The 57,428-nt window shown below is 62.0% G+C and carries 51 protein-coding genes (1 of these 51 only partly in view); 29 read left to right on the top strand and 22 right to left on the bottom strand.

Annotation, left to right across the window (positions count from 1 at the left end; genetic code table 11):
- From AC26AR_RS08835 to AC26AR_RS08815, 5 genes are all read right to left on the bottom strand, one after another.
- Positions 1-1,044, bottom strand: the 5' portion of a protein-coding gene (locus AC26AR_RS08835; protein ID WP_488106761.1) for an ABC transporter ATP-binding protein. The gene continues 156 nt to the left of window position 1, outside the view; only the first 1,044 of its 1,200 coding nucleotides appear in the window; it begins with the start codon at positions 1,042-1,044; its stop codon lies off the left edge, out of view.
- Positions 1,044-2,009, bottom strand: coding sequence for an ABC transporter permease (locus AC26AR_RS08830; RefSeq protein ID WP_218015083.1), 966 nt, complete (start codon positions 2,007-2,009; stop codon positions 1,044-1,046). The genes AC26AR_RS08835 and AC26AR_RS08830 overlap by 1 nt, the downstream gene beginning before the upstream one ends.
- Positions 1,993-2,844 (bottom strand): ABC transporter permease, encoded by an 852-nt coding sequence (locus AC26AR_RS08825; protein WP_488106760.1) that lies wholly within the window; start codon positions 2,842-2,844, stop codon positions 1,993-1,995. The genes AC26AR_RS08830 and AC26AR_RS08825 overlap by 17 nt, the downstream gene beginning before the upstream one ends.
- Positions 2,841-3,665: an alkaline phosphatase family protein gene (locus tag AC26AR_RS08820; protein ID WP_488106759.1), complete on the bottom strand. Its 825-nt coding sequence runs from the start codon at positions 3,663-3,665 to the stop codon at positions 2,841-2,843. Before AC26AR_RS08820 ends, AC26AR_RS08825 begins: the two co-directional genes overlap by 4 nt.
- A 92-nt stretch (positions 3,666-3,757) precedes the next feature.
- On the bottom strand, positions 3,758-4,846 hold the full coding sequence (locus tag AC26AR_RS08815) for an ABC transporter substrate-binding protein (RefSeq protein ID WP_488106758.1): 1,089 nt from the start codon (positions 4,844-4,846) through the stop codon (positions 3,758-3,760).
- Positions 4,847-5,420: 574 nt separating this feature from the next.
- Between AC26AR_RS08815 and AC26AR_RS08810 the strand changes: the two genes are divergently transcribed.
- A complete protein-coding gene (locus AC26AR_RS08810; RefSeq protein ID WP_404627422.1) occupies positions 5,421-6,191 on the top strand; it encodes a UTRA domain-containing protein in 771 nt (256 codons plus the stop codon).
- Positions 6,192-6,386: 195 nt separating this feature from the next.
- Here AC26AR_RS08810 and AC26AR_RS08805 read toward each other — a convergent pair whose 3' ends face one another.
- The 3 genes from AC26AR_RS08805 to AC26AR_RS08795 all read right to left on the bottom strand — a co-directional run bounded on the left by AC26AR_RS08805 (position 6,387) and on the right by AC26AR_RS08795 (position 9,001).
- The gene (locus AC26AR_RS08805; RefSeq protein ID WP_488106757.1) at positions 6,387-7,739 is read right to left on the bottom strand and encodes an MFS transporter; all 1,353 of its coding nucleotides are present in this window, start codon (positions 7,737-7,739) and stop codon (positions 6,387-6,389) included.
- 175 nt (positions 7,740-7,914) lie between these two features.
- Entirely contained in the window at positions 7,915-8,445 is a 531-nt protein-coding gene (locus AC26AR_RS08800) for an NYN domain-containing protein (RefSeq protein ID WP_488106756.1), read from the bottom strand.
- A gap of 367 nt (positions 8,446-8,812) precedes the next feature.
- On the bottom strand, positions 8,813-9,001 hold the full coding sequence (locus AC26AR_RS08795) for a hypothetical protein (RefSeq protein ID WP_077375800.1): 189 nt from the start codon (positions 8,999-9,001) through the stop codon (positions 8,813-8,815).
- Positions 9,002-9,265: 264 nt separating this feature from the next.
- On the opposite strand from AC26AR_RS08795, the gene AC26AR_RS08790 reads away from it, so the two are divergent.
- Both AC26AR_RS08790 and AC26AR_RS08785 read left to right on the top strand, forming a co-directional pair.
- Positions 9,266-10,336 (top strand): NAD(P)-dependent alcohol dehydrogenase, encoded by a 1,071-nt coding sequence (locus tag AC26AR_RS08790; RefSeq protein ID WP_488106755.1) that lies wholly within the window; start codon positions 9,266-9,268, stop codon positions 10,334-10,336.
- 150 nt (positions 10,337-10,486) lie between these two features.
- A complete protein-coding gene (locus AC26AR_RS08785) occupies positions 10,487-11,350 on the top strand; it encodes a PA4780 family RIO1-like protein kinase (RefSeq protein ID WP_488106754.1) in 864 nt (287 codons plus the stop codon).
- A 108-nt stretch (positions 11,351-11,458) separates the two neighbouring features.
- Here AC26AR_RS08785 and AC26AR_RS08780 read toward each other — a convergent pair whose 3' ends face one another.
- From AC26AR_RS08780 to AC26AR_RS08770, 3 genes are all read right to left on the bottom strand, one after another.
- Positions 11,459-12,034: a YehS family protein gene (locus AC26AR_RS08780; protein WP_308483186.1), complete on the bottom strand. Its 576-nt coding sequence runs from the start codon at positions 12,032-12,034 to the stop codon at positions 11,459-11,461.
- Between the two features lie 107 nt (positions 12,035-12,141).
- A complete protein-coding gene (locus AC26AR_RS08775; RefSeq protein WP_341541564.1) occupies positions 12,142-13,248 on the bottom strand; it encodes an endonuclease/exonuclease/phosphatase family protein in 1,107 nt (368 codons plus the stop codon).
- 94 nt (positions 13,249-13,342) lie between these two features.
- Positions 13,343-14,272, bottom strand: a complete 930-nt coding sequence (locus AC26AR_RS08770) for a DMT family transporter (protein WP_084208522.1) — start codon at positions 14,270-14,272, stop codon at positions 13,343-13,345.
- 386 nt (positions 14,273-14,658) lie between these two features.
- Between AC26AR_RS08770 and AC26AR_RS08765 the strand changes: the two genes are divergently transcribed.
- On the top strand, positions 14,659-15,498 hold the full coding sequence (locus AC26AR_RS08765) for a cation diffusion facilitator family transporter (protein ID WP_240704330.1): 840 nt from the start codon (positions 14,659-14,661) through the stop codon (positions 15,496-15,498).
- 187 nt (positions 15,499-15,685) lie between these two features.
- Here the strand turns inward: AC26AR_RS08765 and AC26AR_RS08760 are convergent, their stop codons facing one another.
- Positions 15,686-17,068 carry an NAD-dependent succinate-semialdehyde dehydrogenase gene (locus tag AC26AR_RS08760; protein WP_488106753.1) on the bottom strand — a complete coding sequence of 461 codons (1,383 nt, stop codon included), beginning with the start codon at positions 17,066-17,068 and terminating at the stop codon, positions 15,686-15,688.
- A 344-nt stretch (positions 17,069-17,412) separates the two neighbouring features.
- Here AC26AR_RS08760 and AC26AR_RS08755 point away from each other — a divergent pair, with 344 nt between their 5' ends.
- On the top strand, positions 17,413-17,853 hold the full coding sequence (locus AC26AR_RS08755; RefSeq protein ID WP_077375822.1) for an arsenate reductase/protein-tyrosine-phosphatase family protein: 441 nt from the start codon (positions 17,413-17,415) through the stop codon (positions 17,851-17,853).
- A 184-nt stretch (positions 17,854-18,037) separates the two neighbouring features.
- On the opposite strand, the gene AC26AR_RS08750 is transcribed toward AC26AR_RS08755, so the two are convergent.
- Positions 18,038-21,214 (bottom strand): EAL domain-containing protein, encoded by a 3,177-nt coding sequence (locus AC26AR_RS08750; RefSeq protein WP_488106752.1) that lies wholly within the window; start codon positions 21,212-21,214, stop codon positions 18,038-18,040.
- 255 nt (positions 21,215-21,469) lie between these two features.
- Between AC26AR_RS08750 and AC26AR_RS08745 the strand changes: the two genes are divergently transcribed.
- The 7 genes from AC26AR_RS08745 (at position 21,470) to AC26AR_RS08715 (ending at position 28,052) form a co-directional block, all read left to right on the top strand.
- Entirely contained in the window at positions 21,470-21,964 is a 495-nt protein-coding gene (locus tag AC26AR_RS08745; RefSeq protein WP_404627125.1) for a CidA/LrgA family protein, read from the top strand.
- Positions 21,961-22,689 carry an LrgB family protein gene (locus AC26AR_RS08740; RefSeq protein WP_488106751.1) on the top strand — a complete coding sequence of 243 codons (729 nt, stop codon included), beginning with the start codon at positions 21,961-21,963 and terminating at the stop codon, positions 22,687-22,689. Before AC26AR_RS08745 ends, AC26AR_RS08740 begins: the two co-directional genes overlap by 4 nt.
- A gap of 163 nt (positions 22,690-22,852) precedes the next feature.
- Positions 22,853-23,737, top strand: a complete 885-nt coding sequence (locus AC26AR_RS08735) for a hypothetical protein (protein ID WP_404627121.1) — start codon at positions 22,853-22,855, stop codon at positions 23,735-23,737.
- 97 nt (positions 23,738-23,834) lie between these two features.
- Positions 23,835-24,497 (top strand): response regulator, encoded by a 663-nt coding sequence (locus AC26AR_RS08730; RefSeq protein ID WP_404627119.1) that lies wholly within the window; start codon positions 23,835-23,837, stop codon positions 24,495-24,497.
- Positions 24,494-25,921: an ATP-binding protein gene (locus tag AC26AR_RS08725; RefSeq protein ID WP_488106750.1), complete on the top strand. Its 1,428-nt coding sequence runs from the start codon at positions 24,494-24,496 to the stop codon at positions 25,919-25,921. The genes AC26AR_RS08730 and AC26AR_RS08725 overlap by 4 nt, the downstream gene beginning before the upstream one ends.
- A 251-nt stretch (positions 25,922-26,172) precedes the next feature.
- A complete protein-coding gene (locus AC26AR_RS08720) occupies positions 26,173-26,946 on the top strand; it encodes a 3-hydroxybutyrate dehydrogenase (protein WP_404627116.1) in 774 nt (257 codons plus the stop codon).
- Between the two features lie 317 nt (positions 26,947-27,263).
- On the top strand, positions 27,264-28,052 hold the full coding sequence (locus AC26AR_RS08715) for an enoyl-CoA hydratase-related protein (RefSeq protein ID WP_488106749.1): 789 nt from the start codon (positions 27,264-27,266) through the stop codon (positions 28,050-28,052).
- Here the strand turns inward: AC26AR_RS08715 and AC26AR_RS08710 are convergent.
- From AC26AR_RS08710 to AC26AR_RS08690, 5 genes are all read right to left on the bottom strand, one after another.
- Positions 28,049-28,585, bottom strand: coding sequence for a response regulator transcription factor (locus tag AC26AR_RS08710; protein WP_404627112.1), 537 nt, complete (start codon positions 28,583-28,585; stop codon positions 28,049-28,051). The genes AC26AR_RS08715 and AC26AR_RS08710 overlap by 4 nt on opposite strands.
- A gap of 31 nt (positions 28,586-28,616) precedes the next feature.
- Positions 28,617-29,888 carry an ATP-binding protein gene (locus AC26AR_RS08705; RefSeq protein WP_084208537.1) on the bottom strand — a complete coding sequence of 424 codons (1,272 nt, stop codon included), beginning with the start codon at positions 29,886-29,888 and terminating at the stop codon, positions 28,617-28,619.
- A 113-nt stretch (positions 29,889-30,001) separates the two neighbouring features.
- Complete coding sequence (locus tag AC26AR_RS08700) at positions 30,002-31,570, bottom strand: DASH family cryptochrome (RefSeq protein WP_488106748.1); 1,569 nt, start codon at positions 31,568-31,570, stop codon at positions 30,002-30,004.
- Positions 31,557-31,724: a DUF2256 domain-containing protein gene (locus AC26AR_RS08695; RefSeq protein WP_077375858.1), complete on the bottom strand. Its 168-nt coding sequence runs from the start codon at positions 31,722-31,724 to the stop codon at positions 31,557-31,559. The genes AC26AR_RS08700 and AC26AR_RS08695 overlap by 14 nt, the downstream gene beginning before the upstream one ends.
- A gap of 117 nt (positions 31,725-31,841) precedes the next feature.
- On the bottom strand, positions 31,842-32,360 hold the full coding sequence (locus AC26AR_RS08690; RefSeq protein WP_488106747.1) for a MarR family winged helix-turn-helix transcriptional regulator: 519 nt from the start codon (positions 32,358-32,360) through the stop codon (positions 31,842-31,844).
- 247 nt (positions 32,361-32,607) lie between these two features.
- Here AC26AR_RS08690 and hmgA point away from each other — a divergent pair, with 247 nt between their 5' ends.
- The 3 genes from hmgA (at position 32,608) to maiA (ending at position 35,812) form a co-directional block, all read left to right on the top strand.
- Complete coding sequence (gene hmgA, locus AC26AR_RS08685; RefSeq protein WP_488106746.1) at positions 32,608-33,921, top strand: homogentisate 1,2-dioxygenase; 1,314 nt, start codon at positions 32,608-32,610, stop codon at positions 33,919-33,921.
- 75 nt (positions 33,922-33,996) lie between these two features.
- Complete coding sequence (locus tag AC26AR_RS08680; RefSeq protein ID WP_488106745.1) at positions 33,997-35,016, top strand: fumarylacetoacetate hydrolase family protein; 1,020 nt, start codon at positions 33,997-33,999, stop codon at positions 35,014-35,016.
- A gap of 145 nt (positions 35,017-35,161) precedes the next feature.
- Positions 35,162-35,812, top strand: coding sequence for a maleylacetoacetate isomerase (gene maiA, locus AC26AR_RS08675; RefSeq protein ID WP_488107894.1), 651 nt, complete (start codon positions 35,162-35,164; stop codon positions 35,810-35,812).
- A gap of 139 nt (positions 35,813-35,951) precedes the next feature.
- Here maiA and AC26AR_RS08670 read toward each other — a convergent pair whose 3' ends face one another.
- Positions 35,952-36,734 (bottom strand): cation efflux transmembrane domain-containing protein, encoded by a 783-nt coding sequence (locus AC26AR_RS08670; protein ID WP_488106744.1) that lies wholly within the window; start codon positions 36,732-36,734, stop codon positions 35,952-35,954.
- A 184-nt stretch (positions 36,735-36,918) separates the two neighbouring features.
- On the opposite strand from AC26AR_RS08670, the gene AC26AR_RS08665 reads away from it, so the two are divergent.
- Positions 36,919-37,314 carry a MerR family transcriptional regulator gene (locus tag AC26AR_RS08665; RefSeq protein ID WP_191237110.1) on the top strand — a complete coding sequence of 132 codons (396 nt, stop codon included), beginning with the start codon at positions 36,919-36,921 and terminating at the stop codon, positions 37,312-37,314.
- A gap of 101 nt (positions 37,315-37,415) precedes the next feature.
- Here the strand turns inward: AC26AR_RS08665 and AC26AR_RS08660 are convergent, their stop codons facing one another.
- Both AC26AR_RS08660 and AC26AR_RS08655 read right to left on the bottom strand, forming a co-directional pair.
- Positions 37,416-38,156 (bottom strand): aspartate/glutamate racemase family protein, encoded by a 741-nt coding sequence (locus AC26AR_RS08660; RefSeq protein ID WP_279854638.1) that lies wholly within the window; start codon positions 38,154-38,156, stop codon positions 37,416-37,418.
- Between the two features lie 86 nt (positions 38,157-38,242).
- Entirely contained in the window at positions 38,243-39,727 is a 1,485-nt protein-coding gene (locus AC26AR_RS08655) for a Na+/H+ antiporter NhaC family protein (RefSeq protein ID WP_488106743.1), read from the bottom strand.
- A gap of 204 nt (positions 39,728-39,931) precedes the next feature.
- Between AC26AR_RS08655 and AC26AR_RS08650 the strand changes: the two genes are divergently transcribed.
- The 5 genes from AC26AR_RS08650 to AC26AR_RS08630 all read left to right on the top strand — a co-directional run bounded on the left by AC26AR_RS08650 (position 39,932) and on the right by AC26AR_RS08630 (position 47,089).
- Positions 39,932-40,762 (top strand): helix-turn-helix domain-containing protein, encoded by an 831-nt coding sequence (locus tag AC26AR_RS08650; RefSeq protein ID WP_191237107.1) that lies wholly within the window; start codon positions 39,932-39,934, stop codon positions 40,760-40,762.
- Positions 40,763-40,894: 132 nt separating this feature from the next.
- Positions 40,895-42,484 carry a peptide chain release factor 3 gene (locus AC26AR_RS08645; RefSeq protein ID WP_077375880.1) on the top strand — a complete coding sequence of 530 codons (1,590 nt, stop codon included), beginning with the start codon at positions 40,895-40,897 and terminating at the stop codon, positions 42,482-42,484.
- 329 nt (positions 42,485-42,813) lie between these two features.
- A complete protein-coding gene (mscL, locus tag AC26AR_RS08640; RefSeq protein ID WP_404627090.1) occupies positions 42,814-43,296 on the top strand; it encodes a large conductance mechanosensitive channel protein MscL in 483 nt (160 codons plus the stop codon).
- Between the two features lie 135 nt (positions 43,297-43,431).
- Positions 43,432-44,199: a TatD family hydrolase gene (locus AC26AR_RS08635; RefSeq protein WP_404627088.1), complete on the top strand. Its 768-nt coding sequence runs from the start codon at positions 43,432-43,434 to the stop codon at positions 44,197-44,199.
- A 121-nt stretch (positions 44,200-44,320) separates the two neighbouring features.
- Positions 44,321-47,089, top strand: a complete 2,769-nt coding sequence (locus AC26AR_RS08630; RefSeq protein WP_488106742.1) for an EAL domain-containing protein — start codon at positions 44,321-44,323, stop codon at positions 47,087-47,089.
- Between the two features lie 270 nt (positions 47,090-47,359).
- Here the strand turns inward: AC26AR_RS08630 and ygfZ are convergent, their stop codons facing one another.
- A complete protein-coding gene (ygfZ, locus tag AC26AR_RS08625; protein WP_488106741.1) occupies positions 47,360-48,433 on the bottom strand; it encodes a CAF17-like 4Fe-4S cluster assembly/insertion protein YgfZ in 1,074 nt (357 codons plus the stop codon).
- A gap of 272 nt (positions 48,434-48,705) precedes the next feature.
- Between ygfZ and AC26AR_RS08620 the strand changes: the two genes are divergently transcribed.
- From AC26AR_RS08620 to AC26AR_RS08585, 8 genes are all read left to right on the top strand, one after another.
- Positions 48,706-48,897: a hypothetical protein gene (locus AC26AR_RS08620; RefSeq protein ID WP_077375895.1), complete on the top strand. Its 192-nt coding sequence runs from the start codon at positions 48,706-48,708 to the stop codon at positions 48,895-48,897.
- A gap of 62 nt (positions 48,898-48,959) precedes the next feature.
- A complete protein-coding gene (locus AC26AR_RS08615; RefSeq protein WP_417331486.1) occupies positions 48,960-49,394 on the top strand; it encodes an OsmC family protein in 435 nt (144 codons plus the stop codon).
- A gap of 74 nt (positions 49,395-49,468) precedes the next feature.
- Positions 49,469-51,496 carry an excinuclease ABC subunit UvrB gene (gene uvrB, locus AC26AR_RS08610; RefSeq protein ID WP_488106740.1) on the top strand — a complete coding sequence of 676 codons (2,028 nt, stop codon included), beginning with the start codon at positions 49,469-49,471 and terminating at the stop codon, positions 51,494-51,496.
- 653 nt (positions 51,497-52,149) lie between these two features.
- Entirely contained in the window at positions 52,150-53,250 is a 1,101-nt protein-coding gene (locus AC26AR_RS08605; RefSeq protein WP_371861074.1) for a branched-chain amino acid ABC transporter substrate-binding protein, read from the top strand.
- Positions 53,251-53,510: 260 nt separating this feature from the next.
- Positions 53,511-54,431, top strand: coding sequence for a high-affinity branched-chain amino acid ABC transporter permease LivH (livH, locus tag AC26AR_RS08600; protein WP_043336883.1), 921 nt, complete (start codon positions 53,511-53,513; stop codon positions 54,429-54,431).
- The gene (locus tag AC26AR_RS08595; RefSeq protein WP_077375907.1) at positions 54,431-55,756 is read left to right on the top strand and encodes a high-affinity branched-chain amino acid ABC transporter permease LivM; all 1,326 of its coding nucleotides are present in this window, start codon (positions 54,431-54,433) and stop codon (positions 55,754-55,756) included. The genes livH and AC26AR_RS08595 overlap by 1 nt, the downstream gene beginning before the upstream one ends.
- Before the next feature lie 82 nt (positions 55,757-55,838).
- Entirely contained in the window at positions 55,839-56,594 is a 756-nt protein-coding gene (livG, locus tag AC26AR_RS08590; RefSeq protein WP_084209691.1) for a high-affinity branched-chain amino acid ABC transporter ATP-binding protein LivG, read from the top strand.
- A gap of 74 nt (positions 56,595-56,668) precedes the next feature.
- Positions 56,669-57,370, top strand: a complete 702-nt coding sequence (locus AC26AR_RS08585; RefSeq protein ID WP_084209692.1) for an ABC transporter ATP-binding protein — start codon at positions 56,669-56,671, stop codon at positions 57,368-57,370.
- The last annotated feature ends 58 nt before the right edge of the window (positions 57,371-57,428 follow it).

The raw sequence follows: 57,428 nt of genomic DNA, 5'->3' as shown, positions 1-57,428 counted from the left end.
ATCCACCTCGTAGCGCACGATGTTGCCCAGCAATTGATGGCGCAGGATGACGCCGGGCAGCGCTGGCCCCACATTGGCCGGCAATGGCTGGAGCGGGAAGTCGAGACCAGCCTCCAGGTGCCCGGGGAGGAGGGGGCGTGTCATCTCATCCGGCTGCAGATAGAGCGCCTCCGGCCGCAATGCGACCTGCGGGCTATCGCACAGGTAGCCGAGCAGGGGGCGGGCAAGCTCGCTGCCGATCAGATTGTAATGGCCCATGAAGCCTGCGGCCGTGGCGTCTACCGGTCGGGTGTAGAGCGATGCTGCGTTGCCCTGCTGGAGAATGCTGCCCTGATGCATCAGGAAGATGCGATCCGAGAGCAGCAAGGCCTCTTCCTGATCGTGGGTGACGAACAGGGTGGTGAGGCCGAGACTCTTCTGGATGTCGCGAATCTGATCGCGCAGATGACGGCGGATGCGCGCATCCAGCGCCGAGAGCGGCTCATCGAGCAGCAGGATCTGGGGCTCGACCACCAGCGCGCGCGCCAGTGCCACGCGTTGTCGCTGGCCACCGGACAGCTGATGTGGATAGCGCTGTGCCTGGTCGGTCAGCTCCACCAGTCGCAGCACTTCCGTGACGCGGCGCTCGCGCTCCTCGGGGCGCACCTTCTTCATGCGCAGGCCGAAGGCGACGTTGTCCGCCACGCGCATGTTGGGGAACAGCGCATAGTGCTGGAAGACCATGCCGATGCCGCGCCGCTGGGGCGGCAGACGGGTGATGTCGTGACCATCGACGATGATCTCGCCGCTGTCCACGTCGTTGAGCCCGGCAATGGCGCGCAGCAGGGTGGATTTTCCGCAGCCAGAGGGCCCGAGCAGGGTGATGAACTCGCCACGGGCGATCTCGGCATCGATGTCGGAGAACACGCGCGTCTTGCCGAAACGCTTGGCCAGGCCCTTGAGCGTCAGGTACTGCTGGTCGGCGGCCTGTTCACGCAACGCGCTGGTCAGCAGGCCATCGCTGTCGTGGCGAGAGTGGGTCTGCGGGATATCGGTGGCAAGCATCAGCGGTGCCCTCGTGAATCGGTACGGGAATGGGGGGCGGCAGGGCCAGCTTTCGCGGGCGTGGCGGGGAGACCTTCCGTCATGGCGGTGGCCAGCGCCTCCTCGGGGTCATCTTCCGGCATCGCCTGTTCGGCGGGCTGGCGGTTGCCCAGCCAGGTGAGAATCAGGGTGAACACGAACAGCGTGATGACCAGCGCACTGGTGAAGTGGCCGCTGGCCCCGCGAATGTTGTTCAGGTAGACCTGCAGCGTCTCGAAACGGGTGCCGACCAGCATGTTGGCGAACACGAATTCACCGGCCAGAAACGAGAAGGCCAGGAAGACGGCGATCTGGATGCCGACCCGGATATTGGGCAGGACCACCTGGAAGAAGGCCTGCAGCGGGCTGGCGCCCAGCAACTGGGCGGCTTCCATCAGCGATGCCACATCCAGCGCTCGCAGGCTGTTGGCCAGCGCTCGGTACATGAAGGGCAGCACGATGGTGAAATAGGTGGGAATCAGGATCCAGGGCGTGCCGATGATCGGCAGTGGGCCGCCGGCATACAGCTGCAGCAGACCGACCGAGGACACGATGGGTGGCACGGCGAAGGGCAGCAGGATCAGGCCATTCATCCAGCCATCCAGGCGCGGATAGCGGGTATGGGCCAGGAAGACCACCGGCACGATCAACAGCAGTGACAGGATCAGGGCGCCGACGGCGACCAGCAGGGAGCGCCCGAATGCGGCTAGAAAGCGGGGGGTGGTCCACAGCTCCAGAAACCACTTCACCGTCAGGCCATCGGGCGTGAGGCTGGCGCCCCACCGGGTGGCAAGGGCGTAGAACAGCGTGGCCACCAGCGGCAGTGCCAGCAGCGTGAAGACGCTGCCCACCACCACGCTGTAGGGATTGAGCCCGCGCAGACGCGCCATCAGGCTGGGCAGCAGCGGCTTGCCATGGCGATACGGCAGTTCAGCGGGAAGTGACATGGTAGCTCCTGCGCATGAGCCACTGCTGGATCAGCGTGACGATGACGAGAATGACCACCAGTACCATCGCCAGTGCGCTGGCCAGTTCCGGCTGCAGGAAGAGGTCGCCGGAGACCAGATTGGCGATGCGGATGGTCATCAGGTTGTAGCTGGTGTTCACCAGCGCATAGACGGTGGCATAGGCGCCCATGGCATTGGCGAACAGTACGGTGAGCGTGCCAGCCAGCGACGGCCAGAGCACGGGCAGGCCGATGTGATGCCAGTAGGCCAGACGGTTGGCGCCGAGCAGGCTGGCGGCTTCGCGCCACTCGCCCTTGAGCGTGCTGAAGGCCGGGTAGAGCAGCAGGATGCCCAGCGGGATCTGGAACCAGGTGTAGATGACGATCAGGCCGGTGCGTGAATAGAGATTGAAGTCATCGATGATGCCCAGGCGCTCCAGCATCAAGGTCAGCATGCCGTTGGCCCCCATCAGGATGATGAAGGCGAAGGCCAGCGGCACGCCGGCGAAGTTGCTGGTCATGTTGGTGAAGGCGATCATCGCGCGCGTCAGGCCCGGCCCGCAGCGGTGCATGCTGTGACAGGTCACGGCGGCGATCGCCAGTCCCAGCACGCTGGACATCAGCGAGATCTCGAGACTGCGGCCGATGGCCTGGCGGAAGAAGGGGGAGGTGGCGATTTCCTGAAAATTGGCCAGCCCCCAGCCTGCGGGGGTCTTGAAGGCGCTGATCATCACCCAGATCAGCGGGGCGATCTGGAAGGCGAAGAAGAGGATGGCGAAGGGCAGCAGCCACATCGCGGGGCTGGTCAGCACTCGCCTGAGGAATGTCGGCATCATGCGTCCCCTCCAGGGCCTGCCAGCAGGGATGTGTTGCTGGCCTTGTCGTGCTCCAGTCCCAGCACGCTAGCCAGAGTGCCGCAGAGCTCGCGCTGGCGAAGGTTGCGGGCGGGGCTGCGGGCGAAGGCGCTGCCGAAGGTCCAGAGCGGTACACGGCGCTCTTCTTCGAGAAGCCCGGAATGTGAGCGGTCGGCGTTCATGCCGTGATCGGCGGTGACCATCACCTGATAGCCAGCCTCCAGCCAGCAGGGCAGGTAGTCGGCCAAGGCGACATCGGCATGACGCGCCGCATTGCGATATTGCGCGGACTCACCGCCGTGGCGGTGGCCGGCGTCATCGATGTTCATGCTGTGCACCAGCAGGAAGTCCGGGTCGTGACGCAGTCTCAGCATCTCGGCATCGCTGAAGACGTGGTCGTCCGGGTAGTGATCCTGCCAGTAGAAGATGCCCGCCTGGATGGCGGATTCGGGATTGTCTAGCAGCCGGTGTCTGGCCGGCACGAAGGGGGCGGCGACGTAGAGTTCGCTGACCCAGTGATAGGCGGCTGCCGCGGTGCGTCGCCCCTGCTGACTGGCGAGGTCGAACAGGCTCACGCCACGCGAGCGTCGCACGATGCCATTGTTGACGATGCCGGAGTCGACGGGCAGATCACCGGTCAACAGGCACTCATAGAGCGGTCGCGACATCGCTGGCAGTTCGCACTCCAGCGACTGGTACTGCCCGCGACCGGTCTCGACCAAGGCGCTCAGATAGCCCATGGCATGCCGACCCACGGCATGGTTGAGGCCATCGAGTACGACAAGAATGACACGCTGGGACATGAAGACTCCGTGAAGCTCAAGACGGCACCGTGTGGACGGTGCCGTCTGTCAGGATTGTGCGCGCTCTATCCGCTCTGGAAAGAGGCCGGGGGTCACTGCTGGTGGATCAGTACCTGGGACTGCCACTGACGCGGCAGCTGTCGGGCACTGGCTTCCCAGCCGGCGAAGTCCTGTACCGGGCGGGCATTGGCGTACTGCTCGTTGGGCAGCAGCTTGGCGGCGATGTCTTCCGGTAGGGTCAGGTGCTCGGCGCGGATCGGGCGGGCGTAACCTGCCGCCAGGTTCAGCTGGCCGGCATCTGACAGGATGTACTCACGCGCCAGCTTGGCGGCGTTCGGGTGAGCGGCATGCTTGTTGATGATGGTGGCGTAGCCCGAGGTGATGGAGGCATCCGAGGGGATGACCACCTCGAAGGTGTCGCGGTTGATCTGATCGCGATAGTTGAGCGCGTTGAAGTCCCACAGCAGTGCGACCTCCACCTCGCCCTTCTCCAGGTTGGCGATGCTCGGCTCGGCCAGTGACAGGCGTCCCTGGCGGGCCAGTTCGGCGAACACTTCCAGACCCGGCGTCAGGTCTGACTCGCTGCCGCCATTGGCGAAGGCTGCGGCCAGGATGGCGTTGTTGGCCTGGGAGGCCTTGCCGACCGCGCCGACGGAGACCTTGTAATCGCCATTGGAGAGATCCGCGAAGGAAGCGGGGCGCTGATCTTCACTGACGAGTGTCTTGTTGATCATCAGGGAGATGGTGCCGGTGTAGCCCAGCATCCACTCGCCATCTTCATCCTTGGCCCAGTCGGGGATCTCGTCCCAGGTGGTCGGCTTGTAGGCTTGAGTCACCCCCTGCTTGACCGCGATGGGGCCGAAGGCGAAGCCCACGTCACCGATATCTGCCGTGGCGTTCTTGCCTTCGGCCTTGAACTTGGCGACTTCCTCGGCGGAGCTCATGTCGGTATCGCTGTGCGCGATGGAATACTTCGACTCGAGGTCTGCCCAGGTGTCCTTCCAGTTGGCCCAGCTGTCCGGCATGCCGACGCTGTCGACGCGGCCTTCTGCCTGGGCGGCCTTGAGCAGTGCGTCCGGCACTTCAGCGGCACTGACGGAGGCGCTGCTCAGCAGGGTGGCCATGAGGGCCGAGACCATCAGACCGGCGGTACGGGGCGAGGTAGCGGTGAACGACTTCAATGACAATCCTCCCAGACGGGGTAATCAACGGATGCGAGAGTGCATTCCTGGCCAGCGAGTCGCCGAGGCGAGCAGGCAGGCGAGATGGGGGCAAAGCTGGTTCTTGTCCTGCGCAGTCTTCCCTGAGGCTTGCCACCTCAATTTCTGTGGTCTAGTTCAGTCTCGGGGCTGACATGACTTTACGCAGCGGTTGTGACAGTCGCGTGTCGTCACTATGTCAGTGTCGTGATGTCAGTGTCGTGGCAATGAGCCATCAGCCATCAGCGCTACATGTTTTGACGCAACGCTGCGTGGTGCCGGCTGATTTTCTGACAATTACCTGCATGACAGCGTGTCCCGATGATAGGCATCCGCCTCGGATTCTCACGCGCATCACACAGGATGGCCTTGCGCTGTCACCGGATCGTCATGCCTGTGTCATGGTGCTCGGCGAGCGTGGGCTGATTCGCCTGGCGACGTCTACACTAGACCACAGCGATCGCGATTCTCTGGCCTTGTCATGATGGACACCTTGGATGACATGCAAGTGACTCGCCAGAAATCGCTCTCTTTCGTTATCTTTCAGGAACTTCGCATGCCTTCATCATCGATCGAGCCCACAGGTGACGACGCAACTTCCCTGACGCGCACGGCGGATTTGCCCGTCACCGGGCTCAAGGGCAGGCTGCTGAACCATCTTGAAGCAGCGCCGCTGCATGCCTCGCAGCGTCTGCCGTCCGAGCGTGAGATGATCGAGCGGTTCGGCACCACGCGAGTCACCTTGCGAGATGCCTTGCTGCAGCTGGAAGCGGAAGGGCGAATCTATCGCGAGAACCGCCGCGGCTGGTTCGTCTCGCCGCCGCGCCTCAGGTATGACCTGCTGGCATGTCTGCCTTTTCACGAGATGGTGCAGTCGCAGCAGCGGGTCGCTTCCACCGAGGTGCTGTCCGCTCAGGAAGTTCCCGCTGATGAGGTGATCGCCCAGCGTCTGGAAATTGCACGGGGTGCCGGGGTCTATCGCATCACGCGAGTGCGGCGCATCGATGGCCGGCGGGTGCTGCATGTCTGTCATCACCTGCGACGCGACTGCTTCCCGGGCATTCTCGATTTCGACCTCTCGGTGCATTCGCTGACGACGCTCTACCTTCACCAGTACGCCATTCGCATCCGGCGCGTGAGCTTCGAGCTGGCCTCCAGCGTGTTCGACGCCGAGACGGCCGTCGCCCTGAATGCGGCACCGGGTAGTCCGGCGCAGCGCATCACGCGGATCAACTTCGATCAGAATGGCCGCGCAGTGGACTGCGATGATGAACACTGGCGTCATGATGCCATCGAGTTGACGTTATCCGCCGCACCACAACGCTAGAGGGCAATCTGGGGACACACGCCACCAGTCTCCGGGAATTTCCTCCAACTCGACGAAAACGCCCGCAAGTCCTCCTCTGACGGGAAGGCTTGCGGGCGTTGTGGTAATGGCCTCATCCAGTAGCGATCTGGGCGTGACATCAGTGGGTGCGTGGCAATCCTGCGAGGCTTGTGGGTTCAGTTGACAGCTTCCGGCTCATGCCGTCGGCAGAGGTGCAGATTTACTGGAAGCAGGGGGCTTCGACATGTCGGCAAGGGAAATGCCACTCGTCTCAGGCAGTCTGAGACCACCGGTCAAGGCGACTCCAGCTATCGCGATCAAGTACCAGGCGGGTGCCAGATGGTTGCCGCTCAAGTCGATAAGCCAAGTGGCAACCAGCGGTGCGGTGCCGCCGAAGATCGTATAGGCCACGTTATAGCTGAGTGCCGAAGCGGTATAGCGCACACGAGTGGGAAACTGTTCCGAGAGCAGCGAGGCGGTGACCACGCCGCACAAGACTGCGCCGACTGCCATCAATGACGCACCGAGCATCGAGGCCCACAAGGTGCCGCTGGCAGCGAGTGAATACGCGGGAAAGACGGCAATGGCGAGGCTGGCGCAAGCGGTGATGATCGTATTGCGCCTACCGACCAGATCCGAGTAGTAGCCAGCCACAGGGCATAACAGAGCTGCCATCATGAGAGCACCGAGGCTGGCCAGCAGGGCGGTCTGGCGCGAGGCTCCTCCTGCCACCTGCATGTAGGTCGCGAAATAGGTGCTGAACATGTAGAACGACAGCGCGGTGGCAGAGATGAATGCCATCAAGCTGATGATGGTACTGCCGTGGATTGTCAGCGTTTCCATGAGCGGAGCGCTGGTGGCGTTGTGCTCTTGCTGGACCAAACGGAAGGCAGGTGAGTCATCCAGCTTGAGACGCATGTACAAGCCGATCAGGCCCAATGGCGCGGCGATCAGGAAGGGGACACGCCAGCCCCATTCCTGCATGGTCGCTTCCGATACCAGGCTGTTCAGGCCAAGTCCGAGCGCTGCGGCTGTCGCGAAGGCGCTGAAGGTAGAGACGGGGATGAAGCTTCCATACCATCCGCGCTTGTCATCGGGCGCGTGCTCCATCACGAAGGCGCACGCACCGGCATATTCACCGCCTGCCGAGAAACCTTGGGCACAGCGAGCCAGGGTCAACAATAGCGGTGCCAGCAAGCCGATACTCTGATAGGTCGGCAGCAGACCGATCAAGGCGGTGGCGCTTGCCATCATGATGATGGTGATGGCCAGTACATTCTTGCGACCGATGCGATCCCCCAGAGTGCCGAAGAAGATGCCGCCTAGTGGGCGCAGTGCAAAGGAGACGGCAAAGACGGCAAAGGTCTGGATCAGAGCGAGGGTTGGATCGCCTTGCGGGAAGAAATGTTGCGAGATGATCACTGCCATGAAGCCGTAGATGGCAAAGTCGAACCATTCGATGAAATTGCCGATGGTAGAAGCAGCAAGGACACGCCGGAGCGTGGCAGGTGATACCGCACTGCTGTCAGACATGTTGTTGTTATTCATCAGAGGACTCCGCGAAGGTTAGGCCCACCGTAAGGCCTTCTCGAAGAGGGCATCATCTGGCGTGGGGCCTGGATCCTTCATCCTGCGCAACTCTATCTCTCTCGAGCGTGTTGAATGCGACATCATTAATGTTTGATACGACAGAAGGTCATCTTCTGGCAGTTGACGCGAGGTTTCAGCGCATCAGCAGCGTGTCATCTATCTCGCGGAAGTGATCAGCGCTGCGCATCAGGGCAAGGGCAGTGAGTGCCTCGACGCCGTAGACGCGCGTCGTGACGGCATGGCGCGCTGCCACATGCTCCAGCAGCAGGGCGAAGTCACCATCGCCGGAGGCGAGGATGATCTCGTCGACGCTGGGGGCGGCTTCCATCACATCGATCGTGATGCCGACATCCCAGTCACCCTTGGCCGAGCCATCTCCTCGCTGGATGAAGGGTTTGAGCTTGACCTCGAACCCTATCTCACGCAGGCGTTGCTGGAATTGCTGCTGCTTGGGGTCACCACGGTCAATCGCATAGGCGTAGGCATGCGTGATGCTGCCCAGGGATTCCAGCTCGGCCCACAGTCGGCGGTAATCGAATTGCCGGCCAAAGGTGTCGCGGGTGGTGTAATAGATATTCTGGACATCGATGAAGACGGCGAGGCGCTTGGGCGAGTCGGATGTCGGCAAGGACGGTTGGGTTGCGGGCGTGGGAGAGTTCGACATTGGCTGTCACAGGGACCGGAAGGCTGAATGATGTGCCTGAAGCAGAGCAGGCAGGTACTGGAGGCGCGTGCGGCGTGGGAGTCGTTCAGGTGTCGCGGGATGACTCAGGCATTGCGCCTGGCTCCGACGATGAGTGCTTGTGCTGCTGACACCATGCAAGGAGAGCGGATCTGTCTTTCTCTGACCTGTCTACCCTGACCTGTCTGGTGCTATCGGTTGAAAGCAGAGCTGTTAAAACAGAGCTGTTCCAAGTAGCGCCATCTCGAGAGGAGGGCAGAGACCGGCCGCTGCCAATCATGGCGAGCAGCGGCTGGCGATCTTCTGACAGCTTGCCGCGATCAGGCCGAGTCTGGGCCTGATGGAAGCATCAGTTGCCGGCAGCGGGATTGGAGGGCTTAGTCGGCTTGTGGCCGATGATCTGGCCGCTGACGCCGGATTCAATCACTTCAACCTTGCCGCCACGATCGAGGAAGGCTTGCATCTGGGCTTCCAGCGAGGCGGATGTTTCAACAGCAGCGGGTGCTTTCTTCTTGGCAGCAGTACGAGTGTTGGCCATGCGGGACTCCGTTCCGAGACGTGAGGGGTGGAAGAGAATGATAACGCGACTGCGTTTTTCCTGCTCGATCGCGTCAGAAGTAAATAAGAAGTGGTGATTTCGCTGCGTGATATGTTCGTGATGTCGTGAGACGCCAGCGGCGCTGTTGCGATCACATCAACACAGAGATGCCAGCAGACAGTGAGTCAGGGCGTTGAAAAGTGATCCAGGCGGCGACATCTCCTTCCTCACGTTGATACTTTTCATGATGCAAGGAGAGCTGGCATGGCGAACACCTTTGACGGCAACACCCGAAGCTACGCACTCAAATCCGATTCCGCCGATCTGGCGCCATGGAATTTCGAGCGCCGTCAGCCGCGCCCGGATGATGTGGCCATCGAGATCCTGTATTGCGGTGTCTGTCATTCGGACCTGCACGTCGGTCGCAATGACTGGGGCTTCACCCAGTATCCCATCGTGCCGGGTCACGAGATCGTCGGGCGAGTCACCCAGGTCGGCGATGATGTCAGCCAGTACAAGGTGGGTGACATGGTCGGTGTCGGCTGCATGGTAGATTCCTGCCGTGAGTGCAGCGCCTGTCACGAGGGGCTCGAGCAATACTGCCTCGAGGGCATGACCATGACCTACGGCAGCCCGGATCGTCACGATGGCAGCCTCACGCAAGGCGGCTATTCCGACAGGATCGTCGTCAGCGAGCGCTTCGTGGTGTCCATCCCTGACAAGCTGGACCCGGCGGTGGCCGCGCCGCTGCTGTGTGCCGGTATCACGACCTATTCTCCGCTGCGCCACTATGGCGTGAAGTCCGGCGACAAGGTCGGCGTGATCGGCATGGGTGGCCTGGGCCACATGGGGATCAAGTTCGCCAAGGCGATGGGCTGTGAAGTCACCCTGTTCACGCGCAGTGAAGCCAAGGTGGCGGAAGCACGCGAGAATGGCGTCGATCACGTCATCGTGTCCAGTGACGATGAGCAGATGGCCGCCGCGACCGAAACCTTCGATTTCCTGCTCGATACGGTACCGGTGCCGCACGATCTCAACCCCTACCTCAATACTCTGAAGTACGACGGTACCCATATTCTCGTCGGGCTGGTGCAGGAGGTGGACCCCGCACTGCAGGGCGGCAATCTGGTCATGAAGCGTCGCGTGCTGGCGGGCTCGCTGATCGGCGGCATGCCGGAGACCCAGGAAGTGCTCGATTACTGTGCCGAGCATGACATCACCTGCGATATCGAGATGATCGACATCCAGAACATCAACGAGGCGTGGGAGCGTATGCAGCAGGGTAAGGTGAAATACCGCTTTGTCATCGACATGCAGAGCTTGAAGAACGCCTGACACCTGTCGTCATACCATGCCAGGTCTGGTGTGGTGGCATGAAAAAAGCCCCCGGTATCCTTCTGGATGCCGGGGGCTTTCGGGTCTGTCATGTCACAAAATTGTGATGGGGTGATTCCCGATCGAGGCGAAAACGCGTATAAGAACGCGATGAAAACGCCAAAGAGAATCCAGCCGCTCATAGATGACGGACTGGTCGATGAAGTGCTTCGCCCCTTGATGAGTGGCAAGGAAGCCTCGGTCTACGTGGTGCGCTGCGGAGAAGAGATTCGCTGCGCCAAGGTCTACAAGGATGCTGCGCAGCGCAGCTTCAAGCAGGCCGTGCTCTACCAGGAAGGCCGCAAGGTACGCAACAGCCGTCGTCAGCGGGCGATGGAGAAGGGCTCCGGTTTCGGACGCGATCAGCAGGAAGCTGCCTGGCAGAACGCCGAGGTGGATGCCCTCTATCGTCTGGCCGATGCCGGTGTGCGCGTGCCTCAGCCATACGGCTGCTTTGACGGTGTGCTGCTGATGGAGCTGGTCACCGACGACGATGGCAATGTGGCACCGCGCCTCAATGATGTCTCGATGTTGGCGGAACAGGCGCGTGAAGACCACGCCTTGATGATGCATTACATCGTTCGCATGTTGCATGCCGGCCTGGTGCACGGGGATCTGTCCGAGTTCAATGTGCTGGTCGATGACTACGGCCCAGTGATCATCGATCTTCCGCAGGCGGTGGACGCAGCGGCCAACAACAATGCCAAGAGCATGTTGGCGCGCGATGTCGCCAACATCACCGCCTACTATGCGATGTTCGCACCGGAACTTGCCCAGACTCGCTACGCTGATGAGATATGGGCATTGTTCGAGGCCGGTGACATGGACCCGGATGTCGAGCTGACGGGTCTCTTCGAGGATGACCCCGAGGCGCCGGACGTGGATGCGCTGCTCGAGAACATCATGGCCGCCATGGAAGAGGAGCAGGAACGCAAGGCGCGTCTGAAGAGTGCCGAAGACGGCGATGATGATTAGATGCTGAGCGGGTGGAGCGCCGGGCATCAGGCCCGGTGATGATGCCTTGAGACACGACAACGCCGCTTCACGAAGAAGCGGCGTTGTCGTGTCTGGCTGGCGAAGGCTTCAGGCGGGATCGACGGCGTGCTGCTCGGTCTCCGGGTCGTGGCGACGGTGACGCAGCTCGATGCCCTTGAGCAGATTGCGCAGGATCTGGTCCTTGCATTCGCGGTAGTGGCGATGGTCCGGCTTGCGGAAGAAGGCGGACAGTTCCGACTTGGTGATCATCTCGAAACCGGCCAGCGCCAGAAGATCCAGCATGTCATCGTCCTTGAGCTCGAAGGCGATCTTGAGCTTGCGCAGGATCAGATTGTTGTCGAGACGCTTTTCCGGTGCGGGCTGAGCACCCTCGCGCTTGCCCCGGCGCACGTTGATCAGGCCATTGAGGAAGCTGGCAAGATCGATGTCCTTGATGCGCTGCTGGGCATCGTCGTCATCGCGCTTGAGCCAGTCACTGACCTGGGCGCGGGTGACTTCGTGGTCGGCGGCGGCGAAGGTGTTGATCATGTCGCTGTCGGAGAGATTGAGTGCGTAGCGCAGGCGACGGATGATGTCGTTGTTGGTCACAGGCGTGGGTCCGGTCTTTGAGGATGTCTTGAAGTTGCGTGGCGCGCCATGCATGGCGTCAATGGCGCGCAGCATACCAGATCAGGGTGGGGTGCCGCTCCATCCCGGCGCGCTTCCCGGCCGGGGTGACAGACAGGGCGTGAGTCAGGGCGGCAGGCAGAGCCGCTAGCCGCCTTCGGTGATCAACGCCCGGGCGTCGGGACATCCTGATGACTGACGTCTTCGTCTTCTGCGGTCTCGCGTGCTTCGGCGTGATCCTCCGCGTCAGGCTCGGGCCTTTCATCGACGTGATTCGTCTTCTGGTTCGGGGTCAGTGCCAGCTCCGTCAGCAGCGGGAAATGATCGGAGCCGAAGGCTTCCATGCGAGCCACGCGCACCACGCTGAAATGCCGGCTATGGAAGAGGTGATCCAGCGGCCAGCGCAGCAAGGGAATGCTGGCATGGAAGGTATTGAACATGCCACGGCCGACGCGTGGGTCCAGCAGGCCGGACAGTTTGCGGAACAGTCGTGTGGTGCGAGACCAGGCCACGTCGTTGAGATCTCCCGTCACGATGATGGGCTGCTCGCTCTCGGCCACGCTCTTGGCCACGATGACAAGCTCCGCGTCTCGTTCACTGGACTCCTCGTTTTCGGTCGGGCTGGGCGGTGCGGGATGCAGGAAATGAGCGCGTATGCGATCGCCGCTCTTGAGCTCCAGATGGGCATGCATCGAGGGCACGTCATCTTCGACCAGGTAGTCGATGCTGGCGTCGTGCAGGGGCAGACGAGAATAGACATGCATACCGTAGAGGTTGTCCAGCGGGCACTTGAGCGTATGCCGGTAGCCATGCTCCGGCTCATCTCCCTCCAGGACATCCAGGCGGCTTTCCCACCAGCCATCGGACTCCAGGGTGACGAGAACGTCGGGTTGCTCGCGCCTGACGATCGCCAGCAGGGCGTCGCTGTCGTGGTTGCTGGTCAGCACGTTGGCGGTCAACAGACGCACATGACGTGCGGGATCACTGTGCTGCGCGACGCCCGATTCACAGCGGGCGAGCCGGGTGTAGGGAATGATCCACTGCGCCTGGTAGATGAGCCCTGCCAGTGCGATGAAAGCCAGCGTCAGCTGCAGTCCTGTCGAGAGCTCGCCGACGAGAAGGTCGGCCACCAGCAGGGCCGCCCAGAGTACCGCCAGCTGCAGGCGGGGAAAGTCCATGATGCGGACGGACCAATGCCGCAGGCGCGTGAGTGGCAGCAGGGTGAAGGCTGCCATCAGCAGCGTGAGTACGCCGAGTAGCGTGGGGATCATGGGGGCTCCGGTGACAGGAATGGGGCGGGAAATCAAACGCTCAAGCGTCAGACATGGTGGCGACATGCCTGACACTCAAGTCAGGACGCTTTACTCACGAGGCAACCCGTCGCTGACGCCAGAGACGCGCGATCCATTGCCAGCGATTGATCAGCAGGGCCATGAAGATCAGGCCGCAGCCTGTCATCTGGATCAGGGTCATGCGCTCCCCGAACCAGGCAGCCGACATCAGGGCCGCCCAGACCGCTTCGAGCATCAGGATGACCGAGGCATGGCTGGGCGTGGTCAGGCTCTGTGCGTAAATCTGCAGGAAGAAACGCAGGGTGCTGGCGATCAGAGTGCTGGCCAGAAACCAGCTCAGGATGTCGAGACTGATGCCGGCCGGCCAGCTTTCGCTGATGGCCGACAGCACCAGGCAGGTGACGCCGGTGGTCATCAGCTGGATGGCCGTCAGCGGCAGGGCCGGGATATTGCGCACCAAACGCGAATTGAAGTTGAACACCAGGGCAAACAGGCAGGCAGCCCCGAAGATCAGCCATTGTGCCGGTTCGATATGAAAGCTTTCCGTAGCGCCGGGTTGTCCCATGCCCAACAGAGCGAAACCGAGCAGGGCGGTGGGCAGGGCGATCCAGGTGCTCATCGGTGGCCTGTCCTTGAACAGCAGGCGGGCGAGTACCGGTACCATCAGAATCCCGAAACTGTTGATGAACGCGATCACGCCGAGCTGCTCGGACAGTGCCACCCCCAATGACCAGCAGGCCATGGCGCCGCCAAACAGGACGCCGACTCCGCTGGCGCGCAGCTTGCGAGTAGTGGAGAGCTGTCTCAGCGAGCGAGCGTCGAAGATCGCCAGGATGAGGCCTGCCAGCAGGAAGCGACTGCCGATGAACAGTAGCGGAGGCATACCGGCCATGGCTTCCTTGGAGAAGATCCAGCCTGCGGCGGCGATGATGGTGACCAGCAGAAGCAACAGATCGGCCTTGAAAGGCGAGCGGGAAGGCGTCGTCTCGGTAGTGGTGCTCATGGGGTGGCGTCGGTTCCTTTAGGCATGGGAATGTCTGATCTCTATCCTAACAAGCTGATACAGGCGGTGCTGTCATATATCGGAACTTGCAAATTCAACAATGGAGCTTGAATTCCGTGGCAGGATAAGTCTAATGCAGAGGGAATCGATAGCGTTGCAGCGATTGATCTCGCGGCTTTTCACGAATGCAGGAATGGTGGTCAGGAGGCTGGATGGCGACACCGTCGCAGGACACGACATCGAAAGATCATGGGCATGAATCCGGGCACGTGCATGCGCATGGTCATTCACACGGTCATCACCATGGTCATTCACACGGCCATTCACATGGTCATGGACATCATGACCATGCACCTGAGGTGACCGCTGACAGCGAAAGGCGGGTCATGCTGGCGATGTGGCTGACCGGCGGGTTCATGCTGGCGGAAGTCGTCGGCGGACTGGTGGCGGGCTCTCTGGCCTTGCTGGCGGACGCCGGCCATATGCTCAGTGATACCGTGTCGCTGGCATTGGCGTGGGGAGCGTTTCGCCTCGGACATCGCGCAGCGACCCGCAAGCTGACCTTCGGCTATGCGCGTTTCCAGGTGCTCGCCGCGTTCGTCAATGGCCTGACATTGCTGGTCATCGGGGTCGCGATCGTGATGGCTGCCCTCAAGCGCCTGTGGCTGCCGTCTGAGGTGCTGGCAGGACCGATGCTGGCGATTGCCGTGCTCGGACTTGTCGTCAACATCGCGGCATTCTGGATATTGCACAAGGGAGATCAGGACAATCTCAATCTCCGCGGCGCCCTGTTGCATGTCATGGGCGACCTGCTGGGTTCCGTGGCGGCCATCATTGCCTCGCTGGTCATCATGACCACCGGCTGGAATCAGGCCGACCCGTTGTTGTCGATGCTCGCAGCGGTACTGATACTGCGCGGTGCCTGGTCGCTGGTGAAACGCTCGGCGCATACCTTGCTGGAAGGGACGCCGGAGCAACTTGACCACGAGGAAATCCAGGCGGGTCTGCTGACACTGGAGGGAGTGGATGGCGTGCATGATCTTCATCTGTGGGGCCTGACGCCTCAATCCCCGGTTGCCAGCCTGCATGTGGTGGTGGCCGATACCGGCATTCCCGGCGAGGTGCTTGAGCGGGTCCAGGCCTATCTGCTCGATACCCATGCGATCTCGCACGTCACGGTGCAGCTGGAAGGCGAAGCCTGTCTGCAGGGCTGCGTGTCTCGTTGATGGAGACGGCTGACGGCACGCAGACAGGACAATTGATGCCGGCGCTCGTGCAGAGCCTGGGAGCCTTCTGACGCAAGACGCCCCGCTGAAAAGCGGGGCGTTGTTGATTGCAGCCCATGGGCTGCCTGACGTCGCGACATCGATGCCTCGAGAGCTCAGTGCTCAAGGACGTCGATGACGTGTCACCTCAGTGCTTGGCGACATAGACGGTGCGGATGTTCATGAAGGCACCGAAGCCATATTCGCTTTGCTCACGACCATAGCCGCTGCCTTTGACACCGCCGAAGGGCAGTTGGGCGAAGGGCGTGGTCGGGCGATTGACGAAGCTCATGCCGGCTTCCAGCTGACGCGAGACACGCTCGCCGCGCTCGTCGTCCTTGGCCACCACCGTGCTGCCCAGACCGTAGGGGCAGTCGTTGGCGAGCTCGATGGCATGTGCCTCGTTGTCCGCGACCACCACGGAAGCGACCGGGCCGAACAGCTCTTCATTGAAGGCTGGATTGCCCTGGGTGACGTTGGTCAGCACCGTCGGCGGATACCAGGCACCCTCGCGATCCGGAATTTCGCCACCGCATTCCAGCTTGGCGCCAGCCTTGATGGCACGCTGCACCTGATCATGCAGATCATCGCGCAGGTCCTTGCGTGACATCGGACCGATATCGACCCCTTCGCTGAGCGGGTCATCCATGCGCATGTCCTTCACTTTCTCGATCAGACGTCTGGAGAAGTCCTCGGCGATCGACTTGTCGACGATCAAGCGCTTGGAGGCGGCACAGCTCTGGCCGGTATTGTCGAAGCGTCCGGCGATGGCGAGATCCACCGCGCGCTCGATGTCGGCGTCATCCAGCACGATCAACGGATCGATACCCCCCAGTTCCAGCACGCTGGGCTTGAGCGCCGCACCGGCCTGCTCGGCGACCTTGCGGCCTGCCTCTTCGCTGCCGGTGAGGGTCACGCCCTGCACGACAGGATCATTGATGATGTCTTCGATCATCTCCGAGCCCACCGGCAGCCAGGTGAAGACGCCATCTTCGAAACCGGCCTCGTGGAACAGCTGGGTGATCAGCTCAGCGCAACCCGGGACGTTGGAGGCATGCTTCATCAGGCAGACGTTGCCACCTGCCAGTGCCGGGGTCGCGAAGCGGATGACCTGATAGAGCGGATAGTTCCACGGCATCACGCCCAGCACTGCGCCGATGGGGTCCTTGACGATCTTCGCTCTGACGGCACCCTCGACGTCGCGCTGCTCGGTTTCCATCAACGTGGGCAGGTTGTCGGCGTAGAAACGCGCGATGCTGGAGGAGATCTGCGTCTCGCTGATGCCCTGCTGATACGGCTTGCCCATCTCATGGGCGATCAAGGTGGCAATGTCCTGCTGGCGCTGATCTATCAGGTCTGCCAGTGCGTGCAGACGTTTCGCACGTTCTTCCAGCGAGAGCTGACGATATTGCGGATAGGCATTGCGCGTCTGTTCCAGTTTCTGCTGAACCTCGTCCTTGCTCAGCGTGGCGTATTCATTGAGAACCTTGTCATTGGCCGGATTGGTCGCGGTCAGTGTCTTGTTGCTCATCTTGCCTCCCTATCTGGGTGCTGGTTCAGCGAGTGGCCGAGCGGCGAATATCACATGAGCGACATCGACCTTGGATCAGCCACCTCATTGGCTACACGACAAGAACTGGAGATGCCGCCGCTGACCTTCAAGAGCCGAGGTGATCGATCTGGCGTCATCTCAGTGTTGCCATTCGAGCACGCGCGTCCCCCTTGAAACGTCACAGGCTGCGTCCATCGAGCCTCGCAAGCCTGCCGCACGGGCTGCCAGCATGCGACAATGGCCCCCTGGTGTCCGGGCGCGGGAAAGCGTCTCCCCCGGGCCATCGACATGAGTGCAAGCGTCACAAGGAAGAGGAAGTCAGCGTGTTCAACAATATTCTGGTGGTGTGTACCGGCAATATCTGTCGCAGTCCGGTCGGTGAGGCACTGCTGAAGCAAGCGTTGCCGGGCAAGACGGTTCACTCGGCGGGTGTGGGCGCATTAGTCGATCATCCTGTCGAACCCACGGCGGCTAGATTCGCTCTCGAGTCCGGTCTGGAGGTTGATGGGCATCGTGCGCGGCAGGTATCGGTCGAGATGTTGACGGCGGCGGATCTGATTCTGGTCATGAGCGATGGTCATCGTCGTGCCATCAACCAGATGGCCCCGCAAGTCAGTGGCAAGACGATGATGTTCGGCCGCTGGCTGGCGGGTGGGCAGGGCGAAGAGATTCCGGATCCCTATCGCAAGAGTGAAGAGGCCTTCCGGCACGCGCACCAGAAACTCGTGGACGCTGCGGCGCTGTGGGTCAAGAAACTATCGTAACCAAAGTCTAGTTCTTGCTGATATCTGATCAAGCATCTATACAACCCTGACGAAGAGACTGATTGCCATGCGGTCAGTCTCTTTTATAGGTTCGTCCAGACTCCGCCTTCATGAGAGAGGAGTCGTGTCGAGGGCTGCCACATGATATCGAAAGGACCACAGCGAGCGTGATCGGTAACGTCGCTCAAGACGTGAGCTGCGTCCCCGGGCGGTTGTTGGCGATGCCTTGCGACGTCATCACGCAAGCCTTGTGAGCCAGCGTCGAGTTCTCTGCCACCAGCGGGGAAGGCTTGCCGATGGCATAGCCCTGGACGTGGTCGACCCCGATGGATGTCACGCATGCCAGTACCTCCTGGCTGCCAACGAATTCCGCGATGGTCTGCATGCCCATTTCGCGGGCCACCTCGGCAATGGCGCGCGCGATGGCGTAGGAGACACGATTGGTGTCCATGTCACGAATGAAGGCACCATCGATCTTGAGATAATTCACCGGCAGGCTCTTGAGATACCCGAAGGACGATACGCCGCTGCCAAAATCATCCAGTGCGAAGTAGCACCCCAGCTCCCCCAGGGTATCGAAGAAGGTGCGAGCATCGCCCAGGCGAGTGATGGCCACGCTTTCCGTAATCTCGAAACACAGCTTGTGGCCGGGAATCTCGCTGTCACGTACCAAGCTGACCAGCATGTCGCGGAAATTGGGACTGCTGATGGAGTGACCCGAGAGGTTGAGCGACACCCGTGTCAGGCTGGCCAGGTGAGCAGGTTGCGACTGCAGCCAGGCCAGATAATGCCGGATGACGTATTCATCGATGGTGGCAGCCAGCCCATAACGCTCTGCCGCGGGCAGGAAGGCCCCGGGGGCGATGATGCTGCCGTCACGCCCCAGCATGCGCACCAGCACCTCATAGTGCTGCTCATCAGGGGTGCCCGGCCTGGTGCGTGTGCTGGCGATGGGCTGGTGATAGAGCACGAGACGTTGCGCTTCCACCGCGGCGGTGATTTCGGCGACCCAGTGCATTTCCTCCATCCGCTGAGTGACTTCGTCTCCGCTCACGCTATGGCGATGCACGCGGTTGCGCCCAGCGTCCTTCGCTTCATAACAGGCGGCATCGGCAGCGCTGAGCAGATGATGCGGATCACTCTGGCCGTTGCTGATGCTGACCAGGCCGATACTGGCGCTGACGCTGAACAGCTTGTCGTCCCACATGAATCGGAAATTGGCCACGCTCTGGCGTAGTCGCTCCAGCAGCGGTTCCGCTTCGTCCAGTGTCATGCCGGGCATCAACAGACCGAATTCGTCGCCCCCGAGACGTGCCAGAAGATCCTGTGGGCGCAGATCATTGCCGATGACGTCAACCAGCTGGATCAACAGGGCATCGCCCGCGGAATGTCCGCAGGTATCATTGACGACCTTGAATTGATCAAGATCGATATAGGCCAGGCAATGTTGCGAGTGGTCCTCGCGCACGACGTCACAGAACTGCGTCAATCTGCGACGGAAGGCGGCGCGGTTCAGAAGCCCTGTCAGGCTGTCATGGTTGGCTTCATGGATCAGTCGCTGGGACATGGTGTGACTATGGGTCTTGTCGACCAGAGCGACCAGCGTATAGCCGTCCTGCACCGGGGTGGTATCGACGGAGGAAACGCTGACGTCGGCATGCACCGTGTTGCCCCGTGCATGAAGGAAGCGGCAGCGTTGGGTGAAGTGACTGATACCGCCCTCGATCAAGGCAAGGTGGCGTCGTTGCAGCGATGCCAGGTCTTCCGGCTCGATCAGTTCGCGGATATAGCAGCCCTCGAGCGTGGTGCTCGGGTAGCCGAGGATGTCCTCGAGTCGCTGGTTGACCCGCAACAACTGGCCCGCCTTGGACATGTGCGCCATCCCGACGGCGGAGTGCTCGAAGGTGGCGCGATAGCGACGCTCGCTGGCACGCAGTCGCTCCTGGGTCGCGTGACGCTCAAGCTCGGTGGCAAGCTGTGAGACGTGATCACAGGCCGAGCTCAGGAAGGCGAGCTCATCCTCCGCCCATTCGCGTGGACCGCCACACTCCGTGCAACAGATCACCCCGCGAATCTTGCCGGAGATGCGCACGGGGCTATCGAGAATTGCCTGGAGGTCCGTGCTGAAATAGCCATTGAACAACAGCCCACTGCTGGCCTGCTGGGTATCGCTGATCGCCAGGATGCGCTCGGATTTCAGGGCGGTGAAATACTCTCCCAGCTGGCTGTCACACAGCTCTCGGGGGTGCGCCCGAGAGGTCGCATCGTGCGGGGCAGGCAGTTCACCGTCGTGTACATGACTCAGTGACAGCCGGGTTCCCTCCGGATTCATCTTCCAGAAACTGACCTTGCGTACCTGCAGGGCATCCGCCACCTGCTGGCAGATCCATGGCATCAAGTCTTCGAGCCGAGCGCCCTCGGCATGGTGGGCGTTGCCGAGTCGTATCAGCACGGCCTGCTGACGTTCGTAGCGACATAGCTTGTCGGCCTGTGCCACGGCGGCCATGTGCTGCTGATGGATGTCGAGCAGAGAGCCGATGAAACGATAGGGCGCGTCATCACGCACCTGGAACTGCGCACGCAACTTGAACCAGCGGTAGTCTCCCTGGCGGGTGCGGATGCGCAGTTCGATGCTGAACGGAGTTTCCTGCAGTCGCTGTATCGCGAGAAGCGCCTGGAACTCTTCACGCATCTCGGGGGCGACTCTTTCATGCAGCGCCTCGAGTCGGCTGTCCAGGGTTCCGGCGCTGTAGCCCAGCTGCATTTCCAGGCGTGGCGATATTGTCAGGCGTTCATTGCCTAGCTGCCATTCGATGATGCCATCGGAAATGCTGCGCAGTATCCAGTTGGCGCGGGTATAGCTGTCGCGCAAGGCTGCACTGAGCTGGGCACTCTGCATGAGGCGCTTCAGCGCCTCGCTGATCATTCCAGCCAGCTGATCAAGCCGCGCCAGGGTGTCATCGTCGGGCAGCGACTGGCGTGGAGAGGTGTCGAACATGCTCATGCATCCGACCACCGCGCCAGTGGCATCATGCAGTGGCAGTCCGATATAGAAGCGTATGCCATCCCCCTTCACCGAACAGGTATCGCGCAATGCAGCATGCTGATAGGCATCGCGCGTCACCAGAGGCCTTCCCTTGATGACGGCCAGACCACACAGGCTATCGTGCAGCGGAAGGGTATCGGGAATGCTGTTGTCCAGGCTTACCCAACGCTTGAGATGACGTGCGTTGCGCAAGCTGATCAAGGCGAGGGGAGTCCCGGCGAGATCCGCTGCCAGCTCCAGCAGCATGCGGGCCTGATGGTCCTCTTCGCGTCGAAGTGTCTCGACCCATTCCGAAGTGATGGAAGTATCAAGCATCAAGGATTCTGGCATCGCGTAGGCGTGTCCTTGCCGGAGAAGGTGGCGGTTCAGTCGAGTCAGAACACTACCATAAGCCAGCGTTGCCGCCACTGCCGGGCTTTCGACGTGCACCCGGGACTGCGCCGTGCTGCCACGTCGCGCCCATGGCGGGTTACGGCCCGGTATCACCGTGCCGTGATTGGGCATCTATGGTACAATTCGGCCTTTTACCGCACGTCAGATGAGTGCCTTGATAGGGGAGGCTGGCCGGAGATGGAGTTGTTCAAGGGGTTCTGCATTCTGCTGACATGTCAGTTCGTGGGCGAGGTGCTGGGACGAGCCCTCGTATTGCCGGTGCCTGGACCGGTACTGGGCATGCTGATCCTGCTGCTGGCGCTGATGGTGCGTGGCCGTCTGCGCAAGCGATTGATACCGTCGCCGGACAGGGAAGGTGACGCCGTACGCATCTCGGACAACGATGCCGGCCAACGTCAGCTGCTCCGCGCCATGTTGCGTGAACGAGTGCCCGGCAGTCTCAGGCTTGCCAGCAATGGCCTGCTGGCGCATCTCTCGCTGTTGTTCGTCCCGGCAGGCGTCGGGGTCATGGTGCATCTGGATCTCATCGCTCAGGATCTCCTCGCCATCGCGGTGACGCTGGTGGTATCCATCGCCGTGACGCAGTTCGTGACAGCCTGGCTGTTGCAGCGGCTGATAGATCGTCGTTCATCTTTGCAAGGTCCGATGGCCGGCAAGGGAGGGGAACAGTGAATCTCGCCCCTCTGGATGCTCTCTGGGTCTATCTCAGTGCCTCTCCGCTGCTGCATCTATTGCTGACGCTGGCGGCCTTTCTGCTGGCGACCGTGATCAACCGCCTGGCTCGTGGCGCGTCTCTTGCCCATCCGGTGCTGGTGTCGATTGCCTTGATCATCGGCTTTCTCTGGCTGACGGATACCGACTACGCGACCTATTTCGAAGGCGCCCAGTTCATCCACTTTCTGTTGGGGCCGGCGACGGTGGCACTGGCGGTGCCGCTGTTCGATCATCTTGACCGCGTCAAGCAGATGCTCTGGCCTCTGCTGACGGCCTGTTGCGTCGGCATCACCACTGCAGTGACCACCACGCTCGGTCTGGCACTGGTCCTGGGGGCGCATACTCCGGTGGCGTTGAGCTTGGCACCCAAGTTGGTGACCTCGCCGATCGCCATGGGGATCGCGGAAAAGCTCGGCGGCATTCCCTCACTCACGGCAGGACTGGTGTTGTTGACCGGGACGCTTGGCTGTGTGATCGGTCCGCTGATGCTGCGGCTGTCAGGTGCGCGTGATGATACCGTCAAGGGCTTTACCATGGGCCTGTCTGCCCATGGGATCGGCACGGCTTACTGCTTCTCTTCACTCAGCACCCTGGCCGGTGCCTTCTCGGGCATGTCCATGGGTCTGACGGGGCTCCTGACAGCCTTCATTCTGCCGCCGCTGGTCCATCTGTTCGGGTTGTAAGCCTTGGGCATCGGCGTCTGGCACCGGCAAGGGACATCAAGTCTTCCATCAGAGGGCAAAGAAAGAGTCGCTGCTTAATCTTTCGTTAAGCGTTGGTCGGCATCGTGTAGGTCATTCAGCCTGGCATGGTCGAATCGACGATGCCCCGACCAAGGATGTTGCCATGTACCGTCCGTTTCGCTCCCGTGGTGGTTCTGTCGAAAGTTCTCGGCTGGCCGGTCATCGCTTGCTCGTCGAAGCGCCCATGGCCTCGAGTTGCCGGGAGATATGCTGGCAGCTGGCGGGCCATGGCGCCACGCTGACACTGGTGGAGCGCCCTGGAGATGATCTCGCGCTTCTGTGCCAGCTGCTGCCGACTCCTCTGGGGCAACGGCATCGCTGTCTGACCCTCGCCGTCTCGGACGTCACCGGCGGGTCGCTGTGTGAGCAGCTGCTCAGTATCACGCCCGCGTCGCGTCCTCACACCCTGGTGAGCTTGCCGGGTGATGGTGAGTGGCAGCTGGAGGCAGGGCGTGCCATGCATGTTCTGCATGGCTCTGGCTGGCAGCCTGGCGTGCGCCAGCGGGTACTGGAATGTCTCCCGGCCTCTCTTGTCACGGCGGGGCGGGAGGAATTGGTCGAGTTCATACTGCAGCCGGATGGCCACTTGTTCGCCCCGGCCTCCGCCTGTGCCCACCAGCATGTCCGGCTTCACGTTCCCCCTCTGATCACCGGGGAAGAGTCCCCGCTACTGATGCAACTGGCGCGGCATCAAGGATGCCACCCCATCAGCATCGAGCGTCAGGTCGAGCAGATGGTGTATCCGCTTTGCCTGTTGCGAGCACCGGGGGCGTTGGCTCGCATGAGACTTCGAGGTGGCTGGGCATTGCGCCGCATTCTCGGCCAACCGGAACGCATGCTGGACTCGGGCCTGGAGGCCATTCGTGAAGCGCTTCAACGCATCGTGTTTCGCCGCCAGGAGCGCCGCGCTGTCCTCGGCGCAAGACGACGGGGCAGGGGATGGGGCTTGCAAAGGCCATGGGCGGAGAGAGCCGGGAATCGCGCCTAGTCGATGATGCTGCCATCCCGCTCTCGTCATCTGTCATCAGTGGGGCATGGGATATCCCCTGTTCCCTCTCACGTATCGCTTGTCATCAGGAGAGCCCATGCGCGTGCTGCTCGTGGAAGATGATCCACTGTTGGGTGAAGGTATCGGTCATGCCTTGAGTCGTGAAGGCATGAGCAGTGAATGGTTGCGGGTGGGGGGCGATGTCGTGGCCACTCTCAAGCATTCCTCCTTTGATGTCCTGGTGCTGGATCTTGGCTTGCCGGACATGGACGGTCTCGAGGTGCTGACCGCGCTGCGCCGTCGGGGCCACACTCTGCCGGTGCTGATTCTGACGGCACGAGATGATATCAGTGACCGAGTGCGTGGCCTGGACAACGGGGCGGATGATTATCTGGTCAAGCCCTTTGACATTGCCGAGCTGGTGGCCCGATTGCGCGCGCTGGTCAGGCGTCATGCGGGTCAGGCCAACGGATGCCTGCAACTGGGGGCCCTGAGCATTGATCAGGCCGGTCGTTCCGTTACCCTGGCCGGCGCCGAGGTGACGCTGGGGCGGCGCGAATTCGATCTGCTGGAGTTTCTTCTCCTCCATCCCAGTCGTGTCTTCAGTCGGGACCAGCTTGTCGAGCAGCTATACGGTTGGGATGGGGATGTGGAAAGCAATGTCATCGAGGTGCATGTGCATCATCTTCGCCGCAAATTCGGGGCCGGCGTGGTGAAGACCGTACGCGGGGTCGGCTATCGACTGGGTGAGTCCGTGTGAAGTCGATACGCAGTTTTCTGCGGCGCAGCCTCATCGGGGGGGTGATCATCGTGCTGGGGGCAGCTGCCACCTGGAGCTACTTCGATGCCCGTGAGCAGATCGATGAGCTGTTCGATGCACAGCTGGCCCAGAATGCCCGCATGCTGGGCCGCCTCTATCAATCCGAGCTGGCCTCGCTGTCGCCGGTGGCGCGTCAGCAAAGACTTCAGGAGATGACCTCGGGGCAGTTCAGTCTGCGACCGCCATCCCTGAGCTTCGCGGATGGGCACGAGAAGTCGCCCCTCGGTCATGTCTATGAAGACAAGCTGGTCTTCCAGATGTGGGATGCACTCGGTCAGCCCTTGCTGGGGCTCTCCACCCCCTCGGTCATGCTCGACTATCTGCCGTTGCCCGGCTATGCCAAGCAGCACACCGATCATCACGACTGGTTCACCTTCACGCTGTATCTCCCTGACAGCGGCATCTGGGTCACGGCCGCTCAGCGGGAAGACGTACGAGATGAATTGACGGGGCAGATCGCACTGCACAACGTGCTGGCGCTGGTGGTCGGGCTGCTGGTGATCGCCTTGCTGATCGGTGTCGCCGTCTCTCGGGGATTCCGTCCCGTGCTGCGTATCAGCCGACAGATCACCGCCCGTCAGCCCGGCTATCTAGAGCCACTTGATGCCAGTGAGGCGCCGGACGAGATTCGCGGGATGGTGGATGCGCTCAACGGCTTGCTGAGACGCTTGGCCGACACGCTCGACAAGGAACGTCGCTTCACTGCCAATGCGGCTCACGAGTTGAGAACGCCCCTGGCCGGCATCAAGGTGCATGCCCAGAATGTCGAGGCGGATGCCACCGATGAGAACTCGCGGCGTTCGGCGCGCATGATCGTCGATGGTGTCAATCGCATGACGCGTGTCGTGGAGCAACTGCTGACGCTGTCGCGGCTGGAGAGTGGTGCCGAGGTGCCGCGCATTCACGTCGATCTCGGGCATCTGGCGCATGAACTTACGCGGGATCTCGGCCCCATGGCGCGCCAGCGTGGCGTCGGGATGTCTGTCGACGTCACGCCCGACGCGCAGTTGATCAGCCACGAGAACGGCCTCTATGTGCTGCTGCGCAATCTTCTCGACAACGCGCTGCGCTATACGCCTGAGGGGGGGGAAGTGCGTTTGAGCATTCGGCGCCGCGAGACCTCTCTCGGCGGTGGTCTGATCATGGAAGTCATGGATACCGGCCCCGGCATTCCGCCCCGTGAGCGTCAGCGGGTCCGGGAGCGCTTCGTGCGTCTGGCGGGGCAGAACACCTCGGGGTCAGGGCTGGGCCTTTCGATCGTCGATGAACTGGCCGAGCGCCTGGGAGCGGAACTGACCCTGGATGACAGTCCGCTGGGGAGTGCGGCGTCGCCCGGTCTGTCAGCTCGATTGCACTTCGGCTGAGCTCGCGTTGCATGCTGCGCCCTGGCGGTTGCGCAAGTTGCATCACGGCTCTGGCATGCAGGCTCCAGGCGGTTCAACGCCATGCATGCTGTCGCCGGCAGGCCAACAAGGCGATGGTCGGGTGGCGAAGGTGGCTTTATTAGCGCTATCTTCACTATATGTTGCAGAGCAGCATCCGATGCCACCCGGTCCCTGTCCCTGTCTGGGGCCGGGCATTCCTGCGGCATGACATCAGCCCGAAGGAGACCTTCATGAGTGAACAACAGTCAGCCCCGACCCGCGTCGCCCTTGTCACGGGGACTGCCAGTGGTATCGGCGCCGCCATCATGGAAGCGATGTGCCAAGCCGGTCATCAGGTCCTTGCCGTGGATTTCAGTGACGATGGGGCAGAGGTCGCCGACAAGGCAGGCGCTGCATTCTTCAAGGCAGACCTGACGGATGGTGAGCAATGTCGGGCCGCTGTCGAGGAAGCGGTGTCACGCTTCGGTCGCCTGGATATCCTGGTCAACAATGCCGGTATCCAGCACGTCGAGCGCATCAAGGAGTTCCCGCAGGCCAAGTGGGATCAGATCATCGCGCTGATGCTGACGGCACCTTTCACGCTGATTCAGGCGGCCTGGCCGCACATGGAGAAGAATGGATATGGCCGCATCGTCAACATGGCCTCCATTCACGCGCATGTCGCCTCGCCCGGCAAGGCGGCCTATGTCAGCGCCAAGCATGGTCTGATGGGGCTGACCAGGACGGCGGCACTGGAAGGCGGCGAGAGTGGTATCACGGCCAATGCCATCTGCCCGGCGTATGTGCGCACTCCGCTGGTCGACAAGCAGATCGCCGAGCAGGCCAGGCTCAATGACATGCCCGAGGATGAGGTGATCGAGAAGATCATGCTCAAGGGGGCCTCCATCAAGCGCATGATCGACCCCGCCGAAGTCGCTGACATGGCGGTGTGGCTGGCCTCCGACAAGGCAGGTTCGGTGACGGGCTCCAGTTTCAACATGGATCTCGGCTGGACGGCACAGTAAGTCGCGTGACACCTCGCGTGGGGGTCGGCAGCCCGCCTGCCTGCTGCGTGAACCACCGGCAAGACCGACAGGCCCTTGTCTCTCCCGCCGCATGACGCTGACGGAGGACAAGGGTCTTCTCGTATGCGCGAGCCGACAGGCCCCCCTTGAGGACCCTCGCTCGTGACGGCCATCGATGACGCCAGGAATCCACCATGACCGCTTCGCCACATGACACGACTCACACCGCTGCTCACGACGCTACTCACGACGCTACCTCATCCCCACGCGATTCCACTGACGCCTGCTGCGCCCGGCAGAGGTCAACGGCTGCACCCGTGACCCTTGTCGACAGTCACCTCAGTCTTGAGCACGGTGTCGCCGTCATGACCTTCGCCCGTCACGACGTGCGCAATGCCCTGACGGGGACTGCGCTGGTGGAGGATCTGCTGGCAGTGGCCGAATGGGTCAATGGCTGTGACAGCGTGGGTGCCCTGGTGATCACCGGCGAGGGCAGCGCCTTCTCTGCCGGAGGCAATGTGCAGGACATGGCGCATCGAAAGGGGGATTTTGCTGGAGATGCCGCCGAGGTCGCGGCGCGCTATCGCCGTGGTATCCAGCGAATGACACCTGCGGTGCTGGGCATCGAGGTGCCCGTGATCGCGGCGGTCAATGGTCCGGCCATCGGGGCCGGCTTTGATCTCGCCAACATGTGTGACATTCGCCTGGCCAGTGACCAGGCACGTTTCGGCGAGACGTTCCTGTCGCTGGGGTTGATCCCCGGCGATGGGGGCGCCTGGCTGCTGCAGCGTCTGATCGGCTATCAGCGTGCCTGTGAGCTGACCTTCAGCGGGCGTTTCGTCTCGGCGCAGGAAGCGCTGACACTGGGGATCGTGCTGGAAGTCTGTGCAGAGAAAGACCTGATGACACGTGCCCTGGAGATGGCACGTCAGATGGCGAGTCAGCCGCGTCAGGCGACACGGCTGACCAAGCGCCTGATGCGTCGTGCTCCCGAGATGCGGTTGGACGACTTCCTGGATCTGTGTGCCAGTTTTCAGGGCCAATGCCATCAGGACCCGGAGCATCATGCTGCCGTGGCGGCCCTGCTGGCCCGAATGAAGCGCTAGCGCTTCACCGGTCGCTTCTGCAGTTTGCGCTGCAGCGTGCGGCGGTGCATCCCCAGGGCGCGAGCCGTGGAAGAGATGTTGCCGTCGTGCTCGTTGAGCACCTTCTGGATGTGTTCCCAGGTCAGGCGATTGACCGAGGGCGGGTTGTCGGAGATCTCGGCTTCCGGATCACCTCCCTCGCGCTTGAAGGCGTGAAGTATCTCGTCGGCATCGGCGGGCTTGCACAGGTAGTTCACGGCACCCAGCTTGATGGCTTCCACTGCCGTGGCAATGCTGGAGTAGCCCGTCAGCACCACGATGCATGCTTCCGGCAACAAGGCGATCAGCTCGGGCAACAGCTTGAGGCCGGAGCTCTGTTCGAGCTTCAGATCCAGCGTGATCAGCTCGGGGCGATGGCTGCGCGCGATACTCAGCGCCTGTGCCTCGTCCCGGGCAATCTCCACGGCATAGCCGCGGCGTGTCATGGCACGTGCCGTCACCTGGCAGAAGAATTCGTCATCGTCGATGATCAGCAGTCGGGTTTCTTCGCTCATCAGGGGCTCACTTGGGCGGTCTTTGCCGCCATCAGTTCAGATAAAGAGGGAGGCGCACTTCCGTCAAGGTGCCGCCGTCTTCGTGGTTGTATAGGCTGACGCCACCACCGAAACGATTGATGGTGGCGTGGGTCAGGAACAGGCCGATGCCCATCCCCTTGGATTTGGTGGAGATGAAGGTCTCACCGAGCTGGTCCGCAACCGCCATGGGAACGCCTGCACCATGGTCACGAATGTCGATGGTGACCTCATCATCCCGCCGTTCCAGGGTGATCTCGATGTCATCGGGGCAGGCATCCGCGGCATTATTGAGCAGGTTCATCAGCGCCTGCTCAAGCGTGGTATCGACCAGGATTTGAGCCTTGCGGGCGGAGGCATCCACTTCGACGCTATGTTGCACATCCGGGCGTACCACCAGCCAGCGCTGCACGATTTCCTCCAGCCAGCGCGCGGCGTTGAGCGCCTGGGGCTGCTCCATGCGACGACGGTCGGCCGCGGCCACCATCGCTTGCAGGCGTTGCTTGCAGGTGTCGACCTGGCTGCGCAGCAGTGCGAGATCCTCCTCCAGCTGCGGGTCGTTCTTGTCCTTGGCATCCTCGCGCATCTCGCTCAACAGCACCGCCATGGTCGAGAGCGGGGTGCCCAGTTCGTGCGCGGTGCCGGCGGCCTGGCTGGCGACTGCCAGCACCTGTTCGCTACGCAGAGCCGCTTCTCGTGTGGTGGACAACGCCTGGTCTCGCGTGCGCAGGGCGTGAGCCATCTTGAAGATGAAATAGGTCACCAGCGATGCCGACAGGCCGAAGTTCAGCCACATGCCGATGACGTGCAGACTGATGCGCCCGCCGAGTTCGTAGGTGGCCAGCTGCGGTACGGGTTCGTAGAACACCATCAGGAAGCTGTAGCAGCCCATGCCGACGGCCGCGATGATCCAGGCATAGCGCCAGGGGAGGGTGGCGGCCGCCATGGTCACCGGCACCAGATAGTAGGGCACGAAGGGGTTGGTGGAGCCGCCGGTATTGAAGAACAGCATCGTCAGACCGGCGATATCCACCAGCAGATGCAGCAGATTCTCGGTGTCAGTGACCGGATGCGTCTGACCCAGACGCCACCAGCTGGCGACATTGACCAGGCCCATCGCGATGATGATCGAGATGACGGGGAGGACATTGAGCTGAAAGCCGATGATCTCGATCCCGAAGATGATCAGGATCAGGAAGCCTGTCCAGGTGATGCCGCGCGCGATGGTCAGACGAATGAGATTGCGGTGCGGTGTGGACAGTGGCGGCGGTAGCGGCTGATTCATGACGACTCCTGCAAGGAATGCGGCCATGATAGTGAATAAGGCCAGTAAAGTGCAGTCCTGACGGCCAGTTAGCGTCAATGGCCCGACGGCTTGTGTCCGCTGACAGTCTCCTCTCAGCCCCGTTCGAAGGAACCACTCAGCCATGGCTTCACACGTATCGGTGTGACGTCGCTGAGATGGGGCTGCCAGGCATCGACAAGGTGCAAGGGCTGGCGCGGGTAGCCGGACTGCGTCGTCTCGTTGATGCCTCCCGACGCCTCGGGCGTCACGCGAAATGACCAGGCAAGCCAAGGAGCATGGCGTTGCATGCCGGGTGGCAGCGTTTCCAGTTCGGGTATCCAGCGGGTGACGTGATGGCCGAGCGGGTCGTGCTGGCGAGCCTGCTTCATCATGTTGAAATGACGGTCCGCACGCGGGTCGCGTCCCACGCCTGCCAGGTAACGCCAGTTGCCCCAGTTGGACGCGACATCATGATCCAGCAGCTGATGCTCGAACCAGGCGGCACCCAGCCGCCAGTCCACGCCAAGATCCTTGATCAGATAGCTCGCCACGTTCTGGCGCATGCGGTTGCTCAGCCAGCCGGTGGCGGCCAGCTCGCGCATGCCGGCATCCACCCAGGGCACGCCAGTCATTCCGACCTGCCATCGTGCAAGCGCATCCGGTATCGCAGCGCACGCCTCGTGACGCAGCGAGTCTGTACCGGATCTGCCTGCCAGAAAGACCTGTCTTCCCAGCTGGCGGGTATCCCAATGAAAGTACTCCCGCCACAAGAGCTCGACGCGAATCCAGTCGCTGTCCTTGAACGCCGCCTGTGGGGTCTCGCAGAGCTCAGGCAGTGTCTTCTGGAAGATGTGCAACCTGTCGAGTATGCGTCGTGGTGAGAGACACCCCAGTGCCAGCCAGGCAGAGAAACGGGTCGAGAAATCTGCCCCGCTGAGGCGATTGCGGGTGGTCTTGTACTGGCCGGCATGTTCAGGACTCAGATAATGCTCGAGTCTCTGCAGTGCTGCGGGCTCACCCCCAAGGAAGGCATGCTCTCCCCGTGGGTCGCCCTGCCAGTCCCTGGCCGCATGGAGTCGTCTGGCGTTGCCCTGCACGCCACGCGGCGCCTGTGCCGGCCAGCTCGGCAGCGCGCAAGGCGCCGCTACCGGAGCGGGCATGGCCTGGATATCCGGATAGGGCTTTTCCAGCTTGCGACGAAAGGCGCTGAAGGTTTCAGGAAGCTCACTGAGCGTGAAGGGCAAGTCGTCCTCGTCCAGGAGCAAGCCGCTATTGACCTGCCGCAGGCGACAACTGGCGGCCACGGCCTGCTGCTGGCGTCGCTCCACCAGACCTGTGGCGCGTCGCGCGATGACGCCTCGGCACGCATGCTGTCTGGCGAGTTCGGGTATCAGATGTGCAGCGTCACCCTGGAGGATCAGCAGATCACTGCCCAGGGCCTGAAGCCCTGCCTGCAGGGATTCGAGGCTCTCCAGCAGAAAGCGCTGACGTGCGACGCTGAGTGGCTGCAGCCTGGCAACATCAGGGCTGACACTGCCAACGGGCTGGAAGGTCGTCTCCGGCAGGATGTATACCACCAGCAGGTGCGCCGGGTGTTCCTCGAGCGCGGCCTGCCACAGGGGGTTGTCATCGAGACGCAGGTCATCGTCCAGCCAGACAAGCCAGGTATCAGTGCTGGTCATGGTGTGTCTCCCGGGCTGCCTGACGCGCATTGCGTCGGCAGCGTTGACTGCAGTGACGTACGTCTTCCCAGCAGTCCTGCCACTTCTTGCGCCATGTGAAGGGGCGCTGACAGGTCTGACACAACTTGCTTGGCAGGTGCGGTTTGCGATGCATGCGGGGATGACTCCATAAAACCAGTACGTGATTTATACCATACTTGTACGAAGTGCGAGTGTCCTGTCGAGAATCTCATGGGGCACAAGGTGGCGCACCTGCTGCCTCCCGCGAGTCTCAGTCGTTGGCTGGCAGCTGATCCAATTGACGCTCCAGGGTCTGCATGGTGAGCAGCAGATCCCGGTATTGGCGTGCATTGACGGCGCTCAGCAACTCATCCTCGAAGCGGCGGGCCTCGGGGATCAGCTCAGCGAGCATGGCCTCACCCTCGGCGGTGAGGGCGAGCAACTGCGCACGCTGATCCTGCTCGCTCGGCCGGCGCAGGATCAGTTTACGGCTTTCCAGAGATTTGACGGCCCGAGAGACGCGCACCTTGTCCATATGAGTCCGTTTACTGATTTCCCGGGCCGTCAATGGCGAGCCACGGCTCAGCCAGGCCAGCAGACGCCACTCGGCGACATTGATGGCGAAGCGCTCACCATAACGGACGAACAGCGCCTCACTGGTTCGCTCTGCCAGACGGTTGAGGCGATAGGGCAGGAACTGGTCAAGATCCAGCTCGCAGCGGGGTGTGTCCTGTGGGGGTTCCCCGTCAAGGGCATCGCGAGCTTCGGGAGTGTCATCAGTGCGTTGCATCGAAAGTTACCTGACTCGGTGAGAGGGTTGGCATACTGAGTCGCATTGAAACGTTTCAGGTGGATCAGGTTACCGATGTTACCACCTTCGATAGCGAGCAAGACAAAGGTCTAGCAATTCGGCGATTGCCAGGGTGTGGGTCTGTCTATATGGTTTCATATGTAACCAGTTAGGGCGTTGGCGGTATGTCGTGCCGTGGATGCCCCAGATCTTCAGGAGCCGCGAGCCCACAAGGAGATGAATCGTCATGCGCGAGCGCAACGCTGAGTGCCATTATCACGCCGGTTTTCGTAATCATGTCTCCACCGAGGCGTTGCCTGGCGCCTTGCCGCAGGGCCAGAACTCTCCCCAGCGTTGCCCCTATGGCCTGTACGCGGAGCAGTTGAGTGGCTCGGCCTTCACGGCACCGCGCAGTCACAACCTACGCAGCTGGCTTTACCGCATTCGGCCCTCGGTCGTGCAGGGCGCCTACCAGCCCATGGAGATGCCGCAGGTCGCCACTGCACCGTTGGCCGAGAGAGTGCCGGACCCCAATCCGATGCGCTGGGACCCCATCACATGCTCGACAGGGGACTTTCTGGACGGCCTGATCACGCTGGCGGTCAATGGAGATGCCCAGGCGCAGCAGGGCTGTGCCACGCACCTCTATGCCTTCTCTCGCGGCATGCAGCAGCGCTTTTTCTACAATGCCGACGGCGAATTGCTGATCGTGCCGCAACAGGGTGCCATCGAGGTGCGCAGCGAGCTGGGCCTGCTGGAAGTCGCCAGCGGCGAGATCGTGGTGATCCCGCGTGGTATCAAGTTTCAGCTCAATCCGCTGGCGGGACACGCGGAGGGCTGTCGAGGTTATGTGGCCGAGAACTATGGCGCGCCTCTCGAGTTGCCCTCTCTGGGGCCCATCGGCAGCAATGGACTGGCCAACCCGCGTGATTTCCTCGCACCATCGGCGCGTTTCGAGGACGAAGTCGGTAATTTCACGCTGGTGGCCAAGTTCGGCGGGCGTTTCTGGCGCGCGAGTCTGGATCATTCGCCACTGGATGTCGTGGCCTGGCATGGCAACTACGCGCCCTACAAATATGATCTGGCGACCTTCAATACCCTCAACACGGTCAGCTTCGATCATCCGGACCCCTCGATCTTCACCGTGCTGACATCACCCTCGGACACTGCCGGGGTCGCCAATCTCGACTTCGTGATCTTCCCGCCGCGCTGGATGGTCGCTGAGAACACCTTTCGCCCCCCATATTTCCATCGCAATCTGATGAGCGAGCTGATGGGACTGATCCATGGTGAATATGACGCCAAGCGCGAAGGCTTCCGCCCGGGTGGCGCGAGTCTGCATAACGCCATGACCCCGCATGGCCCTGACGCTGCCACCTTCGAGGCCGCCACTCAGGCGGAACTCGCCCCCCGCTATCAGGGCAATACGCTCGCCTTCATGTTCGAGAGTCGCTATCTGTTCCAGCCCACCCCACAGGCCCTGTCGTCGAGCGCTCGTCAGCGCGACTACGGCTCGGTCTGGCAGGGGTTGGCGTCTCATTTCACTCCCCAGCAGCGCTGAGATTGGCATGTGCCTGTCATCCCGCTCTGGTCTACCCACGTTCTTTCATCCCTCAAGCTTCTCAAGGAGGCAGTCATGAAATTCGCCACTCACCAGGATGGTTCCCGCGATGGAACACTGCTGCTGGTCTCCCGTGATCTGACCCGCGCCGTGAAGGTCGCGGATGTCGCCACCACCTTGCAGGCGCTGCTGGAGGAATGGGCCTCGCTGGCGCCAGCGCTCGAGAAGCGTTACGCAGCGCTCAATGATGGCACCTTGGCTGATGCGTTCGATCTGGACATGAAGACTCTGCATTCGCCGCTGCCACGCGCTTATCAATGGGCGGATGGCTCGGCGTATCTGAATCATGTGCAACTGGTTCGTCAGGCACGCGGCGCCGAGATGCCCGAGACCTTCTGGCACGACCCGCTGATGTATCAGGGCGGCAGCGACAGCTTCCTGGCCCCCAACGCCGATATCGTGTGTGTCAGTGAGGAGCATGGCATCGATTTCGAAGGCGAGATCGCCGTCATTACCGACGATGTGCCGATGCAGGTCAGTCCGGAGCAGGCCGAGAGCCACATCCGCCTTGTGATGCTGGTCAATGACGTCAGTCTGCGTGGGTTGATCCCCGGCGAGCTGGCCAAGGGCTTCGGCTTCTTCCAGGCCAAGCCGTCGTCTAGCTTCTCGCCCATCGCCGTGACGCCGGATGAGCTGGGGGATGCCTGGCAGCAGGGGCGCGTGCATCTGCCGCTGAGCGTGCATCTCAATGGTGAGACGTTCGGAGAGCCAGAGTCCGGGCCAGACATGATCTTCAGTTTCCCGCAGCTGGTGGCGCATGCCGCCAAGACTCGCCCGCTGGGGGCCGGCGCGATCATCGGTTCCGGTACCGTATCCAATCCCGGCAAGGATGGCGGGCCCGGCAAGCCGATCAGCGAAGGGGGCGTGGGCTACAGCTGTCTGGCGGAGGTGCGCATGGTCGAGAAGATCCTGTTCGATGAGATTCGCACGCCCTTCATGCGTTTCGGTGATCGTATCCGCATTGAGATGTTCGATCGCGATGGCCAGAGCATCTTCGGCGCCATTGATCAGCAGGTGACGCCGTTGGACGCCTGAAGGCGGCCTCATCAGGTAGAACTTCTCAGAGACACGTCTCGGGAAGACGTCGTGTGCCGGTAAGCTTCAAGCCAACTGGGTGCGAGGCAGTGCGGAGGAGCGGCCGGCTTCCAACCGCGTCACAGGGGAGTGCAGCATGAGTTCAATGAGCCTGTATGGCTATTACCGTTCATCTACTAGCTATCGAGTAAGAATCGCGCTGGCGCTCAAGGGGATTGAGGTCGCTCAGGTGCCGGTCAACCTGCTCAAGGGCGAACAGCGCAGCGAGGAGTATCTGGCCATCAATCCCCAGGGGCTGGTGCCGACCCTGATGGTGGGAGATACGGAAACACCTGCGGCCCTGACCCAGTCGCTCGCGATCATGGAATATCTGGAGGAGCGCTGGCCCGCCCCGGCGCTGCTGCCCTCAGCGCCGGAGGCGCGTGCGAAGGTGCGCTCACTGTGCCAGTTCATGGCCTGCGAGATGCATCCGCTCAACAATCCGCGCGTGCTCAATTATCTGACAGATCGCCTTGAGGTCACCCAGGCGCAGCGCCTTGAGTGGTACCGCCACTGGGTGGCCGAGGGCTTCGCGCGTCTGGAAGTGATGCTGGCGGAAAGTGCAGGGCGTTTCTGCCATGGCGATAGCCCGGGCATGGCGGATGCCTGCCTGATGCCCCAGCTCTACAATGCGCGCCGCTTCGAGTGTGAACTCGAGGACTACCCGAGGATTCTGGCCATCGAGGCGGCCTGCCAGTCACTGGACGCTTTCCAGAAGGCGCATCCTGAGCGTCAACCCGACTGTCCGGCCCCCTGACCCTGGCGATATCCAGACACTAAAGCGCCCCGTCGAGCTCGACGGGGCGCTGTCGTTTCAGGCGGACTGCACGCGGATGATGGCATTCGAGGGCATGTCAGTGGCTGGGCAGAGCGGCGGGAATGACACCTGAGTCATGTCAGGTTGAGGGGTTTTCACCACCGCCCTTGCCGGAACAGCAGCCGCTGGCGGGGGACTGTTCGACCACGGTGGCAGCTGTGGGCGGTGCACAACAGCTGCTGGTGGCGCAGGACGATGCCTGATCGCTGGCTGCCTGCTCATCTGATGCCTGCGCGTCTGTGGCCTGTTTCGCCTCGCGTAGCTCAACTCGTGCATCGCGAATCACCTGCCAGGCGGATTGCAGGAAGAGTGCGGCGATCGCAGCGCCCAGCAGCACGTCCGGCCAGCGAGAGCCCGTCCAGCCCACCAGTATCGCAGCGCCGAACACTGAGACATTGGCGATGATGTCATTGCGTGAACACAGCCAGGTGGAGCGCATGTTGAGATCATCCGACTTGAAGCGCCACAGCAGGCCGAAGCAGATGAGATTCACAGCCAGCGCCAGCAGGGCGAAGGCGCCCATCCCGTGGGCGGCCGGTGCCACTCCATTGAGGGCTTGATAGCCTGCTTCGCCAAGGACGATCAGGCCCAGCGCCAGCATCACGATGCCCTTGATCAGCGCGCTCATTGCGCGTTCACGTACACTGCGGTGCAGGACGTAGAGGGTCAGGGCGTAGACGCTGGCATCGCCGAACATGTCGAGGGAATCCCCCAGCAGCGCGGTGGAACCCAGCCACCAGGCCGCGGTGAATTCGACGAAGAACATGCTGGCATTCAGCGCCAGCAGAATCTTCAGGACCTTGCCCTGTGAGGCTCTGAGCTCTGCCAGCTCGCCGGATTTGCTTTCGCAACAGCTTTTCATGGGTCTTGGCCTCCTGTCGTGTTGATGACAGCATGGAGGTTATAGTCACTATAAGGTCAAGTCGGCTGATGAAATGGTTGATGCATCGACATGCAACACATGGCGAGAGGAGAAGTCATCGATGACCGCAAGAGATTTCACACGGAAAGGGGGATCGTCCACGTCATCGCACGGCGAGGTGACGATGGGCATCGGCCAACTGGCCAAGGCGTCTGATGTCCAGGCGGTGACGATCCGCTACTACGAGAAGCAGGGGCTGTTGGCCCCGCAGCGGCGTGCGCCTAATGGCTATCGTGAGTATGGCAATGCACAGCTCAGGCGTTTGACCTTCATTCGCCGTTGTCGGCGGCTGGGGTTTTCGCTGGATGACATCCGCGCCTTGCTGGGCCTGGCGGACCAGCAGTCCTTGCCTTGCGATCAGATAGACGCGCGTATCGAGGCGCAGCTGGCCGAGGTGCGCAAGCGCCAGCGTGACCTCGCCGTCATGGAAGAAGAGTTGCAGCGCCTGACGCACTGCTGTGCCGGCGGGGTGATGGCACAGTGCCATATCGTCGAGACACTGTCCGAGGTCGAGGAGTAAGGCCCTGACAGACAGTTCATCTATCGCCAGGGCTGGGTCACGGGTTGGAGGTCAGGCGGGTTCAGGCGGGTTCAGGCGGGTTCAGGCGGGGGCAAGGAGGATCAGACGCCGCAGGACTTGCGAGCGAGTTCCTCCGCGACCAGTTCCGTGACATCGATCAGTGTCTTGGCGGGGGCTGCGTCGTTGTCTGACGAGCTGACGGTGTTGACGGGAATCAGTGGCAGCTCGGTACAGGCCAGCAGCACGGTGTCTGCCGACAGGCTCTCCAGCAGAGCATGAAAGCGCTGGACCACGCTCGGGTCATCGCCGCCATGCGCCTTCACGTCATAGATGATCTGGTGCAGCAGGTGTGGGTCGGCGGGTACCTCGACTTCCACCACCTCTGTCAGTGCCCGATAGGGTGACCAGTCCCCCATGTCCGTCACGGACTTCGCGCCCAGCAGCGCCACCTTGCTCAAGCCGTCGCGCCGCACCCTGTCGATGACGACATCACTGAACGACACCAGCCGGACATTCAGCGCCAGAGCCTCCAGCTGGGGCTGATAGTAGTTCAGCGTATTGCAGGCGATGGCGTAGTAGTCGACATGCTCGGCGAGCTTGAGGGCGCTGTCGGCCAGCGCCTCCCACACCTGTTGGTCATGAGTCTCTAGTTCCATGGACAGCCCGAGCGCCGGCTGGGAGATCAGGTGGACGTGTGGGGCATCCAGATCTCCCCGATAGTCAGGCCCGATGCGGGCCTTGTTGGCGATCAGCAGCTTGTTCCAGAGATCCAGTCCGGCATCCGGGCCGGAGCCGGTGAGGATGCCGATCACGTTGCGTTGGCGCAGCTCAGTATCTTGCATGGCGGTGTCCGTCGTCTTGTTGCGGGGCAGGCAGTGAAGGTTCAGTCGAGGGCAGCTCAGTCAGGGGCAGCTCAGTCAGGGGCAGATCAGTTGGCTGAACTTGAGACTGAACTTGGGGCTGACGCTGACAGTGAGGAGCGCCCAGCGGGCGTGTTGCCGGTAGCTTCGTCCTGAACGCTCGCCTGGCCTGCCGGGCTGAAACGACGGCCCCAGCCGGTGGCGATGGAGACACTCATCACGGCCAGCAGGACCCAGGCGTAGAGCACCCAGGGCGTCAGGTCGAGCGGCATCAGGGCCGGCACGCCGGGGAAGGTTTCGGCGGCTTTCACGGACAGCCCGGAGGCGAACAGCAGCGCGGCGGACCAGGGCAGCGAATAGACCAGGGTGCAGGACATGCTGTCGATGATGTTGGCGCGACGGTAAGGACTCAGGCCGAAGCGTTCACCGACCGGTTTGGCGTAGGACAGGCCGACCGCGAGGATCGCCGGGGCATTGATGCTCATCAGCGAGGACATCAGCAGCGAGAGCCCGGCGGAGGAGGCTTCCGCGCCACGCGGTGTGCGCACGACACCTTTGAGCGCATTGATAAGCCTCTCACTGCCACCGCCATCGAGCATCAGACGAATGCCCGCCGACAGCAGGATCACCAGAATCGACAGGTCTGCCATCCAGCCGGCCACGCCATTGATCAGCGCACCATTCTCGACCGACACGAAACCGCTCAGGGTGTTGAGGCCGGTAAGTATCGCCACCAGCATGCCGGACAGAATTCCCACGCTGGTGGCGAAGATCACATCGCCTTTCTTCATGGCCACGTAGATGGCGGCCAGGGCGGGCAGCAACATCACCAGGCCCTTGGGGTCCATGTGTTCGGCCAGCTGTTCATGCGCGATGATCAGCGGCGTTGTTTGCTGCGTCAGACTGATCAGCACCATCACCACCAGCGTGATGCTGCCGGCCACCAGCGTGAAGGGCAGTCGGGAACGAACCACGCCACCGATATCAGCGCCCTGACTCGCCGCCGAGGAGATGGTGGTGTCGGAGATGGGCGCCAGGTTGTCGCCGAAGGCACCGCCGCCCACGATGGCCCCTGCCAGCAACAGCGGGTCGGCTCCCAGCATGACGCCCGCGGGATAGAGCACGCCCATGCCCGCGGCGATGGTGCCGAAGCCGGTGCCTGCCGCAGTAGCGAACAGGGCGCAGGCGAGGAAGGTCACGACGAGGAAGGCCGTGCCGGTGGCGCCGGTGTGATAGGCCGCCCACAGAATGCCATCCACCAGTCCTGAGGAGCGCAGCACCGTGGCGAAGATGCCGGCAAAGATCCACGCCGCCACCGGGGCGATGGCCACCTTGCTGGCCATGCCCTTCATGATGGTGTCGCTGTAGACAGACTTGTCACGGGCAAACAGGAAGGTGACCAGCAGGCCGGCGAGAATGCCGACCCACATGCCCTGGATGGTCGGCTCCTCCAGGCTGGTGGCTACATAAATGGCTGTGGTGATGAAGCACAGGATGGGCAGGAACGAGACCCAGGGCCCGCCGTGGAACGTGAGTTTGGATGCAGGAGTCATGCGATAGCCTCTTTTATGGTTATTACTATCTGCGTGTGAGGGACTTCTGCATTGCATCATTCGCTGGTCAGCCGCGGAATTTGACGACCTGACTCAAGGTGGCGCACTCAGACGCACTATCTGGTGCAGGCTGCGCCTGTCGCACTCTGGGTCATGGCGGGTGGGCGGCGTAGACTGAGGCTCTATCCCGCGCGAGACAGACCCATGAACGAAGACCTGGCCCTCAATCTGCGGCTGCTGTGCAGCTACTACCGATCCATCGCCGAGGTGAGTCGGCGGCTCGAGATCAGTCGGCCACAGTTCAATCGATACCTGAGCGGCCAATACCGGCCCGCTGCACATACACTGCGGCGGATCTGTGAGTTCTTCGGGGTGGAGGAGCACGAGATCCTGCTGCCCAATCGTCAGTTCCAGCGTCTGGTGCAGGTGCGCCCCAAGCCGCGCGAGAGTGAGGCCACACGTGTGGAGAGCGAGCCGCTGGCGCAGCTGAGACGCTCGGGCGCCTCCGAGTTGGGCCGCTATGTAGGCCATTACTATGAGTACTATCTGTCGATGTCGTCGCCGGGGCGGATACTGCGGGGACTGGTGTCCATCATCCAGCGCGAGGATGGTGTCTATTACCAGCGTCTTGAGCGCCTGGTCGAGCGCGAGTCGTCCGGTGTCGGCGTGTCACATTGCAAGTATCAGGGGATGGCGTTCTATCTGAGCGATCGCATCTTCATGACCGACTACGAGTCGATGACCGGCAATGAGATCACCCAGACCATTCTCTACCCGACCTTTACCAGCCGTGTGTCACGCCTCAAGGGGCTGCGAATCGGGGTATCGGCAAGCGGTGATCGCACGCCGGCCAGTACTCGCGTGCTGCTCGAATATCTCGGGCGTGACATCCGGGTTCGCTGCGCGCTGAAGCAATGCGGTCTCTATCCCCTGGACAGCGACGAGATCGAGGATGCCATCCGCAACGAGATCCTCAATGACCAGGCGCCGGTGGGCGAGGGACCCTGGCATTTTCGCGCACGCAAGGATGACTGAAGGCCGCTGATCGCGCCCGCCTCTGTTGCCGAGCCTCGCCAGCCGCTACAATGCGCGCCATTCGTTTCGTTCTGCTATTCACCTAACAGTGCGCGCGGCGTGCCTCACGTCGAGCCGGATGCCTTTCAGCCCATGTCAGATTCCCAGATTGCCAAGGCGGCGGATGTTCGCCGTACATTTGCCATCATCTCTCACCCGGATGCGGGCAAGACCACCATCACCGAGAAGCTGCTGCTGTTCGGGAATGCCATCCAGATGGCCGGCTCGGTCAAGAGCAAGCGGGCCGATCGCCACGCGACCTCCGACTGGATGAAGATGGAGCAGGAGCGTGGCATCTCCGTGACCACCTCCGTGATGCAGTTCCCCTACAAGGACCGCATGGTCAATCTGCTGGATACGCCCGGGCACGAGGACTTCTCGGAAGATACCTACCGGACGCTGACGGCCGTCGACTCGGCACTGATGGTCATTGACGGTGCCAAGGGTGTCGAGGACCGTACCATCAAGCTGATGGAAGTCTGTCGCCTGCGCACCACGCCGATCCTGACCTTCGTCAACAAGATGGACCGCGAGACGCGTGATCCCATCGAGGTGATGGATGAAGTCGAGACGGTCCTCAACATCCAGTGTGCCCCGATGACCTGGCCGATCGGCGTCGGCAAGGGTTTCAAGGGGGTCTATCACCTGCTCAATGACGAGATCCATCTCTACAAGCAGGGCCAGGGCAACCGCATCCCCGATGACGTGCGCATCAAGGGCCTCGACAGCCCAGAAGCCATTGAAGTGCTGGGCGAAGATCTCATCGAAGAACTGAGCATGGAAGTCGAGCTGGTGCGCGGCGCCTCTCACGAATTCGATCTCGAGGCCTATCGTCGCGGTGATCTGACGCCGGTCTACTTCGGGACCGCCATGGGCAACTTCGGCGTACGCGAGATGCTGGATGGCTTCGTCGAATACGCGCCGCCGCCCCAGTCGCGTGATACCGATACCCGTGAAGTCACGGCCCATGACGAGCGCTTCACCGGCTTCGTGTTCAAGATTCAGGCCAACATGGACCCGAAACACCGTGACCGCGTGGCCTTCCTGCGCGTCTGTTCCGGCAAGTACGAGAAGAACATGAAGATGCGTCACGTGCGCATCAACAAGGACGTCAAGATTCCTGACGCCCTGACCTTCATGGCGGCGGACCGCTCCCACGTGGAAGAGGCCTGGCCGGGTGACATCATCGGTCTGCACAACCACGGCACCATCCAGATCGGCGATACCTTCACCATGGGGGAAGACATGCGCTTCACCGGCATCCCTCACTTCGCGCCGGAACTGTTCAAGCGGGTACGCCTGAAGGACCCGCTGAAGATGAAGGCGCTGCAGAAAGGGCTTCAGCAGCTCTCCGAAGAGGGGGCGACCCAGGTCTTCCAGCCGTTCGACAACAATGACCTGATCGTGGGCGCCGTGGGCACCCTGCAGTTCGATGTGGTCGCTCACCGTCTGAAGGAAGAGTACAAGGTCGAGTGCATGTATGAAGCGGTGAACGTGCAGACGGCGCGCTGGATCTATTGCGATGACACCAAGATGCTTGAGGACTTCAAGCGCAAGGCCAGCGCCAATCTCGCCTACGATGGCGGCGGCTTCCTGACCTACATCGCGCCGACTCGCGTCAACCTGCAGTTGACGCAGGAGCGTTGGCCGGACATCACCTTCCGCGCCACCCGCGAGCATTGATACGGTTCAGGGGGGGATGCCCGAGTGGCTCGCATCCGAGTGGCTCTGGTGCCTGACGAGGCCATCTCCGAGGCCCCCTGACCGATTCAGGATTGATACGAGCGCCGCCCCTTGGGGCGGCGTTCGTGCTTTCGGGCTGAACGTGTCCTCAAGCGTTAGCCACACCAACTCAAGATCGATGACTTTGGCCGCATACTCCCTTGCGAAAGACATGGGGATGGCCAGCGACGCAGGCAGTCACAGGGCGCATGCCTTGGCCTGACAGACGCATGACCCAAAGGGACGCGTCGGTCGCGACAGGACAACAACAATCATCAGGAGGTGGGGCTATGGCCGGTTTCATGAAGGAATTCCGCGATTTCGCGGTCAAGGGCAATGTCGTCGACATGGCGGTGGGCATCATCATCGGGGGGGCTTTCACGCTGATCGTGAAGAGCCTGGTGGGTGACATGCTCAATCCCTTGATCGGACTCTTGATCGGGGGCGTCGATTTCTCCAACTTCTTCTTCGTGCTCAAGGAAGGGGCTCAGGCGGCTCCCTATGTCAGTCTGGAGGCTGCGAGGGATGCGGGGGCCGTGACACTGAACTATGGACTGTTCATCAATGCCATCATCAGCTTCGCGCTGGTGGCGCTGGCCGTCTTCGTGTTGATCCGTCAGATCAACAAGCTCAAGAAGGAAGCCGAAGAAGCGCCGGAAGAGATCACCGACAAGGACTGCCCGTACTGTCTTTCCAAGGTGCCGCTGGCGGCGACCCGTTGTGGTCATTGCACCTCCGAGCTGGCGCCGGTAGCGCCGGTGGAGGCGACCTAGGCCAGCTTTGCCAGTCACGATGGCTGACAGAGCAACATCGACAAACGAAGGGACCGGCCACCAGGCCGGTCCCTTCGTTTGTCTGTCACTGGCTGATATAGCACGATGGCAGTACGACCATCACCGGGATATTGCATGTTGATCGACAGCCATTGCCATCTGGATTTTCCCGTCTTCGATCAGGATCGTGACGCGGTCATCTCGCGTGCCGTGAATGAGAGTGTGTCGAGGTTCGTGGTGCCATCCACCACGGTGGCCAGCTTCGCGGACGTGCTGGAACTCGTGCAGTCATCCCCGCGTATCTTCGGTGCCCTGGGGCTGCATCCCTATTTTCTGTCCGAGCATGGCGAGAGCGCGCTGGCGGAGCTTCATCAGGCCCTCGGTCAGCATGCTGGCGAGATCGTCGCGTTGGGCGAATGCGGCTTCGATGCGCGACTGGCCGATCATGACGCCCAATGGCAGCTGTTCGAGGCCCAGCTGAGCATGGCACGCGAATTCTCCCTGCCTGTCATCGTGCATTGCGTGCGTGCCAATGACGAAGTGGCCAAGCGGCTCAAGAACGCGCGCCTCACCCGGGGCGGCATCATTCATGCCTTTGCGGGCAGTCAGGTTCAGGCTGAGCGCTTTCTCGAGCTCGGTTTCGTGCTGGGGCTGGGCGGCAGCGTGACCTACCCGCGTGCCCGCAAACTGCGGGGAGTCGTGGCGTCGCTGCCGGAGGATGGCTTCGTGCTGGAGACCGACAGCCCCGACATGCCGTTGCAGGGCTTTCAGGGGCAACGCAATGAACCGGCCAGGGTGGCGGAGGTGGCAAGGAGTGTGGCATCGCTGCGTGAGTCCACTCTGGAGGCCATCAGCGAGACGACCAGCCGCACCGTGCAGCGTATTCTTCAACTGAGCGCCTGATCTAGACTGAACTCAGCACCTCGGCAGCACTGTGCCACGGGATTCAGGAGATCGCGTCATCATCGGTAACTCAATGCCTCGTAGAACGTCTGCCCATCCGCGACCGGATTCTGACAAGTCCGTGCGCGCCTCCTTGAGGCAAGGCCCGCCCCGGGAGCCCCGCCATCGTCTGTGGCTGATACCGCTTCTGCTGATTGCCTCTGTTCTTGCCACCGCCTGGCTGGGTATCAGTCAAATACAGCAACTGCGAGCAGGAGAGCAGGATGCGGCGCGTCAGCGCGTCACCATGTGGGCCCAGGCCAGCCAGCGAGCCCTGGAAGGTCAGTTGCGCGAGCATGGTGATTGGCAAGAGGCCACCGAGGAGTTCCTGCGTTTGCCTGCCCCGAACCCTGAGTGGCTGGACTACATGTACGGGCCCGAGTTCTCGATCAATACGGGGATCCATCTCGTCGGGGCCATCAGAGGAAATGGCAAGGCCGCTGTCTGGCAGGAGCGACGTCCGGGGCTTGAGTCCGATGATTGGCAGGGGGCTCAGCCGCTTGCGTGGCGCCGCGCCATGGCCCCCTTGATCGAGAAGGCTCGCCAGACCCCGACGCGATCCGTCATCGCCTGGATGGTGCTGAACGGGCGGGCCTGGCTGGTGGGCGTGCACGGGCTCTATGCGGATGAAGACGCGCTTCCTTCACGGGAGGAGCAGGGCATGCTGGTGTTCGGGGTGCCCATGCGCCCGGAGTTGCTCAGCGAATCATCCGCTTCCCTGGGAGTGGAAAGGCTGGAAGTCGTCAGTCAGTCACGCCAGATGAGCGGGGAAGCCGCTCTCGTCTGTAGCGACCTGCCGGCCATGAAGCGCTTCGATGAGCATGCTGCCATGGCCTGCTGGCAGGATGCAGATGACGTCACCGCGATGCTCAGGCAATTGGGAGCGCCCTTGGGCGCCTTGAGTCTGGTCATCGTGTTGGCGAGTATCGCGACAGGCGGCATGCTGTGGCGCGATCAGCGCCGTCGTCGAGATTGGGCAGCGCAGGGCCTGCAGCGTGAAGCTCAGCTTGAGCAGCATCTTGCCCTGAACGAGCGGTTTCTGGCATTGCCGCATGAAGCGCACAACCCCCAGCACGCCTTGGCTACCTTGTCCGGCTATCTGCGTCGGGTACGAGAGATGACGGGAGCAGAAGTCATCATCTATCGACGCGAGGTGGGCAACCCCAATGCAGGCTATCTGATCGTCGAGAGTCGTGATGAACGGGAATGGTTGAGCAGTGTCTCGTTGCGGCGTGACCCTCTGTGGCGATTGCCGGCCGGGCGGATCGTGGCCAATCGTGCCACGAATGTGGACGCGTCCACCGAGGAGAGTGCCCAGCTGCTGTGTCAGCGTCTCGGGGCGACCCAGCTGCTGGGCTATTCCGTCTCGCCGCATCCCGGTCGCAGCGAGCTGCTGCTGGTCGCCAGTCGTGGTCAGGCGCTGGAGGAAAGCCTGATGATGCCGGTGCTGGACAGAACCCTGAATGCCTTGATCATTCGTGGACTGGAGCAGGAGCGCTTGCTGCTCCAGCAGCAGGTGCTGCAGGAGCGCGAGACGGATACCGACACCGGGCTATTGAGTCGTGAAGGCATGCTGCGCTTGATCAAGCTGCGTATCGATCAGTTGGGTCGTGTCTCGGGGCTTGATGGTTTCGTGCTGATGGCATTGCGTATCGGCGGGCTGCAGGAGCTCTATGAGCATGCGGGGCCGGAGGCGGGCAATCGCCAGCTGGAGTTGCTGCAACGTCGACTGGACCCCTTGCTGGGCACAGCAGGCCATGTCGCACGTCTGGAGACGGATCGTCTCTTGATCATGGTGCCACGACGGCTGCTCGAGGCCGCGCGGGGCGGCATCTGCGGCTGGCTGGATATGCTGCTGGTGGCGGTACGTCACAAGGTGTCGCTCAACGGCGAGGATATCTATCTGCTGCCCAGCCTCGGCATCAGTCGCTTTCCCGAGGATGGTGAGCAGATGGATGCGCTGGTCTACCGTTGTGAGCGCGCATTGCACGACACGCTTCAGCTCAATCGCGAGTGGCACTTCTTCGATGAAGAGGCCGAACGAGAAGTCAGGCGTCTCAAGCAGCTCGAAGCGGAATTCGTCGAGGGATTGCAGCAGGACCAGCTGCGGCTTCATCTGCAGCCGATCGTCGATGGACGGGATGGATCCCTCGTGCTTTCCGAGGCGCTGGTGCGTTGGCAGCATCCGGAGCATGGTCTGCTGGGCTCCGGCGACTTCATGCCGATCATCGAATCCGCCAACCTCGATGTGGCCTTGGGGCGCTGGGTCATCAAGGAGAGCATTGCCACCCTGATCCGTGTGCATGACGCCGGTCATGCGCTGCATCTCAGCGTCAATGTCACGGTCAGACACATGATGGACGAGCGATTTCTGGCGGATCTCAAGAGGCTGTTCCAACGGCCTGAGCTGTGTCGCCAACTGACCATCGAGCTGGTGGAGAGTCAGCTGCCGGAAGATATCCAGAGTCTGGCCATCCTCTTCCAGCGCATTCGCTCACAGGGTGTCGCCCTGGCACTTGATGACTTCGGGACCGGGTACTCGTCCCTGTCGCAATTGCAGCAACTGCCGTTCGACAAGGTGAAGATCGATCGGCAATTCGTGGTCGCGATGGATACCGACAAGGGGCGGGCGATGATTGATGCGATGCTGGGACTGGGGGAGGCCTTCCATCTGGCCGTGGTGGCGGAGGGTATCGAGACCCCTGAGCAACGCACGGCGCTTCTGGCACGCGGCTGTCATCTTCATCAGGGCTATCTCTACTCGCGTCCCCTGCCGTCCGAGCAACTGATCCAGCATCTCAAGGCCGGCAAGCACTGGTTGCCGGCCAGCGTCACTGGCGAAATGGGCTAGCGGTCTCGGCTCTCGCGCTTCGAGATGCCCAGGCCTCGACTCAGCCGGATGCTGCAAAGGTCAGCCTCTGATACAGCCAGGCATTGATACAGACAGGCCCCGACGAATCGCTTCGCCGGGGCCTGTCTGTCATGACGCCGCAGGTGGCTATCCAGGCCAGCCGTGGTGTCCGTGTCACGGCTGGCAGCGCTGCCTGGTGCTCATGTCTTCAAGCTCATGTCTTCAAGTTCATGCCTTCAAGCTCATGTCTTCAAGTTCACGCCTTCAAGTTCACGCCTTGAGCTGTTCCGGGTCACGTCGCTCCAGCGGATAAGGCAGCGAGGCGCGGTGCAAGGGCTCCCCAGTCTCGAGGGTCAGGGGGGCTTCCTCATCGCGCAGGCTCACCACCGCCAGCACTTCCAGGCTGCCATCGGCATTGTTGGCGACCCGCAGGATCTCACCCATGGCCTTGCCTTCTGGCGAGACCACCTTGCCGCCCGGCTGCGGCAGAGGAGTGACCGGCTCCGCCGTCAGGCGCTGCAGGCGCTTCTTGACCTGACCACGGAAGTGGGCGCGGGCCACGACTTCCTGACCGGTATAGCACCCCTTCTTGAAGCTGATGGCCGCCAGCGCTTCCAGGTTGAGCATCTGCGGCAGCCAGGCATCCGTCTGCTCCGAGTCCACCCACTGCAGGCCGGCACGAATGTCCTCGCGCGCCCAGTGATTCTCGTCACCGGTATTGATGCCGCCATCGAACAGTGCACGGCTGAGTCGGGTCACCTGCGCATCAGAGCCGACCAGTACGCCTCGTGCCATCTCTGCCCCCGGCTGGCGGGCAAGCACGGCATCCGGGGTTGCCAGCATGGCGAAATCATGCGGGCCAAGCGCGGTGTGCTGTGAGGAGGCAGCATCGCCCAGTTGCTCGGCCGCCCGGGTCAGGGCGGGCTCTCCCGTGAGCCCCACGACCACGCTATCCTCCCGGACCTCGAGACTCACCTTGTAGAAGGGCGCGAACTTGGCAAGGTGCGCGCGCAGGGGCTCCGCCGTGCCCGTCGGCATCAGCAGCCACAGGCAATCCTCGCTGAGACGCATCAGCTGGGCCATCGCCAGAATCCGCCCCTTGGGAGTGCAGAAGGCGGTCAACGGAGCGAGTGAGCCATCCACCAGCGCAAGCTGCTGCGAGGTCTGGCCCTGGAGAAAGCGCTCACCATCCGCGCCATTGACCGCGAGTACCTCGAAGCAGGAGAGGGGCGTGAGACTCCCGGCGCCATCGGTCTCGGGGGCAAGCGGCGACTCGGGGGCAAGCTTGCCCTCCTGTGTCGCGTGAAAGCCGTGGGCTTGCATCAGGGTCTTGAAGTCAGTCATGTCGCGCTATCCTGTCGCAAAGGAGGGGTCCGCCGCAGGCGGTTCAATGCCTGAGAATTGCCAGCGGTACATTCGATGCAGGCATTGTCACGCGGCAGTGGTCAGCTGTCAGCCCCCGGCAGGGCAACACGGCATCTTTCGGGGGCATCCACTGGCATGAAAGCCTGAGGCGACTCGCTGGCATGCATGGGGGAGCCCTCGTCAAACGTGGTATTCTTGGCGGTTTGATCGCGCCTGCGATCCTTTTTATCCAGCGAGACAGGAATCACGAGATGGCCAGCTTTTCCCTTACATTGATCGGTGTCGAGAGCGTCAAGGATGTCAACAAGGTCACCACTGCCTTGATGATGATGGACGGGGTCAAGGAGGCCGAGGTCGGGCGTGGCTTTGCCGAGGTCGAAGGGCAGGTGCGGTATGACGCCGTGGTCAAGACCGTCGAGAAGGCGGGTTACAAGGTGAAGTGAGCGCTCTGCTCGCCAGCAGGCTTGGATGCGTCTCGCGAGAGTCCACGACAAGGAGGTAGTGCATGAGCATCGAGGTGATTACCCGCAAGGCTGGCAGCTTCGTCCATCGGGTTCAGGTCGCGAGCTTCGAGGAACTGCTGGTGGATGTGCCCACCGTGGTGGGTGGCGAGGACAGTGCGCCGGACCCGCACGACTACTTTGATCTCTCGCTGGGTGCCTGCAAGTCGATCACCGTGTTGATGTATGCGCGGCGCAAGGGGCTGCCACTCGCGTCCATCGTGACCACGGTGGACCGTGATGACAGTGATGAGCGTCGCGCAGGTGAGAACGCGGAGTATCGTCTGAGCGTCAGCATGCACTTCCAGGCCGAGGATGGTGCGGAACTCGATGAGGCGACGCGTCAGCGCCTGCTCGAGATTTCCGAGCGTTGCCCCATCCATCGACTGATGACCAGCACCCGGGTCAGTGTGATGAGTCGCGAGATATCACCCGAGTAGGGCGCGGTGTCCTTTCGCAAGTCTGGCCGCCACCGTCAGTTGAAGAGCGGCATGACCGCCACCATTGAGAGCGCATGAGCAAACCATTTCGCATCAATTCCAAGTTCAAGCCAGCCGGTGATCAACCGGCTGCCATCGAGAAGCTGATCACTGGCCTGGAAGCGGGTCTTGCGCATCAGACGCTTCTGGGTGTGACCGGCTCGGGCAAGACGTTCACCGTCGCCAACATCGTGGAGCGTCTGCAGCGCCCCGCGATCGTGATGGCGCCCAACAAGACGTTGGCAGCCCAGCTCTATGGCGAGTTCAAGTCGTTCTTCCCTGACAACGCCGTCGAGTACTTCGTCTCCTATTACGATTATTACCAGCCCGAAGCCTATGTCGCGTCCTCGGATACCTTCATCGAGAAGGACGCCTCGATCAACGACCACATCGAGCAGATGCGCCTGTCAGCGACCAAGGCGCTGCTGGAGCGGCGCGATGCGATCATCGTGGTCTCCGTCTCAGCGATCTACGGCCTGGGTGACCCGGATCAGTACCTGAAGATGCGTCTGCACTTCAATCGTGGTGAGCAGATCGACCAACGCGGCTTCCTCAGGCGCCTGGCGGAGCTGCAGTACACCCGCAACGACATGGATTTCCGGCGCGGTACCTATCGCGTGCGCGGCGACGTGATCGACATCTTCCCGGCGGACTCCGAGGAGCAGGCCGTGCGTGTCGAGCTGTTCGATGACGAGATCGACTCCATCCGGCTGTTCGATCCGCTGACCGGTGAAGTGGCCGAGTCGGTGCCGCGCATGACCATCTACCCCAAGAGCCACTACGTGACGCCGCGCGAGACCATCGTCGCCGCGGTCGATCACATCAAGGAAGAGCTGGTCGAGCGCCTCGATTACCTGCGCAAGCACGACAAGCTGGTCGAGGCGCAGCGTCTGGAGCAGCGTACCCTCTACGACATCGAGATGATGATGGAGCTGGGCTACTGCAACGGCATCGAGAACTACTCGCGCTATCTGTCCGGGCGTGACCCCGGCAATGCGCCGCCGACCTTCTTCGATTACCTGCCCAAGGACGCGCTGGTCTTCATCGACGAGTCCCACGTCAGCGTGCCTCAGGTAGGCGGGATGTATCGCGGTGACCGTTCACGCAAGGAGACGCTGGTCGAATACGGCTTCCGTCTGCCGTCGGCGCTGGACAATCGCCCGATGAAATTCGAGGAGTGGGAGAGCATCCTGCCCCAGACCGTCTTCGTCTCGGCGACGCCCGGTACCTATGAAGAAGAGCATGCCGGGCAGGTGGTGGAGCAGGTCGTCCGTCCCACGGGGCTGCTTGATCCGGTCATCGAGGTGCGCTCTGCCTCGACCCAGGTCGATGACGTGCTCTCCGAGATCAAGGCGCGCACCGAGGTCGGTGAGCGCGTTCTGATCACCACGCTGACCAAGCGCATGGCGGAAGACCTGACCGAGTATCTGGGAGAGCACGATGTTCGGGTGCGCTATCTGCACTCGGATATCGACACCGTCGAGCGCGTCGAGATCATCCGGGATCTGCGTCTTGGCAAGTTTGATGTGCTGGTCGGCATCAACCTGCTGCGTGAGGGCCTTGATATCCCGGAAGTCTCGCTGGTGGCGATCCTGGATTCCGACAAGGAGGGCTTTTTGCGCTCCGAGCGCTCCCTGATCCAGACCATCGGCCGTGCGGCGCGCAACGCCAACGGCAAGGCGATTCTGTATGGCGATCGCATCACCGATTCCATGCAGCGTGCGATAGCCGAGACGGAGCGCCGCCGTGAGAAGCAGATGGCCTTCAATGAAGAGCACGGCATTACGCCGCGTACCATCACCAAATCGGTGGCGGATATCATGGAAGGTGCCCAGGCACCGGGACGCAAGAGCAGTCGTCGCAAGGGCAACGAGCGACAGGTGGCGGAAGAGACGCCAGACTATGCGGCTCTGGCGGCTCAAGGCCCTCAGGCACTCGAGAAGGAAATCAGCCGGCTGGAAGATGCCATGTTCGCGGCGGCCAAGAATCTCGAATTCGAGGAAGCCGGTCGACTGCGCGATCAGATCAATGACGTGCGCAATCGCCTGCTCACGCTGGGCTAACGCTACTCTCCATCCCCCAGCATTCGCGTTGCTAAAGGCATGACCCTGCGCGCCCGACGATGTCACCCATCGTCGGGCGCGTGGCGTTCAGGGCTGGCGGGTATCTGACGGAGAGGTGCCATCAGCAGGTTATCCCGTTATCTTGTCTATTGCGTCGCAGATCATCATATTGCAGCTCAGTGCATGGCTCAGGGGCAACCGGTTGCCTCGGGAGGGCGGCAGGATTGCTTTTCCTACAACCTTGGGCGTAGCCGGGGTGGGTGCAGCAATGCGACCTGATGGTGCAAGTGAAGAGGGAATTCCTGTCAACTGCGTCTTCACATACGCCAATGACTGGCTTTCATCGTCAATGCCAACGATTGTCTGGCCAGAATGGAAAGCGCAGTCTTTTTCGCTATTGGTAGGGCCTTGGCCTGCTTTCATGAGCGCTCAAACGGTCGCTTTACATGCGTATTCGCTGCTGCCAATAATGCTTTCAAGGCATTCCTGGCGTCGCGAGTCGCCTGCCTGATGGCTGGCGGCGGCGGACAAGGACAGCGAATGACAGCGATTGTCGCCAGTCCTTTTCGGGCGGCGCAATGCTGCCGCAAGGCACCCGTCAGGTCTGCCCGGCCGTAGTACAACAATAATCGGGAACAGGAATTCTCATCATGATGCGCAGGTCTCTTCTCGCTCTCGGTATCGCCGCGGCGATGTCCACCCAGGCTCAGGCAGATATCACCATCGCCATGGCAGGCCCGGTCACGGGGCCGGTCGCCCAGTACGGTGACATGCAGTTCATCGGTGCCGAGATGGCCATCGAGCGGATCAATGCCGCCGGCGGCGTCGACGGCGAGATGCTCAAGGGCGTGAAATACGACGACGCCTGTGATCCCAAGCAGGCGGTGGCGGTCGCCAACCAGATCGTCAATGACGGCGTCCAGTACGTGATCGGCCACCTGTGCTCCAGCGCGACGCAACCGGCCTCGGACATCTACGCCGAGGAAGGCGTGATGATGATCACGGCGGCGTCCACCAGCCCGACCATCACCGAGCAGGGCTATGAGCTGGTCTTCCGCACCATCGGCCTGGACTCGCTGCAGGGGCCGGTTGCGGGGCGCTATATCGCCGAGACGATCAAGCCCAAGCACATGGCCGTGATCCACGACAAGCAGCAGTACGGGGAAGGTATCGCCACCGGCGTGCGCGATACCGTCGAGGAAGCGGGTATCGATGTGGTGCTGTTCGAGGGCATCACGGCGGGTGACAAGGATTTCTCGGCGCTGATCTCCAAGCTCAAGAAGGAAAACGTCGACTTCGTCTACTACGGTGGCTATCACCCGGAGCTGGGCCTCTTGCTGCGTCAGTCACGTGAGCTGGGCTTCGACGCGCCCTTCATGGGGCCGGAAGGGGTCGGGAATCCGGACATTTCCAAGATTGCCGGCCAGGCCTCGGAAGGCCTGTACGTGACACTGCCGCCGGCCTTCGAGAATGACCCGAAGAACGCGGATCTGGTCGCGGCCTTCAAGGACAAGGAGCAGGACCCTTCCGGTCCGTTCGTCATGCCGGCCTACACCGCAGTGGAGCTGATCGCCGATGGCATCAAGGGCGCCGATTCCACCGACCCCTATGATGTCGCCGAATACCTCAAGGCCAACAGCTTCGACACGCCCATCGGCAAGGTCGAATACGATGAGAAGGGCGATCTGAAGGACTTCAACTTCGTCGTCTACAACTGGCACGCCGACGGTACTAAGAGCGAAGCGGCACATTGATCAGCAGCACGTTGATCAACGGTACATTGATCAGCGGCTGATATCAGCACTCGCTGCGGTCTCGTGACCTGTCATGAGGCTCGGCGGATCAATGCCGACACGCTGTCCCGTCATGCCGCTTGGCATGGCGGGCCTCTCCGTTCGGTCGAGTTCATGGCGATGCAACATCGCCGTGCCTTCCCGTCGTCGTCGCGCATGCGGCATTTCCCTGACAGTCTCCGGCCACAAGCCGAACACTGTCGCGGCCAAGGGTCGTTTCAATGGAAGACATCCTCTACTTCCTGCAGCAGGTCATCAATGGCCTGACCATCGGCAGTACCTATGCCTTGATCGCCATCGGCTACACGATGGTCTACGGCATCATCGGCATGATCAATTTCGCCCACGGCGAGATCTACATGATCGGCACCTACGTGACCTTCATCGTCATCGCGGCGCTGGGCATGCTGGGCATCGCCAACCCCTTCTTTCTGATGGCGGCCGCCTTGCTGGTGGCGGTGCTGGTGTCCTGTGCCTACGGTTTCGCCGTGGAGCGGGTGGCCTATCGCCCGGTGCGAGGCTCCAAGCGTCTGATCGCGCTGATCTCGGCGATCGGCATGTCGATCTTCCTGCAGAATTACATGCGTCTGGCCCAGGGCTCGCGGGACATGGCGATCTCCAGCCTGATTCCGGGCGGCTGGGAGTTCGGGCTGGAAAGCTTCGCGGTCAATCTGTCCTACATGCAGGTGATCATCTTCAGCGTCACGCTGGTGTGCATGCTGCTGCTGTCGTCCTTCATCTCGCGCTCGCGCCTGGGGCGTGCCTGTCGTGCCTGCTCCCAAGATGCCGGCATGGCGCGTCTGCTGGGCATCAATACCGACATGATCATCTCGATGACCTTCGTGATCGGGGCGGCGCTTGCCGCTGTGGCGGGACTGCTGCTCGGCATGTACTACGGCGTGGTCAATCCCTACATCGGCTTCCTGGCCGGGCTCAAGGCGTTCACGGCGGCGGTGCTCGGCGGTATCGGCAGTATCCCCGGCGCGATGCTGGGTGGCCTGCTGCTGGGCGTCGCGGAGGCGCTGACCGGCGGCTATCTGTCCACGGAATACAAGGACGTGGTGGCCTTCGGACTGCTGATCCTGATTCTGCTGTTCCGTCCCTCCGGGATTCTCGGCAAGCCCGAAGTGGAGAAGATCTGATGCCCAAGCTTGCGAAACAGACTCTGAAGACAGCGGGCACCTCGCCCGCCGAGACGATTCCGCCACAGCCCTCCTATCGTCGTCCCTGGTGGTCGGCACTTGCGGCCGCCGTGTTGACTCTCGTGCTGGGTGGCTCGGTACTGGGGGTTCAGCTCGAGTCCACCGGTATCACCACCACGGTGCGCTTGATGGGCATGGACACCTGGGGCTGGTTGCTGGCCGCGTCACTGGCCGTCTTCCTGCACCAGCTGGTGCGTCCACAGATCGAGGAATGGCGTGCGCGTACCCGCAAGCCATCACGTTTCCGCGTCCCCGACGTGATGAGCGGTCAGAAGCGTCAGCTGTGGATCATGCTGGCCATCGGTGCGCTGCTGATCTTCCCGTTTCTGTCCAACCGCTCGGCGGTGGATCTCGCGACCCTGACGCTGATCTACATCATGCTGGGCCTGGGGCTAAACGTGGTGGTGGGTCTCGCGGGACTGTTGGATCTCGGTTACGTGGGCTTCTATGCGGTCGGTGCCTATACCTACGCACTGCTCAATAGCTACCTGGGCTTCAGCTTCTGGGAAGCGCTGCCCATCGCGGGGTTGATGACGGCGCTGTTCGGCTATCTGCTCGGCTTCCCCGTGCTGCGGCTGCGGGGTGACTACCTGGCCATCGTGACGCTGGGCTTCGGCGAGATCATCCGTATCCTGCTCAACAACTGGACGGAGCTGACCGGCGGCCCGAATGGCATCGCGCGCATACCCAAGCCGACCTTCTTCAATCTCGAGTTCTCGCGGCGAGCCGATGAGGGCAACATCGCCTTCCATGAGTTCTTCGGCATCGACTACGACCCGGCCTTCAAGGTCATCTATCTGTACCTGCTGGCCTTGATCCTGGTGCTGATCACGCTGTTCGTGATCTATCGGCTGCTGCGCATGCCCATCGGGCGGGCGTGGGAGGCGCTGCGCGAGGATGACATCGCCTGCCGTTCACTGGGCATGAATCCCACCGGCATCAAGCTCTCGGCCTTCACGATCGGGGCGAGTTTCGCGGGCTTCGCCGGTGCCTTCTTCGCCGCGCGTCAGGGCTTCATCAGTCCCGAGTCCTTCACCTTCATCGAGTCGGCGATCATTCTCGCCATCGTGGTGCTGGGCGGAATGGGCTCGCAGCTGGGCGTCATCCTGGCGGCGATCGCCATGACGCTGTTGCCGGAGCTGGCCCGTGAGTTCAATGAATATCGCATGTTGCTGTTCGGGCTGATGATGGTGCTGATGATGGTGTGGCGTCCTCAAGGCCTGGTGCCGCTCAAACGACCGCAGATGGAGCTCGACCGTGGCTGACGCACATGACAAGCAAGCATTCGACAATGAGGCGCCAGCCGCTTCCTCACACCGCCAGGCGCGCGCCGAGGGCCGGGCACCGCTGCTGGATGTACGTGATCTCACCATGCAGTTCGGTGGCCTCAAGGCCGTGGACGGCGTGACGCTTCAGGTACATCCGGGCGAGGTGGTGTCGGTCATCGGGCCGAATGGTGCGGGCAAGACCACCGTCTTCAACTGCATTTCCGGCTTCTATCAGCCCACCGGCGGCGAGGTGTATTTCCAGAATCGCGCCATGCATCGCCTGCCGGGGTACCGGATCGCCCAGGCTGGCATGGTACGCACCTTCCAGAACGTGCGGCTGTTCAAGGAGATGACGGTCATCGAGAACCTGCTGGTGGCGCAGCACATGCACGCCGAACGCAATCTCCTCAAGGGCCTGTTCAAGACGCCGGGCTATCGTCGCAGTGAAAAGGCGCTGATGCAGCATGCCGGTGACTGGCTGGAGCGTGTCGGTCTGCTCGAATTCGCCAATCGCGAGGCCGGCAATCTGGCCTATGGGCAGCAGCGGCGACTCGAGATCGCGCGATGCATGGTGGCCAGGCCACGGCTGCTGATGCTGGATGAGCCGGCGGCCGGCCTCAACCCCAACGAGACCCGGGATCTCGATGATCTGATCGTCAGCCTGACCCGCGATGAGGGCATCTCGGTGCTGTTGATCGAGCACGACATGAGTCTGGTGATGGGAATCTCGGATCACATCTACGTGGTCAATCAGGGTCAGCCGCTGGCGGATGGCTGCCCGGATGACATTCGACGCAACGATGCCGTGATCAAGGCCTATCTGGGGGAGGAATGAGCATGAGTGAGCATGTTGATGCAGTCATGCCAGAGACCGTGCCTGCCAGCGAGGCACTCGCGCCGCAGGATGCCATGCTGGCGCTCGAGCATCTGACGACACATTACGGGCCGGTGCAGGCGCTCAATGATGTTTCGCTGGCTGTAGGGCAGGGCGAGATCGTGACGTTGATCGGTGCTAACGGCGCCGGCAAGACGACGCTTTTGATGTCAATCTGTGGCGATCCGCGTCCGACCAGCGGGCGGGTGTGGTTCGAGGGCGAGGAGATCACCGGCACACCCACGGCGCGCGTGATGCGCGGTGGGCTGTCGGTGGTGCCCGAAGGTCGCCGCATCTTCACCGGCATGACGGTGGAGGAGAATCTCGCCATGGGCGGCTATTACCAGAGCAAGGAGGAGAACGAACGCAGCATCGAGCATGTGCTGGGGCTCTTCCCGCGCCTCAAGGAGCGCTTCCATCAGCGCGGCGGCACCATGTCCGGTGGCGAGCAGCAGATGTTGGCCATCGGGCGTGCCTTGATGAGTCGGCCGCGACTGTTGTTGCTCGATGAGCCTTCGCTGGGACTGGCGCCCATCGTGATCGGGCAGATCTTCGAGATCGTCGAGCAGCTGCGCGAGCAGGGCACCACCATCTTCCTGGTGGAGCAGAATGCCCATCGCGCCTTGTCGATCGCCGATCGCGGTTATGTGCTGGAACACGGTCGCGTGGTGCTGGCGGACAGCGGCAAGGCGCTGCTGGCCAATGACGAGGTCCGCCGCGCCTATCTTGGCGGCTGAGAGGTCTGGCACGTGATTCGCTGTCGCGTCTCACCGGAGGAAGGCAATGCAACAGAAC

It is taken from the genome of Cobetia sp. PS-4MA (genome assembly GCF_057670765.1).
The sequence above is the reverse complement of the archived record's forward strand: the minus strand, read 5'-3'. Positions and strand labels throughout refer to the sequence as shown.

Bases quoted from the DNA above. Each gene is read 5' to 3' on its own strand.
- AC26AR_RS08825 (WP_488106760.1), bottom strand. From the start codon at position 2,844: ATGATGCCGACATTCCTCAGGCGAGTGCTGACCAGCCCCGCGATGTGG.
- maiA (WP_488107894.1), top strand. From the start codon at position 35,162: ATGAGCCTGTATGGCTATTACCGTTCATCTACTAGCTATCGAGTAAGA.
- AC26AR_RS08650 (WP_191237107.1), top strand. From the start codon at position 39,932: ATGAACGAAGACCTGGCCCTCAATCTGCGGCTGCTGTGCAGCTACTAC.
- AC26AR_RS08605 (WP_371861074.1), top strand. From the start codon at position 52,150: ATGCGCAGGTCTCTTCTCGCTCTCGGTATCGCCGCGGCGATGTCCACC.
- AC26AR_RS08820 (WP_488106759.1), bottom strand. From the start codon at position 3,665: ATGTCCCAGCGTGTCATTCTTGTCGTACTCGATGGCCTCAACCATGCC.
- AC26AR_RS08785 (WP_488106754.1), top strand. From the start codon at position 10,487: ATGAAAACGCCAAAGAGAATCCAGCCGCTCATAGATGACGGACTGGTC.
- AC26AR_RS08730 (WP_404627119.1), top strand. From the start codon at position 23,835: ATGCGCGTGCTGCTCGTGGAAGATGATCCACTGTTGGGTGAAGGTATC.
- AC26AR_RS08770 (WP_084208522.1), bottom strand. From the start codon at position 14,272: ATGAGCACCACTACCGAGACGACGCCTTCCCGCTCGCCTTTCAAGGCC.
- AC26AR_RS08620 (WP_077375895.1), top strand. From the start codon at position 48,706: ATGGCCAGCTTTTCCCTTACATTGATCGGTGTCGAGAGCGTCAAGGAT.
- AC26AR_RS08745 (WP_404627125.1), top strand. From the start codon at position 21,470: ATGGAGTTGTTCAAGGGGTTCTGCATTCTGCTGACATGTCAGTTCGTG.
- AC26AR_RS08670 (WP_488106744.1), bottom strand. From the start codon at position 36,734: ATGAAAAGCTGTTGCGAAAGCAAATCCGGCGAGCTGGCAGAGCTCAGA.
- AC26AR_RS08735 (WP_404627121.1), top strand. From the start codon at position 22,853: ATGTACCGTCCGTTTCGCTCCCGTGGTGGTTCTGTCGAAAGTTCTCGG.
- AC26AR_RS08720 (WP_404627116.1), top strand. From the start codon at position 26,173: ATGAGTGAACAACAGTCAGCCCCGACCCGCGTCGCCCTTGTCACGGGG.
- AC26AR_RS08800 (WP_488106756.1), bottom strand. From the start codon at position 8,445: ATGTCGAACTCTCCCACGCCCGCAACCCAACCGTCCTTGCCGACATCC.
- AC26AR_RS08680 (WP_488106745.1), top strand. From the start codon at position 33,997: ATGAAATTCGCCACTCACCAGGATGGTTCCCGCGATGGAACACTGCTG.
- AC26AR_RS08585 (WP_084209692.1), top strand. From the start codon at position 56,669: ATGCTGGCGCTCGAGCATCTGACGACACATTACGGGCCGGTGCAGGCG.
- AC26AR_RS08750 (WP_488106752.1), bottom strand. From the start codon at position 21,214: ATGCTTGATACTTCCATCACTTCGGAATGGGTCGAGACACTTCGACGC.
- AC26AR_RS08780 (WP_308483186.1), bottom strand. From the start codon at position 12,034: ATGCTGCGCGCCATTGACGCCATGCATGGCGCGCCACGCAACTTCAAG.
- livH (WP_043336883.1), top strand. From the start codon at position 53,511: ATGGAAGACATCCTCTACTTCCTGCAGCAGGTCATCAATGGCCTGACC.
- AC26AR_RS08635 (WP_404627088.1), top strand. From the start codon at position 43,432: ATGTTGATCGACAGCCATTGCCATCTGGATTTTCCCGTCTTCGATCAG.
- AC26AR_RS08760 (WP_488106753.1), bottom strand. From the start codon at position 17,068: ATGAGCAACAAGACACTGACCGCGACCAATCCGGCCAATGACAAGGTT.
- AC26AR_RS08775 (WP_341541564.1), bottom strand. From the start codon at position 13,248: ATGATCCCCACGCTACTCGGCGTACTCACGCTGCTGATGGCAGCCTTC.
- AC26AR_RS08695 (WP_077375858.1), bottom strand. From the start codon at position 31,724: ATGCATCGCAAACCGCACCTGCCAAGCAAGTTGTGTCAGACCTGTCAG.
- AC26AR_RS08705 (WP_084208537.1), bottom strand. From the start codon at position 29,888: ATGAATCAGCCGCTACCGCCGCCACTGTCCACACCGCACCGCAATCTC.
- AC26AR_RS08655 (WP_488106743.1), bottom strand. From the start codon at position 39,727: ATGACTCCTGCATCCAAACTCACGTTCCACGGCGGGCCCTGGGTCTCG.
- AC26AR_RS08830 (WP_218015083.1), bottom strand. From the start codon at position 2,009: ATGTCACTTCCCGCTGAACTGCCGTATCGCCATGGCAAGCCGCTGCTG.
- uvrB (WP_488106740.1), top strand. From the start codon at position 49,469: ATGAGCAAACCATTTCGCATCAATTCCAAGTTCAAGCCAGCCGGTGAT.
- mscL (WP_404627090.1), top strand. From the start codon at position 42,814: ATGGCCGGTTTCATGAAGGAATTCCGCGATTTCGCGGTCAAGGGCAAT.
- AC26AR_RS08615 (WP_417331486.1), top strand. From the start codon at position 48,960: ATGAGCATCGAGGTGATTACCCGCAAGGCTGGCAGCTTCGTCCATCGG.
- AC26AR_RS08595 (WP_077375907.1), top strand. From the start codon at position 54,431: ATGCCCAAGCTTGCGAAACAGACTCTGAAGACAGCGGGCACCTCGCCC.
- ygfZ (WP_488106741.1), bottom strand. From the start codon at position 48,433: ATGACTGACTTCAAGACCCTGATGCAAGCCCACGGCTTTCACGCGACA.
- AC26AR_RS08660 (WP_279854638.1), bottom strand. From the start codon at position 38,156: ATGCAAGATACTGAGCTGCGCCAACGCAACGTGATCGGCATCCTCACC.
- AC26AR_RS08665 (WP_191237110.1), top strand. From the start codon at position 36,919: ATGGGCATCGGCCAACTGGCCAAGGCGTCTGATGTCCAGGCGGTGACG.
- AC26AR_RS08790 (WP_488106755.1), top strand. From the start codon at position 9,266: ATGGCGAACACCTTTGACGGCAACACCCGAAGCTACGCACTCAAATCC.
- AC26AR_RS08765 (WP_240704330.1), top strand. From the start codon at position 14,659: ATGCTGGCGATGTGGCTGACCGGCGGGTTCATGCTGGCGGAAGTCGTC.
- AC26AR_RS08700 (WP_488106748.1), bottom strand. From the start codon at position 31,570: ATGACCAGCACTGATACCTGGCTTGTCTGGCTGGACGATGACCTGCGT.
- AC26AR_RS08710 (WP_404627112.1), bottom strand. From the start codon at position 28,585: ATGAGCGAAGAAACCCGACTGCTGATCATCGACGATGACGAATTCTTC.
- AC26AR_RS08690 (WP_488106747.1), bottom strand. From the start codon at position 32,360: ATGCAACGCACTGATGACACTCCCGAAGCTCGCGATGCCCTTGACGGG.
- AC26AR_RS08795 (WP_077375800.1), bottom strand. From the start codon at position 9,001: ATGGCCAACACTCGTACTGCTGCCAAGAAGAAAGCACCCGCTGCTGTT.
- AC26AR_RS08805 (WP_488106757.1), bottom strand. From the start codon at position 7,739: ATGAATAACAACAACATGTCTGACAGCAGTGCGGTATCACCTGCCACG.
- hmgA (WP_488106746.1), top strand. From the start codon at position 32,608: ATGCGCGAGCGCAACGCTGAGTGCCATTATCACGCCGGTTTTCGTAAT.
- AC26AR_RS08810 (WP_404627422.1), top strand. From the start codon at position 5,421: ATGCCTTCATCATCGATCGAGCCCACAGGTGACGACGCAACTTCCCTG.
- AC26AR_RS08645 (WP_077375880.1), top strand. From the start codon at position 40,895: ATGTCAGATTCCCAGATTGCCAAGGCGGCGGATGTTCGCCGTACATTT.